This is a genomic window from Streptomyces sp. NPDC054863, assembly GCF_053610825.1.
Genome location: NZ_JBSGZD010000019.1, coordinates 1 through 57,671 on the forward strand (window position 1 = coordinate 1; position 57,671 = coordinate 57,671).

At 67.4% G+C, this 57,671-nt stretch carries 45 protein-coding genes and 9 pseudogenes; 24 read left to right on the top strand and 30 right to left on the bottom strand.

The genetic code is table 11. The annotated features are described in order from the left end of the window. Positions 1 to 33: 33 nt before the first annotated feature. From ACWGIG_RS06330 to ACWGIG_RS06345, 4 genes are all read right to left on the bottom strand, one after another. Complete coding sequence (locus ACWGIG_RS06330; RefSeq protein WP_453320369.1) at positions 34 to 381, bottom strand: hypothetical protein; 348 nt, start codon at positions 379 to 381, stop codon at positions 34 to 36. A gap of 281 nt (positions 382 to 662) precedes the next feature. Next, positions 663 to 998: a hypothetical protein gene (locus ACWGIG_RS06335; protein ID WP_453320370.1), complete on the bottom strand. Its 336-nt coding sequence runs from the start codon at positions 996 to 998 to the stop codon at positions 663 to 665. Between the two features lie 113 nt (positions 999 to 1,111). Beyond that, positions 1,112 to 1,336: a hypothetical protein gene (locus ACWGIG_RS06340; protein ID WP_453320371.1), complete on the bottom strand. Its 225-nt coding sequence runs from the start codon at positions 1,334 to 1,336 to the stop codon at positions 1,112 to 1,114. 573 nt (positions 1,337 to 1,909) lie between these two features. Then, positions 1,910 to 2,200 (bottom strand): serine protease inhibitor, encoded by a 291-nt coding sequence (locus ACWGIG_RS06345; RefSeq protein ID WP_453320372.1) that lies wholly within the window; start codon positions 2,198 to 2,200, stop codon positions 1,910 to 1,912. On the opposite strand from ACWGIG_RS06345, the pseudogene ACWGIG_RS06350 reads away from it, so the two are divergent. Next, positions 2,093 to 2,831, top strand: a pseudogene (locus ACWGIG_RS06350) (ISAzo13-like element transposase-related protein); the annotation flags it as partial. The gene ACWGIG_RS06345 and the pseudogene ACWGIG_RS06350 overlap by 108 nt on opposite strands. 14 nt (positions 2,832 to 2,845) lie before the next feature. On the opposite strand, the gene ACWGIG_RS06355 reads toward ACWGIG_RS06350, so the two are convergent. The 6 genes from ACWGIG_RS06355 to ACWGIG_RS06380 all read right to left on the bottom strand — a co-directional run bounded on the left by ACWGIG_RS06355 (position 2,846) and on the right by ACWGIG_RS06380 (position 8,710). Beyond that, complete coding sequence (locus tag ACWGIG_RS06355; RefSeq protein ID WP_453320373.1) at positions 2,846 to 4,135, bottom strand: YrhB domain-containing protein; 1,290 nt, start codon at positions 4,133 to 4,135, stop codon at positions 2,846 to 2,848. A gap of 12 nt (positions 4,136 to 4,147) precedes the next feature. Then, positions 4,148 to 4,444 carry a YrhB domain-containing protein gene (locus ACWGIG_RS06360; protein ID WP_453320374.1) on the bottom strand — a complete coding sequence of 99 codons (297 nt, stop codon included), beginning with the start codon at positions 4,442 to 4,444 and terminating at the stop codon, positions 4,148 to 4,150. Then, positions 4,445 to 6,193: a putative T7SS-secreted protein gene (locus ACWGIG_RS06365; protein ID WP_453320375.1), complete on the bottom strand. Its 1,749-nt coding sequence runs from the start codon at positions 6,191 to 6,193 to the stop codon at positions 4,445 to 4,447. Beyond that, positions 6,193 to 6,843, bottom strand: a complete 651-nt coding sequence (locus ACWGIG_RS06370; protein WP_453320376.1) for a hypothetical protein — start codon at positions 6,841 to 6,843, stop codon at positions 6,193 to 6,195. The genes ACWGIG_RS06365 and ACWGIG_RS06370 overlap by 1 nt, the downstream gene beginning before the upstream one ends. After that, positions 6,840 to 7,433, bottom strand: coding sequence for a hypothetical protein (locus tag ACWGIG_RS06375; protein WP_453320377.1), 594 nt, complete (start codon positions 7,431 to 7,433; stop codon positions 6,840 to 6,842). Before ACWGIG_RS06375 ends, ACWGIG_RS06370 begins: the two co-directional genes overlap by 4 nt. 356 nt (positions 7,434 to 7,789) lie before the next feature. After that, on the bottom strand, positions 7,790 to 8,710 hold the full coding sequence (locus ACWGIG_RS06380) for an ornithine cyclodeaminase family protein (RefSeq protein WP_453320378.1): 921 nt from the start codon (positions 8,708 to 8,710) through the stop codon (positions 7,790 to 7,792). 143 nt (positions 8,711 to 8,853) lie between these two features. Between ACWGIG_RS06380 and ACWGIG_RS06385 the strand changes: the two genes are divergently transcribed. Continuing rightward, positions 8,854 to 9,540 carry a GntR family transcriptional regulator gene (locus tag ACWGIG_RS06385; protein ID WP_453320379.1) on the top strand — a complete coding sequence of 229 codons (687 nt, stop codon included), beginning with the start codon at positions 8,854 to 8,856 and terminating at the stop codon, positions 9,538 to 9,540. 174 nt (positions 9,541 to 9,714) lie between these two features. After that, entirely contained in the window at positions 9,715 to 10,749 is a 1,035-nt protein-coding gene (locus ACWGIG_RS06390; protein WP_453320380.1) for a proline racemase family protein, read from the top strand. A 226-nt stretch (positions 10,750 to 10,975) separates the two neighbouring features. Here ACWGIG_RS06390 and ACWGIG_RS06395 read toward each other — a convergent pair whose 3' ends face one another. From ACWGIG_RS06395 to ACWGIG_RS06405, 3 genes are all read right to left on the bottom strand, one after another. Further along, a complete protein-coding gene (locus ACWGIG_RS06395; protein WP_453320381.1) occupies positions 10,976 to 14,824 on the bottom strand; it encodes an nSTAND1 domain-containing NTPase in 3,849 nt (1,282 codons plus the stop codon). Then, positions 14,821 to 15,105 (bottom strand): hypothetical protein, encoded by a 285-nt coding sequence (locus ACWGIG_RS06400; protein WP_453320382.1) that lies wholly within the window; start codon positions 15,103 to 15,105, stop codon positions 14,821 to 14,823. Before ACWGIG_RS06400 ends, ACWGIG_RS06395 begins: the two co-directional genes overlap by 4 nt. Positions 15,106 to 15,684: 579 nt before the next feature. After that, positions 15,685 to 16,200: a hypothetical protein gene (locus tag ACWGIG_RS06405; RefSeq protein WP_453320383.1), complete on the bottom strand. Its 516-nt coding sequence runs from the start codon at positions 16,198 to 16,200 to the stop codon at positions 15,685 to 15,687. A gap of 299 nt (positions 16,201 to 16,499) precedes the next feature. Between ACWGIG_RS06405 and ACWGIG_RS06410 the strand changes: the two genes are divergently transcribed. Continuing rightward, positions 16,500 to 17,039 carry an SMI1/KNR4 family protein gene (locus tag ACWGIG_RS06410; RefSeq protein WP_453320414.1) on the top strand — a complete coding sequence of 180 codons (540 nt, stop codon included), beginning with the start codon at positions 16,500 to 16,502 and terminating at the stop codon, positions 17,037 to 17,039. A gap of 66 nt (positions 17,040 to 17,105) precedes the next feature. Here ACWGIG_RS06410 and ACWGIG_RS06415 read toward each other — a convergent pair. Then, positions 17,106 to 17,780 (bottom strand): annotated as a pseudogene (locus ACWGIG_RS06415) (transposase family protein); the annotation flags it as partial. 490 nt (positions 17,781 to 18,270) lie between these two features. On the opposite strand from ACWGIG_RS06415, the gene ACWGIG_RS06420 reads away from it, so the two are divergent. After that, the gene (locus ACWGIG_RS06420; protein ID WP_453320384.1) at positions 18,271 to 18,804 is read left to right on the top strand and encodes an SUKH-4 family immunity protein; all 534 of its coding nucleotides are present in this window, start codon (positions 18,271 to 18,273) and stop codon (positions 18,802 to 18,804) included. Between the two features lie 6 nt (positions 18,805 to 18,810). Here the strand turns inward: ACWGIG_RS06420 and ACWGIG_RS06425 are convergent. Beyond that, positions 18,811 to 19,668 (bottom strand): annotated as a pseudogene (locus tag ACWGIG_RS06425) (IS5 family transposase); the annotation flags it as partial. Between the two features lie 545 nt (positions 19,669 to 20,213). Between ACWGIG_RS06425 and ACWGIG_RS06430 the strand changes: the two are divergent. The 6 genes and pseudogenes from ACWGIG_RS06430 to ACWGIG_RS06455 all read left to right on the top strand — a co-directional run bounded on the left by ACWGIG_RS06430 (position 20,214) and on the right by ACWGIG_RS06455 (position 28,470). Continuing rightward, the gene (locus ACWGIG_RS06430; RefSeq protein WP_453320385.1) at positions 20,214 to 22,775 is read left to right on the top strand and encodes an SdrD B-like domain-containing protein; all 2,562 of its coding nucleotides are present in this window, start codon (positions 20,214 to 20,216) and stop codon (positions 22,773 to 22,775) included. 1,906 nt (positions 22,776 to 24,681) lie between these two features. Further along, positions 24,682 to 25,371 carry a hypothetical protein gene (locus ACWGIG_RS06435; protein WP_453320386.1) on the top strand — a complete coding sequence of 230 codons (690 nt, stop codon included), beginning with the start codon at positions 24,682 to 24,684 and terminating at the stop codon, positions 25,369 to 25,371. A 16-nt stretch (positions 25,372 to 25,387) separates the two neighbouring features. Further along, positions 25,388 to 25,918, top strand: a complete 531-nt coding sequence (locus ACWGIG_RS06440) for an IS5 family transposase (RefSeq protein ID WP_453320387.1) — start codon at positions 25,388 to 25,390, stop codon at positions 25,916 to 25,918. Positions 25,919 to 26,709: 791 nt separating this feature from the next. Continuing rightward, on the top strand, positions 26,710 to 27,162 hold the full coding sequence (locus ACWGIG_RS06445; protein WP_453320388.1) for an SCO4402 family protein: 453 nt from the start codon (positions 26,710 to 26,712) through the stop codon (positions 27,160 to 27,162). 508 nt (positions 27,163 to 27,670) lie between these two features. Then, a pseudogene (locus tag ACWGIG_RS06450) lies at positions 27,671 to 27,883 on the top strand (ISKra4 family transposase); the annotation flags it as partial. Positions 27,884 to 27,999: 116 nt separating this feature from the next. Continuing rightward, positions 28,000 to 28,470 (top strand): hypothetical protein, encoded by a 471-nt coding sequence (locus ACWGIG_RS06455; RefSeq protein WP_453320389.1) that lies wholly within the window; start codon positions 28,000 to 28,002, stop codon positions 28,468 to 28,470. A gap of 229 nt (positions 28,471 to 28,699) precedes the next feature. Here ACWGIG_RS06455 and ACWGIG_RS06460 read toward each other — a convergent pair whose 3' ends face one another. From ACWGIG_RS06460 to ACWGIG_RS06475, 4 genes are all read right to left on the bottom strand, one after another. Further along, a complete protein-coding gene (locus ACWGIG_RS06460) occupies positions 28,700 to 29,182 on the bottom strand; it encodes a WapI family immunity protein (RefSeq protein ID WP_453320390.1) in 483 nt (160 codons plus the stop codon). A 206-nt stretch (positions 29,183 to 29,388) separates the two neighbouring features. Then, positions 29,389 to 30,324 (bottom strand): nitrilase-related carbon-nitrogen hydrolase, encoded by a 936-nt coding sequence (locus tag ACWGIG_RS06465; protein WP_453320391.1) that lies wholly within the window; start codon positions 30,322 to 30,324, stop codon positions 29,389 to 29,391. A 341-nt stretch (positions 30,325 to 30,665) separates the two neighbouring features. After that, on the bottom strand, positions 30,666 to 31,487 hold the full coding sequence (locus ACWGIG_RS06470; RefSeq protein WP_453320392.1) for a class I SAM-dependent methyltransferase: 822 nt from the start codon (positions 31,485 to 31,487) through the stop codon (positions 30,666 to 30,668). A 157-nt stretch (positions 31,488 to 31,644) separates the two neighbouring features. Continuing rightward, on the bottom strand, positions 31,645 to 32,238 hold the full coding sequence (locus tag ACWGIG_RS06475; RefSeq protein ID WP_453320415.1) for a helix-turn-helix transcriptional regulator: 594 nt from the start codon (positions 32,236 to 32,238) through the stop codon (positions 31,645 to 31,647). Positions 32,239 to 32,324: 86 nt separating this feature from the next. On the opposite strand from ACWGIG_RS06475, the pseudogene ACWGIG_RS06480 reads away from it, so the two are divergent. The 6 genes and pseudogenes from ACWGIG_RS06480 to ACWGIG_RS06505 all read left to right on the top strand — a co-directional run. Then, positions 32,325 to 32,567 (top strand): annotated as a pseudogene (locus ACWGIG_RS06480) (ester cyclase); the annotation flags it as partial. 144 nt (positions 32,568 to 32,711) lie between these two features. Continuing rightward, on the top strand, positions 32,712 to 33,125 hold the full coding sequence (locus ACWGIG_RS06485) for a VOC family protein (RefSeq protein WP_453320393.1): 414 nt from the start codon (positions 32,712 to 32,714) through the stop codon (positions 33,123 to 33,125). Positions 33,126 to 33,182: 57 nt separating this feature from the next. Beyond that, a complete protein-coding gene (locus ACWGIG_RS06490; protein ID WP_453320394.1) occupies positions 33,183 to 33,890 on the top strand; it encodes an NADPH-dependent F420 reductase in 708 nt (235 codons plus the stop codon). Positions 33,891 to 33,923: 33 nt separating this feature from the next. Further along, positions 33,924 to 34,247, top strand: a complete 324-nt coding sequence (locus tag ACWGIG_RS06495; protein ID WP_453320395.1) for a TfoX/Sxy family protein — start codon at positions 33,924 to 33,926, stop codon at positions 34,245 to 34,247. A 187-nt stretch (positions 34,248 to 34,434) separates the two neighbouring features. Continuing rightward, positions 34,435 to 35,235, top strand: coding sequence for an ATP dependent DNA ligase (locus ACWGIG_RS06500; protein WP_453320396.1), 801 nt, complete (start codon positions 34,435 to 34,437; stop codon positions 35,233 to 35,235). A gap of 19 nt (positions 35,236 to 35,254) precedes the next feature. Further along, positions 35,255 to 35,554 (top strand): hypothetical protein, encoded by a 300-nt coding sequence (locus ACWGIG_RS06505; protein ID WP_453320397.1) that lies wholly within the window; start codon positions 35,255 to 35,257, stop codon positions 35,552 to 35,554. On the opposite strand, the gene ACWGIG_RS06510 is transcribed toward ACWGIG_RS06505, so the two are convergent. Then, positions 35,485 to 36,519, bottom strand: coding sequence for a hypothetical protein (locus tag ACWGIG_RS06510; protein WP_453320398.1), 1,035 nt, complete (start codon positions 36,517 to 36,519; stop codon positions 35,485 to 35,487). The genes ACWGIG_RS06505 and ACWGIG_RS06510 overlap by 70 nt on opposite strands. 1,233 nt (positions 36,520 to 37,752) lie before the next feature. Between ACWGIG_RS06510 and ACWGIG_RS06515 the strand changes: the two genes are divergently transcribed. Next, on the top strand, positions 37,753 to 38,028 hold the full coding sequence (locus ACWGIG_RS06515; RefSeq protein WP_453320399.1) for a hypothetical protein: 276 nt from the start codon (positions 37,753 to 37,755) through the stop codon (positions 38,026 to 38,028). Positions 38,029 to 38,240: 212 nt separating this feature from the next. Here ACWGIG_RS06515 and ACWGIG_RS06520 read toward each other — a convergent pair whose 3' ends face one another. Together ACWGIG_RS06520 and ACWGIG_RS06525 are read right to left on the bottom strand one after the other, a co-directional pair. Next, positions 38,241 to 39,092 carry an NAD(P)H-binding protein gene (locus ACWGIG_RS06520; RefSeq protein ID WP_453320400.1) on the bottom strand — a complete coding sequence of 284 codons (852 nt, stop codon included), beginning with the start codon at positions 39,090 to 39,092 and terminating at the stop codon, positions 38,241 to 38,243. A gap of 493 nt (positions 39,093 to 39,585) precedes the next feature. Next, complete coding sequence (locus tag ACWGIG_RS06525; protein WP_453320401.1) at positions 39,586 to 40,113, bottom strand: winged helix-turn-helix domain-containing protein; 528 nt, start codon at positions 40,111 to 40,113, stop codon at positions 39,586 to 39,588. A 29-nt stretch (positions 40,114 to 40,142) separates the two neighbouring features. On the opposite strand from ACWGIG_RS06525, the pseudogene ACWGIG_RS06530 reads away from it, so the two are divergent. Further along, positions 40,143 to 40,909: pseudogene (locus ACWGIG_RS06530) on the top strand (transposase). Here the strand turns inward: ACWGIG_RS06530 and ACWGIG_RS06535 are convergent. The 4 genes and pseudogenes from ACWGIG_RS06535 to ACWGIG_RS06550 all read right to left on the bottom strand — a co-directional run bounded on the left by ACWGIG_RS06535 (position 40,883) and on the right by ACWGIG_RS06550 (position 44,320). Continuing rightward, on the bottom strand, positions 40,883 to 41,500 hold the full coding sequence (locus ACWGIG_RS06535; protein WP_453320402.1) for a GNAT family N-acetyltransferase: 618 nt from the start codon (positions 41,498 to 41,500) through the stop codon (positions 40,883 to 40,885). The pseudogene ACWGIG_RS06530 and the gene ACWGIG_RS06535 overlap by 27 nt on opposite strands. A 104-nt stretch (positions 41,501 to 41,604) precedes the next feature. Next, positions 41,605 to 42,036: pseudogene (locus tag ACWGIG_RS06540) on the bottom strand (transposase); the annotation flags it as partial. Next, positions 42,033 to 43,196, bottom strand: a complete 1,164-nt coding sequence (locus tag ACWGIG_RS06545) for a glycosyltransferase family 4 protein (RefSeq protein WP_453320403.1) — start codon at positions 43,194 to 43,196, stop codon at positions 42,033 to 42,035. The pseudogene ACWGIG_RS06540 and the gene ACWGIG_RS06545, both read right to left, overlap by 4 nt. Next, complete coding sequence (locus ACWGIG_RS06550; RefSeq protein ID WP_453320404.1) at positions 43,193 to 44,320, bottom strand: glycosyltransferase 87 family protein; 1,128 nt, start codon at positions 44,318 to 44,320, stop codon at positions 43,193 to 43,195. The genes ACWGIG_RS06545 and ACWGIG_RS06550 overlap by 4 nt, the downstream gene beginning before the upstream one ends. A gap of 142 nt (positions 44,321 to 44,462) precedes the next feature. Here ACWGIG_RS06550 and ACWGIG_RS06555 point away from each other — a divergent pair, with 142 nt between their 5' ends. Continuing rightward, positions 44,463 to 45,659, top strand: a complete 1,197-nt coding sequence (locus tag ACWGIG_RS06555) for a sensor histidine kinase (RefSeq protein ID WP_453320405.1) — start codon at positions 44,463 to 44,465, stop codon at positions 45,657 to 45,659. Positions 45,660 to 45,691: 32 nt separating this feature from the next. Then, entirely contained in the window at positions 45,692 to 46,357 is a 666-nt protein-coding gene (locus ACWGIG_RS06560; protein WP_453320406.1) for a response regulator, read from the top strand. Between the two features lie 272 nt (positions 46,358 to 46,629). On the opposite strand, the pseudogene ACWGIG_RS06565 reads toward ACWGIG_RS06560, so the two are convergent. Continuing rightward, a pseudogene (locus ACWGIG_RS06565) lies at positions 46,630 to 47,931 on the bottom strand (IS30 family transposase); the annotation flags it as partial. Between the two features lie 218 nt (positions 47,932 to 48,149). On the opposite strand from ACWGIG_RS06565, the pseudogene ACWGIG_RS06570 reads away from it, so the two are divergent. After that, positions 48,150 to 48,661: pseudogene (locus ACWGIG_RS06570) on the top strand (IS30 family transposase); the annotation flags it as partial. Between the two features lie 76 nt (positions 48,662 to 48,737). On the opposite strand, the gene ACWGIG_RS06575 reads toward ACWGIG_RS06570, so the two are convergent. Next, a complete protein-coding gene (locus ACWGIG_RS06575; protein WP_453320407.1) occupies positions 48,738 to 54,851 on the bottom strand; it encodes a glycosyl hydrolase family 18 protein in 6,114 nt (2,037 codons plus the stop codon). 361 nt (positions 54,852 to 55,212) lie between these two features. After that, the gene (locus ACWGIG_RS06580) at positions 55,213 to 56,115 is read right to left on the bottom strand and encodes an RICIN domain-containing protein (RefSeq protein WP_453320408.1); all 903 of its coding nucleotides are present in this window, start codon (positions 56,113 to 56,115) and stop codon (positions 55,213 to 55,215) included. A gap of 584 nt (positions 56,116 to 56,699) precedes the next feature. Here ACWGIG_RS06580 and ACWGIG_RS06585 point away from each other — a divergent pair. Continuing rightward, entirely contained in the window at positions 56,700 to 56,915 is a 216-nt protein-coding gene (locus tag ACWGIG_RS06585) for a DUF5133 domain-containing protein (protein ID WP_453320409.1), read from the top strand. Positions 56,916 to 56,967: 52 nt separating this feature from the next. Here ACWGIG_RS06585 and ACWGIG_RS06590 read toward each other — a convergent pair whose 3' ends face one another. After that, the gene (locus ACWGIG_RS06590; protein ID WP_453320410.1) at positions 56,968 to 57,231 is read right to left on the bottom strand and encodes a DUF6479 family protein; all 264 of its coding nucleotides are present in this window, start codon (positions 57,229 to 57,231) and stop codon (positions 56,968 to 56,970) included. A gap of 121 nt (positions 57,232 to 57,352) precedes the next feature. On the opposite strand from ACWGIG_RS06590, the gene ACWGIG_RS06595 reads away from it, so the two are divergent. Further along, positions 57,353 to 57,508: a DUF6131 family protein gene (locus ACWGIG_RS06595; protein WP_453320411.1), complete on the top strand. Its 156-nt coding sequence runs from the start codon at positions 57,353 to 57,355 to the stop codon at positions 57,506 to 57,508. The last annotated feature ends 163 nt before the right edge of the window (positions 57,509 to 57,671 follow it).

The following is a 57,671-nucleotide window of genomic DNA, read 5'->3' on the forward strand; positions in this document are numbered from 1 at the left end:
CTCCCGGTGGGGTCCGGTACCCGGGGGTGTGCGTCAGGAGAAGACGACTGAACGCACGGTGAGGCGTTCGGAGCCGCCTCCGGTGCGGGGGCGCAGGGAGAAGTAGGCCTCGCCCTGGCAGTCGGCCTCGGCGAAGACCACCGCTGTCGCATCGGTGCGGTTCTTCGGTGAGTGGGCGGGGGGCAGGTCGTTGGAGTCGGCGCCGTGGAGGTTGATGCACTGGTCACTGGGCGGGCTGTTGAGGAAGCCGACCGCCTCGTAGCCTTCGTCGGTCAGGTAGGTGTACCGGAACTGCCCCTCGGCGGCCTGGGCCGAGGCGGGGAGGGACAGAGCGAGCGTGAGGGCTCCGAGCGCGGCAGCGGCGGAACGGCGAAGACGCATGAGGAAGGCTCCTGGGACAGGGGTGTACGGAGAGCCTGAGTCTGTCCAATGGGCGCGGCCGGCGCCCGCAACTGGCCGGGGACGACGGCCTGCTGTACCCCGTTCAGCCCTCTGAGTCCCAGTGCATCCGGGGCTGACGTGGCGCCGCCGGACAGCGTCGGGCGCGTGCCGGAAACGCCCTGCCACGGCGAGCGGGCCGGTCGCCCTCGGACTGCTGCAGCCGCGCCGGTGCCCGCGGTCTGACCGCGGCTGCCGACGGCGGCGCCGGGGTCCGCGTGCGGTCAGACGTCGCGGTGGTTGCCCTGGGTGTCGCAGGGCAGTTCCTGGGGGGTGTGGTGGGCGAGGAAGTCGCGGGTGGCCTGGCGTTCGGCCTCCTCGGTCGCGGTGGGGTGGACGTTGATCATTCCGCCGAGGGGCCGGTCGACATGGCGGATGATGCACAGCGTGGTGGTCAGCAGGGCGGTGATCAGCGACAGAGTGACGATCTGCCCGCGGTCCCCTGGGTCTGGCGCTCTTCGCGTTCCTCGGAGCGCTTGTGGTCGGCGCTGACGAGCAATCCCGAAGACCGGTTTGCCCGCGACCTCGTGGAAGACGCGGCGCAAGTCGGTCGACCACACGCTGGGGCGGGTGAACTGTCCCCGTCGGCCATGGCGGGCCAATCCTGGGTGTACACCGCGCGGGCGCAACAGACGGCGTCGGCCTGGACCTTGGTGCGTTGGGCAGCGGGGGCTCACTCGGCGCTCTCCACCAGCTGGTCCAAGGCGCGGTCCTCGCCGCGGGAGGCGACCGCGGCCTTGCCGTAGGAGCCGTTCGCGGTGACCAGCACGAACGCCAACAGCAGCACGGTCAGGGTCAGGAGAGGGCCGACGAGTTCTTTCACGGCCATTCCCGCGTCGTCGTCCTCGGCGATGAGCCGGAGCCGCAGATACCGGTTGGTGGCCAGACCGCACAGCAAGGCCCAAAGCCCGACAACGATGACAAGAAGTATGACCGGACATCTCCAACCGGGGCAGGGGCCTCGAAAGTTCGGGGCCAGAACTCCATTCCCCCCTTCCGTCCGTCTCCCTGAACAGCAGAAACGTCTCCGCTGCCCCGAACGGAAGATGCCCGTTTCGCCAGCAGGGCCCTCAACTCCGGGTGTCGCAGCGGCTGGTGGGCAGAGTCGCTCGGGCCCCCGAGTGCACCGGTGCACGCGCCTCACACAACCGGCCGACCAGCGGCGCGTGCCGACACGTTGGAGCGCGCCCTCGACGAAGGGTCAAATCGGATCATGCATCACATAACTCGGTATACCTGCACGCTTCGAGGTGGTGCTCCCGCTAGGAAGTGGATCTCCTTCTACCCTGACCGAGGAGCCCCCCCGTGCTGCGTCGTCGAAGCGCACGTGCACCGCGAATAACGGCGTACGCCCGTACCGCGCCGCCTCTACCGTGCTTGCAGCGCCGCCCTGGCACGGGTGATCCGCGGTTCGTTTCGGCGCTCCCTAAGAGGTCAGGCCAGGAAGGGCGGCCGGGGGGCTCAGTGGGTGTCAGCCGATGACGGGGGTGTGTGAGACGCGGTGGCGTTGGTTCTCGAAGATGCGGACGCGGTCCTCGCGGAGGTCCATGGTGACTGCTGCTCCGTAGGGGATGACCGTGACGGTGAGGTCGGGCCGTTCCTGCTCGATGACGCTCTTGGCATGGGCGGACTTCTTGCCGACGAGTTCGGGCCACTCGCTCTTGCCGCCCTGACCGCCGAGACCGGCCTTGAGATCATGGTCTGCCGCATGCCGCCGGGCACCTCGAAGTGGAACAAGATCGAGCACCGGCTGTTCTCCCACATCTCCATGAACCGGCGTGGCCGCCCACGGACCAGCCGCGACGTCATCATCGACAGCATCGCAGCGACCCCCACCCGCACCGGGCTGACTGTTCACGCCGAACTCGACCCCGGCACCTACGGCACAGGCATCAAGATCACCGACAGCGACATCGACGCCCTGCCTGTCACAGGCACCGCTTCCACGGAGACTGGAACTACACCCTGCGGCCTCGACCCGACGTGACCGCCGCGGTCCAGAGCCCGCCGCCGGCCAGCATTTCCTCCCCGCAGCCCTGCACCGGCTCTCTGCGCAGCCCAGAACTCACCGGCATGCCCGAACCTGCGCTGGACGAGCTCATCGGCCAACTGCCACAGCCACTTGCGGAGTTGCGTGAGCGAGCCCGGTTCCAACAGCGAGGAGACGAGCGGGTCCGTGCTCGTGGGGCAGGGGGCCAGGACAAGCTGACCACCTCAAGCAGGGTGCCGGCCACCGTGCTCCACCGACGCAAAATCGGCACCCGAGACCTGCTGGCTCAACTCTTCGGAGTCAACGGCAGCACCTCACCAGGGCCATTCACCAAGTCCAGCCCCTCCTGGCCGAGCACGGCCGTACCAACAGCATCCCCACAAAGATCAAACCGGCACGTTAATTTCCGTCAGGCCCTTAGCGGTACCGGATCAAGTGCAGGGCCAGCAGTCCCGTTTCGTCCGGTACGAACGGTTCGTCCGACGAGCCGTCGACGAGGACCACCCCCGATTCCGTGGTCAGCGCCGTCACCAGCAGGCCCACCGCCTCGCGGCCCCGGCCGTCCGTGCGGCGGGCCCAAAGCAGGGAGCGCGCGCCCGGCGGGAGCGTGTCGGCTGCCGTCACCGCGGACTGCCAGGTCCGGTGGTCGGACGTGGCGAGCACGGGGCCCAGCTCGTTCAGCGTCGGCTCGAACCAGTACGCACGGCCGGGCGCCGGCGGCAGCGGGAAGGCGTCCGTGCCCACCTGGCCGCCCCGGTCCCAGTGAGCCAGCCAGGCCCACGGCATGGAGTTGGGCAGATGGAACGGGGCCGTCGGCTCCTTCGGCACGACGACCGTCGCGTCCAGCGGGACGTCCTGCCAAAGCCCCTCGCGCAGATGCCGCCGGGTGTCGCAGGAGAACACCCAGCCGCGCTGCGTCTCGTCGCCGGGTCCTGGCTCGACCAGCTCGACCTCACCGCCGTACGCACTGTCCAGCCACTGCCGTGCCTTGTCGCGTGCCGCCTCGAAGTCGAGCGCGTCCCGTTCCCAGGGCGCGCGGTCCTGCTGCGGTACGGCGCGGAGGAGGAGCAGTTCGCGCACGTGGTCGGTGTCCAGCCGGGCCAGTGACGAGGTCAGGCCGTCGAGGAAGACGACCTGCCCCTTGTTGTTGTGGGCGTAGAGCAGGTTCCCGGTGATCTCGTGGCCGCCGGCCTCACGCCGTACCCACACCACTCCTCGGGTGTCGGGCCCCGTCTCGGCCATCGCCTTGACCGCGTCGTCCCAGCTGCTCACAGGTACGGGTACGAACTCCGGGAAGTAGCGCCGCCGCAGCCGGCTCCACCAGCCGGGTGCCTCGTCGGAGGGCTGCCACGGCAGGGGTGTCGACGGGCCGCCGCCGATCATCGCGTGCAGCGTGACGAGGCATCCGCGGGCGTTGATGCGGCGCGGCTGGTGTGCCGCGCGGGCGAGGGCCTCGTCCTGCGACGCCGCGGGGGCGAGGTCCTGGAGCGGGGCGCTCGGCGACGGGTGGAAGGGCCGGCTGCCGTCCTTGGGCACCACGACGGACGCGGCGAGCATGGGCGTCTGCGGGTACCCCGGCTGGTGCAGGGTGCGGCAGGCGAACAGCCATCCCACCGGAGTCTCGTGGACGGGCTCGGGGACCTGGAGCTCGACCAGCCCCTGGTAGGTCTCGTTCAGCCAGGCCGCTGCGCGCGGGGAAGGACTCATCACGGTTGCTCGTTACTCCTTGGGCGGCCAGTCGCCCGAGGCGCGCCGGCTCATGTAGTCCTCGACCGGGAACACACTGGGGGGGAAGTGGGCCTTGCTCCCGTCGTGCGGAACGACGACGACGCTGGTGACCGGTGACTGCAGCCAGTCCCCGGAGTCGATGTGCTCCTGGAAGTCGAAGCGGACCACCCAGCCGTAGGGGTGGTCGACGCTCCGCTCCGGAACCATGACCAGGGAACCTGCCTTCTCCGGATAGACCCGCTGGAGAAGCACGGCGGCAGCGTCCACCGCTTCGGCTCTGCTGAGCATTTACGGAACCCCATTCTTGTACGGGACGTGCATGATTTCCTTGACGTTTCTCTCCAGGGTGCCCAGTGCTCCGCTCTGCCCGTCGAGGAAGGCGACGCCGTGCGGGGTGTTCACCGCGTTGAAGAAGTGCCCGGAGTCACCGCGTCCGATGAAGACCGCGCTTCGCGCGCCCTCTCCTCTGGCCTGGAGATCGCGAATGACGTCATCGTAACTGTCGGCCCTGTGCCAGGCGGTCGACGGATCCTTGACCCCGAGCTGCCCCACGTCCAGGTGGCCGGGGCCCTCGCGCCGTGCCGCGCTGACTTCGACGCCGTCCAGCCGGCGGTCCACCGTGATGGTGGTGTGCGCGCAGTTCTGGGTGTAGCCGTCCTCCCAGCGGTTGTTGATGTCCTTGAGCCACGGGTACTGCTCGTCGACGAATTCCTTGGCCCTCTTCGGGTCCACGGAATCGGCGTGGATGGCCTTTTCCTTGACGTGGTCCGTGGACCGGGCCAGGTCGCTCCAGTCCTTCGGGGCGCCGCCCGCCAGTTCGTCGGCGGCCTTCGCCCCCTTGGTGGCCGCGTTGGAGGCGGCGGCCTCGATGCCCTGCTTGGCACCGAGCCGTGCGCCACTGCGGGCGAGCCCCGCGCCCTTGGTGCCGATGAGTTCGGGGATGAGGCGGCCGACGAACTCGGAGGGGTCCTTCTTGAAGCCGTCGACGGCGGCGGTGACGATGCGTTCGGGGTGGGCGGCGGTGGAGACGAGACCGGAGAGCGTCATGCTGACGTTCTGCAGGTACGCGGCCGGGTGCGTGAGGTTGTAAGGGTCCGTCGGGTTGAGACCGCGTACGAAGTTGGCCAGGCCCGCGGTGCCCTTGAGCGCGCCGCCGACGACGTGGGTGAGTTCGGTGTTGACCGCCTGGAAGCCGTCGACGACGTTGTTGCCGAGCCGGTCGAGGGGCGGGGGCTCGGCGGGGGCGTGCGCGAGGGCCTCCTTGACCTTGGCCCTGGCCTCGGAGGCCGCGGTGTTGCGCTGGTTGCGGGCGTTGCCCAGCTTCTCCCTGGCCGCCTGGATGTCGGACTTGCCGGGGTCCTGGAACGGTTCCGGCACCGGTCCCGGGTCCTGGTCCGCCTTGATCTTCGCGTTGTAGGCGTCGATCTTCTTGTTGTACGCCTCCACCGCTTGCTCGGAGGCCTTCTTGCCCTTCTTGTACAGCTCGATGGCTTCCTTGGCCTGGTCCTGGGCCCACTTGACCGTGCCCGCGTAGGCGTCCAGGGCGCCGGCCGCCTTCTCGCAGGCGTCGGAGGCGTGCAGCCACTTGGTGGGGTGCATCGAGAACTTGCCGCGGAAGGCGTTGGCGCCCTTGCCCAGCCAGTTGCTGGAGTCGACCTTCTTCATGCCCTGGCCGACGTTCTCGAAGGCCGTGTGGAAGTCCTTGAGGTGCTTGCCGCTCCTGCGGATCTTCGTGGGGTTGCCGTGGACGAGTTCGTCGGCGTCCTCGGTTTCGCCGAGCTGCTGTTCGCCGGGGGTGGCACCGAGGTCGGAGGCGACCCCGTCGCCCCAGTCCTCGACGGCGTCGGCGGCATCGTGCAGACCGACCTTGTCCAGCCCGTCGCCGAGCCTGTCGGTGCCCCAGTCGACGCCCTCGCCGAGGAGCTTCTTGCCCTCGTCGAAGCCCTCCTCCAGCTTGCCGAGCCCGTCGTTGACACCGTCCTTGAGGGCCCCGCCGACGTCCTTCAGACCGTTGCCGAGGTCGCCGAGAACTCCCATCAGCCCTCACCCCCGGGGGCGGCCTTGGCACGCTGCTCCGGCGAGGGGCCGAAGGTGTCGTCGAGCATCCGGTCGTACTGTGCGTCGGTGACGCCCATGGCGCCGTGCAGGTTCTGGGGGCCCAGCCCCATCGGGCCCATGGTCTGCGAGGTCATCACGTCACGGCCGGCGTCCTTCCAGCCCTGGGCGCTGTTGGCCATGGCCTGGTCGAAGGACTCCTTGCTGTAGTCCGCGCCGCCGAACGCACCGGACTTGGCGATGTCGCCCCAGCCCTGCTTGACGACGTCCTCCTCGGAGGCGTACGGGTTGCCGACCGCGGCGTTCGCGACGACCTTGAAGGTGCCCTCCACGTACTGCTCGGTCTCGTAGTACGTACCGGCGGACAGCCCGACCTTCTGCGCGAACGAGTTGCCCTCGTTGACCAGCGAGCGCACTCCCCACTCCCAGCGCTCGCAGAACGAACCGAACTCCTCGGTGAGCCCCTGGTCGCCGAGGTCGAGCCCGGACAGGGCGATGTCGCCGAAGCCGCGCCCTGCCCCGGCCGCGCCCACCATCCCGAGCTCCTTCAGCTCGGCCAGTGCCCCGGTCAGCCCCTTTTTGACGAGATCCAGGCCGTCGGCCTTCAGACTCTCGTTCACGCCGCCGCTCACGCCATGTTCCCCTCGTACTCGTCACGGCGGTACTCGTCACGGTCGACCGCCACCTCGTCCGGTACGACGCCCACCACCGGCGGGAAGACCATTCCGTCCGGACCGTCCGCGCAGTCGAGCGCCACCCCGCAGGGCACACCGGCCGCCGGTACCGCGATGTCCAGCAATTTCGCGCCCAGGACCCTCTGGTAGGTCCACTCCTGGCGGTAGGCGTCACGGGCCTGCGCATAGCGGGCCAGGGCCCGCTCGTCGGAGAACGCCAGCAGGAACCGCAGACCGCCGAAGTCCGCGGTCAGCAGGCCGCGTTCACCGCCCGGGCCGGGTTCCGTGCCCAGCGGCACCAGGACCGGCGTCTGCCGGAACTCCGCCAACAGCTCGGCGAAGGCCTGCTGTCGGGCCTCCGCCTCGGCGGCCTCGGACGCGTCTGCGGTGTCGGCCGCCCGGGGATCGTCGGACGCCTGCGCAACCTGCTGCTCTCCGGCCACCGGCCGGGCAGCCATCTCCGTGTATCTGGCTATTTTGGACTTGTTGGCCTCTGCGGCCGGCCTGCCGGGCTCCACCGGCTGGACCATCTCCGCGTATTCGGCCAATTTGGACCGGCGTACCGGCTCGCCCGTTGCTTCCGGGCCCACCCCGTCCCCCCGTTCCGTATCACGTCAGAGATCTGCACACCCGCCTCTTGGCGATCTGCACGGGGGCCACTTTCTCATCACCCTGTTCGGACGCGACCCCCACCCCGATCATCAATTCGATTTGATGTGATTCGGGATGCCGGACACTCGACTCCGGACACTCCTCGGGCCGTCTGTCGGTGGACGGGTGCAGACTGCCACCCGTGACGGCGGGGGCCGGGCGACGGCGGTCGGCAGCGACGCGGATGTAGGGGAGCCGTGGCGCGCACTCGCCCTCGCTCCGCCCCGGCCGGCTGGTCGGCCCGGCCGCCCGGTCAGGGCAGGAACCTGTCCGCCAGCAGGCGGGCGATGGCCCAGTCCTGCATGGCGACACCGACGGTCTTGAAGACGGTGCGCTTGCCGCGCGGCGGCTCGGCGGCGGTCAGGGCGGCGCCGAGTTCGGTGAGGTCGTCCACGGTGAGGACCCCGGCCTTGAGCGCATGCAGGATCTCGCCGGACTCCTCAAGGACCGCCTCGCGCTCATCGACGATCACGGTGCTGTCGGCGAGGAGTTCGTCGGGCAGTTCGCGCATGGTGGGACGGAACGCGCCGATGGCATTGACGTGAACCCGGGCGGGCAGGGCCCGTGCGGTGAAGAGCGGGCTGGTCGCCGGGGTGGCGCAGCAGACGACCTCCGCGTCGCCGACCGCGGACTCGGGATCAGTGGCCGTACGGATCCGCGTTCCGGTCAGTTCGGGGGCAAGTCTCTGCGCGAGGGCGTCGGCACGGCGGGGGTCGGTGTCCACCACGGTCAGTTCGCGCAGCGGGCGCACGGCGTGGACGGCGCGGACCTGGTCGGGGGCCTGCGCGCCCGCGCCGATGAGCGTCAGGCGGCTCGCGTCGGCGGGCGCGAGGAGGTCGGTGGCGACGCCGACGGCGGCGCCGGTGCGCAGGGTGGTGACGGTTCCGGCGTCGGCGATCAGCGTGTCGGTGCGGCCGGTCTCGGTCCACACCACCGTGCCGGCGATGGCGGGCGTCCGGTCGAAGTTCAGGCTCAGCGTCTTGATCATGGCGGAGGCGGTGGCCCGGTGGTGGGCGTTCATCACGAGGAACTGTCCGTCCCGCATGGCGGTGCGGGTGGGCATCTCGAACTCGCCCGCGGCCAGATCGATGAATCCGCTGCGCACCGCGTCGATGGCCGCCCGCATGGAGACGGCTTCGCGGATCTCCTGGGGAGAGAGGGTGATGAACTGCATGGCGACTCCGCAGGGTGTGGTGGGTTCGCAGGCTGTCGCGCTCAGCGCGGGGCGGGCTTCGCGACCGTGACGGTCAGTAAGGTATAACACCTTACTCAAATCCGGCAGGCCGGCGGCCGGAGGTTCCGTGTTATGTATGAGCGGTGACAGCCTCCCGCCCCGCCGCCGGACCCTCCACCCGTCTGAAGTCAGTGAGCCTGCGTGAACAGGCCCGCGAGGAGCTGCGCACCCGGATCGTCCTCGGACAGATCGAGCCGGGCGAGGTACGCAGCGTGATCAGCGTCGCCGAGGAACTCGGGGTGTCCATCACGCCCGTGCGCGAGGCCGTGATGGATCTGGCGAACCAGGGGATGGTCGAGGTCATCCGCAACCGGGGCTTCCGGGTGCCGGTGCTGAGCGAGCACGACCTGGACGAGATCTTCCGCATCCGTACGCTGCTGGAGGCGCCGGCGATGGCGGATGTCGTACGGATCCTGGACGGGGCTCCGGTAGCGGAGTTCCGGCGCCTTGCCGAGGAGATCACCGACGCCGCCAGGAAGGGCGACCTGGCCACTTTCCTGGACAAGGACCGGCAGTTCCACCTCGGTCTGCTGGAACTCCTGGGTAACGGCCGCCTGGTGGCGATGGTGGCCCAGCTGCGCGACCAGGCCCGGATGCGGGGGCTGCGGAAACTCGCGGCCCAGGGTGAGTTGACCCAGTCCGGCGAGGAGCACATCACGCTGGTGGACGCGATCGAGGCGGGGGAGGCGGAGCGCGCGGTGGAACTGATGCGTGGCCACCTCGCCCACAGCCGTGGCGCCTGGGCCGGGCGCAGCGAGTCCGCTTCCTGACCACGCCCGTCGCTTTCCTGACCACGCCCGTCACTCAACCACGCTCCGCCACCACGCCGTTGACCAGTACTGGGTAATGTATTACACCTAACCCTGCGGATGACGAGAGTCCGAATTTCACGAGTGCCGTGCGGGTTCGCGCGGGCACGACCGCTGCGCGAGGAGACGCTCATCATGGCCAGGCGGCAGACCCTGACGATCAATACCGTCGACTACCACACGGGCGGCGAGCCCTTCCGTATCGTCAGCGAGCCGCCGGTCGCCATCGAGGGCGCCACCGTCGCCGAGCGGCGCGTCTTCGCCATCGCCGACCCGGAGGTCGACCACCTGCGCGAGCTGCTGTGCTCCGAGCCGCGCGGGCATGCCGACATGTACGGCGGGTTCCTCACCCCGCCCGATGACGAGGGCGCCCACTTCGGGGTGCTGTTCTGGCACAAGGACGGCTTCTCCACCGCCTGCGGCCACGGCTCGATCGCGCTCGCGGCCTGGGCCGTACAGACCGGCCGGGTGGAGCGCGACCCCTCGGGCACCACCACGGTCGTCATCGACGTCCCGTCCGGCCGCGTCACCCTGCACGTACGTACCGAGGGCGACAGCGGGAAGATCACCGGCATCGACTTCGTCAACGTGCCCGGCTACCGCCTGGCCGACCAGGTCGCCGTCGCCACCTCGCGCGGCGACGTCTTCGTCGACATCGCCTACGGCGGCGCGATCTACGCCCATCTCGACGCTTCTGCCGTCGGTCTGGCCGTCACGCCCGAGCACTACACCGACCTGATCGCGATCGGGCGGGAGGTGAAGCGGGCGCTCAACACAACCGAGCACGCCCGCCACCCCGTCGACGACCGCCTCAGCGGCATCTACGGCACCATCCTCTTCGACGACCTCGGCACCGACGCCGACGGCAATCCCCACCAGCGCAACGTCACCGTCTTCGCGGACGGCCAGGTCGACCGCTCGCCGTGCGGCTCCGGCACCTGCTCGCGGGTCGCCGTCCTGGCGGCGACGGGCGCCCTCAAGCTGGGCCGGACCCTCGTCCACGACTCGATCGTCGGCAGCCGTTTCACCGCGCGCATCACCGAGGAGCTGATCGCCGACGGCCACCGGGCCGTCGTCCCGGAGGTCACCGGGACGGCGTACCGCACCGGCGAACACCGCTTCGAGCTGGACCCTGACGACGACCTCGGCACGGGCTTCGTCCTGCGCTGAGACCCCTGTCCTCCGTCCCGGCCGGCGGGTGTCTGAGAAGCCTCGTTCAGGGCTGATCCCTCTCCCGCTCCTGGAGCCCCCAGTGCTGAGCCCGCCGACGAACAAGCCGCCGCTCTCGACGCCTTCCGCCAGGGTCACCCCCCGACCGCCCAGGCCGGCGCAGGCACCGGCAGGACCAGCACCCTCGCCCTCCTCGCCGCCACCCCACGCCGGAGCCGCTACAAGATCAGGAGCAGGGGTCCTTAAAAGGAATTTCCGCTACATACTGTTTCCATATCTCAGCGTTGAGTGATCTTTCCGTATTTCGACAAATGCGCTCCACGGCATTCTCGGCGTCCAGTTTCCACAGGTGGACTGTCTTGTCGAGCCCGGCGCTAGCAAGGGTTTGCCCGTCCGGACTAAAAGCCACTGAGAACACACTATCTGTATGTCCGAATAGAGCGCGGCCGACTTGTACTGGGCTGTTGCGACCCATCACATCCCAAAGCCGTACCGTTCTGTCGATCCCTGCGCTGGCGAGGGTGTGCCCGTCGGGGCTGAAAGCTACTGAATACACACCATGGAAAGAATGCGTTTGTTTTAGCACCTTTAAGTGTGCTGGATCGCGCACGTCCCACAGTCGCAGCTTGCCGGTAGCTTCGACGCTAGCAAGAGTGCGTCCATCCGGGCTGAATTCCACCGTTTCCACGCCGTTGGAGTGGTTTATTGGTTTACCCAGCGGCTTAGGGTGGGCTGGATCAGCCGTATTCCACAGTCGCATAGCCCGGTCGGGACCGATGCCCACTAGCATGCGCCCGTCGGGGCTGAACCTCAGGCCCCAAACTACCTTGAGCAGGACAACGGAGGCGCGACCCGGCGGTGGCGCAGCGGCGGCTCCGGATTGACCGAGAAACTGAGGATGGGCTGGGTCTGCAAGGCTCCACAGATGAACCGATCCATCCTTTGTGGCACCTGCCAATACCCGCAGGTCCCTACTTAGCGCGATTGCCTTAAGCCCTTTGGCATGTCGTGTCAGGAGTGGGCCAGCCTCAGTCGGATGATCTGGGTCAGTGATGTCCCATAATTGGACTGAGGCGTCGTTTCCGATGCTCGCGAGTGTGCGCCCGTCGGGGCTGTACTTCACCCTTCCGATACCTTGCGGGTGGGCGGCGTATATTTGTCTTGCTGACTCTGGGTGGTCGGCAAGACTTCGAAGGCGCACTGTCTGGTCCATCCCTGCACTGGCGAGAGTGTGCCCGTCGGGGCTGAACGCGACGGACAAGACGTCGCCGGCATGGTCGGCCAGAACTGTGTTGGGCAAGGTCCACAGGAGTACGTCTCGGTTGAGGCCGGCGCTGCTGGCGAGAGTGCGTCCGTCTGGGCCAAATGCCAGGGCCGCGACCCTAGCTGTGTGACCAATGACCGGCTGCCCCAAGGCCTCTGGATGCCTGGGATTGGTCATGTTCCACAGTCGCATTGTCTGGTCTGCTCCGGAGCTGGCGAGGACACTCCCGTCCGGGCTGAACGCCACCGTGTCCACCGATTTGGTGTGTCCGGTCAAGGCCGGAGCGAGTTGTTCGGGATGGTCGAGGTCACTCAAGTCCCATAGCCTCACCAACTTGTCCTCTCCGGCGCTGGCGAGGACGCTGCCGGCTGGGCTGAACGCCACCGACTGGACAGGTTCCGTGTTGGCCAAGGGTGAAGCGAGCTGTCTGGGGCTGGTCGGTTCGGTCAAGTCCCACAGCCTCACCGTCTTGTCGATCCCTGCGCTGGCGAGGGTGCGCCCGTCCGGGCTGAACGCCACAGAACTGATCGCGTCGGTGTGTCCGGTCAGGGGTGAGGAGAGCTCTTTGGGACGGGACGGATTCTCCAGGCTCCAGAGCCTGACTGTCTCATCGTCACCGCCGGTGGCCAAGGTGTGCCCGTCAGGACTGAATGCCACCGTATTCGGATAACCGGTCTGTTCGCCTACAATTTGAGCAAGTGGTTTAGGGGGAATGGGATCGGCCAGGTTCCACAATCGTAACTGGTTGCTTCCGGCAGAGGCGAGGATTTGCCCGTCGACGCTGAAAGATACTGACGTAATGATGTCCGTGTGGCCGGTCATGGGTGAGCCAAGTGGCTTTGCGTGATGCGGGTCGACGGTGCTCCACAATCGCACTGTTTTGTCGAATGAGGAGCTGGCAAGGATGGGTGCCTTTGGGCTGAAGGAAACTGACAGGACACCTTCAGTGTGACCTGTCAGTGGTGTTGACAGGGGGCCGTTCGCGTCAGTGATGAGTTGCGTCCGGAGGTTCTCATCGCGATGCTTCCGATAAGCGCCTATATCGAGTAGTGATGCAAGTGAAGTATGGAACGGGCGGAGCCTGTTGGCTTCCACTGTAATTTGCTGAGACATTGCAGTGTCGCGTTGCCTCTGCGCTGTGGTGCGCTGCTGTACGGCAACGACGGCAGTGACCGAAGCGATCAGGGCCAGAGCAGAGAGGGCTGCTATTGCGGTGCGCCGCAGCCGTGCGCCACGTTTCTGGTGCTGCACTGAGGTGGTGAGAAAAATGGACGCATCGATGCTGAGACGCTCTCTCTGGGGAGAAGCGGTCCAGGGGCGGACTTCCTCCAGCTTGCTACCTCGGTACAGCGTGCTCGATTCGCCGTTGTTCAGGACCCATTCGGCGGCGGCCTCCTCAAGCTTCTGCCGGATGATGTTTCCAGCACGATCATTATCGATCCACTGCCGTAGGCGGGGCCAGGTCCGCAGGAGGGCTTCGTGAGTGATCTCAACGGAATGCTGCCCCTGAACTAGTAGCCGACCTTCGGTAAACGTTTTTATGACGGCCGCAGCCGCAGTCGGATCCTCATTCGCTTTTAACAGGTCGGGATGGGAGACGCGCCGCCTGGTGTCGGCGACACCGTCACCGATCTTGACCAGACGCAAGAAGATTTCTTGTGCTGCGCGCTTCCCGGAAGAGTCCAGTTTGTTGAAGCATCTCTCAGCAGAGGCAGTAATGGCATGATCGATGCCGCCCGTTGCCTTGTAGCCCTCCACGGTGAGGACGTTGCCGTGCTTCTGCTGCCAAGTGGCCCGGAGTGCGTGTGCTAGGAGCGGGAGTCGTCCGGCTTCGTACCTTCCTGAGCCTGCAGAGTCTTCGGACCAGCTGCGTTGCGCAGGGGCGCCTAGGTCGCGCAGCAGCAGCTCTATGAGCCCTGGTTCGACTTCCAGGCCCATGTCCTGGGCCGGGAACTCGACTGCCTCCCGTAATCCGACCTCCGACAGAGGCCCGATGAGGAACTGGTCACTCTGTAGGGACGCCCGCAGTTCGGGATATTTGACGCACTGGGTATAGAAGTCTGACCGCAGACCGTACACAACCAGCGCGACCGGCGCTTCTCCGTCTGCAGTTGGTGCAGCCAGTGCCGAGAGTGAGCGTATGAATCTGCACCGTTCTTGCTCGTTCGCGCAGTGGGTAAACAGCTCCTCGAACTGATCGACAATCACAAGGAGACGTTGCTCCGTTGCGTCGGTGTCCCTCGCTCGCTCACGTAGAGCCTCGCGCGCAAGTGCGACCCATGCGCTCGGGTCAGCTGAGAGCGCCTCAGCTGCACGCTCGGCTCCGACGCCGATTGCCTTCGCAAGCTGTGTGGCCAAGGCCTGCAGTGGGTCGGTCGTCGGGGTAAGCAGCAGGCATGGCCACTGGGCCGATCCTGAAGGGCCCAGGGCGCCACGTCTCACCGCGGGCAGCAAGCCCGCCCTGAGGAGAGAAGACTTACCTGTACCTGAGGGGGCGACCACCGCCAGTGGACCACCGTCCCACAACCGGGCGCTCAAGCCGACCATCAGGTCAGCAACGAGCTCATCACGCCCGAAGAACCACCGGGACTGTTCGATGCGAAATTCGGCCAAACCGGGATACGGGCACTCCTGGGATTCGGCCTCAGCCTCTGCACGGCGCACCTTGCGGACACCGGAAACGTAGTGAAAGTGCAGGTCACGCTCCGCGACGATCAGGTCGTTGCGGGCCTGGAAAATCCGTGCTTGATCAAAGGCCTGTCCCTGAAGGTGGACGTGCTCCTGGTCTTCAGGCTCTTCGCCGGGGTTCACCGTTCGGTGTTGTGCAGGTCGCGTCCAGCTTGGTACACCCGCCCGCTACCGGATGCTTTCGCCTTCAGCGTCAGTGATCCGATACGGGACGCTTCATCGATGGGCAGGGCAGGAGTGAGGTGCTGTTCCAGCAGTCGTTCCAACTCACCTGCTTGGGAGGGATTTGCATGCAGGTACTGCTGTAGCCGAAGTTGCCAGACCGCTGCCAGAGCCCGTTCCGTGTCAGCGTCCTCCGCTTCCCTCGCTGCCAGAACCTGGGAACGAGTCTCTGCGAGTTCCACGCTCACCCCCTCTACTTGTTCGCCGGGGCCTCCCCGGCACCATGCCAGGACGGCCGTGCGGACGTGCTCCCATGCGTCCGTAGCCATGGCACCCACCAGAGCCGCCCCCGCAGCTGCGGCGATTGGATCCATCGCAGTCCCTCATCACTCTGGGTATTCGAGAATCCACAGTAGGTCCGCGAGATGTGCCCACCGACTCCAAGCGTTCTCTCTGTAGCGAAGTCTTTGCCAACGGCAGAACGGGCCATCCTCAAACCGCACCTCTGTACGCCCCAGCCGATCAACCTCCGCTGCGGCAGGGGCTGTTCGACATACCCCGCAACCGCGCCGTGCACCGGTTGGGCTTCATGCTTCCGCGTTGAACCAACCGGTGATCCGGTAGCGCTGGAGATTGTGTGGTGAGGCGAAGCCCATGACCCACTTCTCGCTCGCACGGACTTGCCCGCCTGGCGGTCCGTGAGGCGGGCAACGTCTCCTACGACACGGTGCGGGAGGCGATTGTCCGTCGGTGCGGCCTGGTGCCGGCAAGCGCCGGCTCGCCGGGCTGCTCGTCGGCGCCGCGCAGGAAATCGAGTCCTTCTACGACACTCGGGTCATCGAGCCGTGCACCGCCACCACGGTGTTGGTGCTCTCCATCGACGGCAAGGGGATCGTGATGAGGCCCGAGGCGTTGCGGGAGGCCCCCGGCAGGCCGTCGGCAAGCGGCAGCACACCTTCCGCACCCGCCTGGCCACCGCGGCGAAACCGCCCGAAAACGCATGGCCACTCTCGGTGCGGTCTCTGACGCCGAGCGCCGAGCCGGCCTCGCGCCGCCCTCATGACGTGATCGCCCCGCCCGGCAGCCGGACGGGAGACTACATCCCGCGGCCCGGACCGGTCGCTCAGGCCAAGTGGCTGTGCGGATCGGTCCAACACGACGCCGAGCATGTCGTGCGGCGGGTCTTCGAACATGCCGAGGTCCGTGCCCCGGGCCACCACCGGTGCTGGGTGGTCCTGGTCGACGGAGCTCGGCATCAACTCAAGCTGATCCAGGCCGAAGCCCGCCTGCGCAGCATCGACGTGCATATCGTCATTGAGCGTTTTCAGCTTCGCCACCCCAGGGTGATGCCGTGGCCCTCGTTTGAGTCCTGGAAGCTCCTCGGCTGGGCCCGCCGGGCACAGTGGGTTGTCTGTGAGAAGTCGCGGGCGGTCACTTCGCTGAGGGGCCGACCCTGCGCCTCGGGGCGGAAGTTGATCGTGGAGAGGGATGGAACACACGCTCGAAGTACCATCCCCGCAAGGCTCTCCGGCCGGGACTTCCCAACCTCCACAGTGGCGTAGTCGGACGGAGACATCCCCGTAGAGAGGACAGAGGGCAGAGGGCGATGAGTGTGACGGAGAGCTGGTCGCGTGTGATGAGTCTTCTTCGGGAGCACGCGCCGGCCGATCACGCAGATCTGCCAGGGCCCGCTACGGAGCAGATGCTCGCGGCAGCCGAGGAACGGATGGGTGTCTCCCTGCATGCGGACCTGCGGACGTGGCTGTTGCAGAACAATCTGGATCTGCCAGAGGGAGACGTCGACGACGAAGTGGCATGCTGCGGCTTCGACAGGTTCCCCGACGAGGGAAGCTTCTTTCTGGGCATCCGGGCGATGGAGAAGCTCTACGCGAACCGCTCCGCGTCCTGCGGATTCGACCCTCCGGACCAGCCGGACTACCCGTTCTGGCGTAACGAGTGGATCCCGTTCCTGTCGGACCAGGACGGCTGGACGGGAAAGTTCATCGATATGCGGGACGGGCACATCGGCAGCTGGTTCGTGGGTGACCCCACGGTCACGGGCGAGTACGAATCGATGGCCCAGTACTTCGACTCCGTGGCGGAGACGCTGACCAGGATCGCCGATGGAAGGTCCCCGGTCTGTCGGTTCACCGAAGGTCGACTTGTCTGGTCGTGAGACGGCTCCCAACTGGATGACGGCCCTTGCCAATCCGTCCTCACCCTGGAGCGGCAATGAGATTCATCAGCGTTGACTTTCCAGGGTGAGGATGGCTGCGGCGATGACGGTCATCCGGTTGGGGATGCAGCGGGCCCGGCGGAGGATCTGCCAGGACTTGCGTCGCGCGATGCATTCGTTCGACCGGTGCTCGTGCCACTGACAGGGCTCGGTTGATTGTCTGTTGGGTTGTGGTGAGGTCCTGGCCGGGAAGCCGTCTGATGGGCGTGGTCACCCAGGGGCCGGCCCCGATGTGGGCGCGGTCGGCGAGCATGGGAACGCCCTGGCGTTCGCAGATCCGGATGATGCGGTGGGTGCGGGCCGCGGTCAGGTCGTGGGTGCGGCCGGGCAGCGCGGGTGAGATCCACACAGCAGCTTGCCGGTGGGATCGGCCACGACCTGCGCGTTCACGCCGTGGCGGCGGTGCTTCTGGGAGAAGTCGGCCCGGCTGTCGCCGACGCGTTCGCACCCGGCGAGCGTCCCGTCGAGTAGGACGTGATCAGGATCCGTCTCGCGCAGGACCCGCAGCAGACCGGGTGCCCGGCGGGACAGGTGATCGACGACGGCCGTGACGTAGGCGTGGGCGGCCACGACGTATATGCCGAAGCCGGCGGTGATCTGCGTGAGCGTGTCGTGCCGGCGAAGGTAGACCAGGCCGACGAGGGCGCGCTGGTGGGGCGGGAGCTTGCAGCGTCGGTCACCCGATCAGTGGCCACTCTGAAAGAGCTCATTGACATCGTGCATGTCCTTGAGTACCTCTGGTCCGCCAGTCGGTGCTTACATGCCAAGGGTGACCAGAGTGCAGAGGCCTGGGTCGCCGCTCATGCCCTCGCTGTCCTCCACGGCGACGCCGTCCAGGTCGCCGACGCCATCCAGGTCCAGGCCGACCAGGCTGAGTTGAGCGGCGAGCACCGTCGCGGCGTCGATGTCTGCGTCGGCTATCTTCGCGCCAAGGCCGAGTTTCTGCGGTATGCCCAGGCCCTTGAGGCCGGATGGCCGATCGCCAACGGGATCATCGAGGGAGCTGGCCGGCATCTGATCACCGACCGCCTCGATATCAGCGGAGCCCGCTGGGGCCTCGACGGCGTCGAAGCCGTCCTGAAACTCCGCGCCGTCAGCTCTAGGTCCTGTCCGATGGGTCGTCCACCCGGCCTGAGGAGATCGGATGGACGGATCGAGTAGGGGGTGCCGGTTGCCGAGCGCGCTGTGGCTGCCGTATGACGTGAGTGTTCTCGCGGGCCTGGGTGTCGGCGGTGAGGCGGCTTCTGGGCTGGTAGAGCGGGGGTTGCCTTCCGACTGCACGCGCATGTTCGTGCGGGACTCGGGTCGTGAGCTGGATGTGCGAGACCTTCCGCCGGGCCGGGCTGCGTTCCTCGGTGCGTTCGAGGACGGCGTCAACACGTACTGGCTGCTGCTCGACAGCGGTGAAGTGTGGATGGTCAGCGGCTATGAAGGTGATGGGGATCGGCAGTACGGGCTGGTCAGCTCTTCGGTTGCTGGTCTGCAGAACGTCCTGGAGGTGTGGGAGGCGTTCGCCTGCTCGGGAAGGAGCGATACGGACGACGACTACGAGGACTACGTCGAAGACGTGATCGAGCGGGCCCGGCAGGGCGATCCGAAGGTGTTCGAGGATGAAGAAGAAGCCTGGTGGTCACGCGTTTTCGAGGAAGTCGAGCTCGGCGTCCTGGTCCCGGAAGAAGAGGTAGGGCCGCGGACACGGTGGTGACGGGCTGAGCCACAGCCGGATCGCCCGACCGTGACCGTTCCGTGGAAGACGTAGGCCCGCTTCTCGTAGCGGGTGGCGACTGTCGTATCGGGTGGCGACTGCGCGGAACGTCTTGAGCCGGTTGATGGTGCGTTCGACCTCATGGCGACGCCGGTAGACCATTGTGTCGAAGCCGGTGGGCCGACCGTCCTTGCTGCCCCGCCGTTGGCGGTTGGCTTGCTGGTCCCCGGGTTCAGGGATCGTGTGATTGATCTGTCGACGCCGCAGGTACCGGCGGTTTCGTCGAGAGGAATACGCTGTGTCTCCCCCGAAGTGGTCTGGTCTGGTCGGGTGTGTGGGCGTCCACCGCCCGACCTTGGGAATTCGACCTGTTCGAGCACAGGTATGAACTGCGGGGCGCCACCCCACTGTCCAGGCGTGATGACGAAGGCCAACAGGCGACGACCACCCTCGCTGGCCAGGTGGATTTCGCAGTTCAGCCCGCCCCGAGAGCGGCCCAGGCCTTCGTCGGAACGGTGTCTGACCGGGCGACTGCGGCGGCCCGGAATTCGTGGCGCGCGGCTGAGGGCACCGGCTGCGCGCTGGTGTGCTCGGCAGGACGTCGAGTTGACGCTCACCATGCTCCAGTCGATCCGGCCCTCGGCATCAGCGTCGGCTTGCACGGCCCGCAGGATCTTCTCCCACGTGCCGTCCGCCGACCATCTGCGATGACGATCGTGAACCGTCTTCCACTTGCCGAACTGGGGCAGCAGATCCGGCCAGGACAGGCCGGTCCGCTGCCGGAACAGAATGCCGTTGATCACCCGTCGGTGGCACTGCCAATGCCCGCCCCCGACCGCGGTTACGCGGCAGATGTCGCTCCAACCGCTGCCACTCGTCTCACAGGACCCGTCGGACAGGACCCAGCAGCCTGCATCACGCTTGTTGTGGAAGGACATTCGGAAGGGGAACAGCCCGAAAGTGGGAACTTGTGTCATACATTCGGCGTTTTTCACCTGCGTGGTGTGTCTGGAGTGGGTCCTGCCGACGATGACCATCAGGGCCCGACTATCGACTCTCGACAGGAGCGTGTTGAACGTCGCACGCGGAGATCCGGCAACACCGGAGGCGACGGCGTGTCAGGCGGATAAGCACCTGCGAAGAGCACGGTCTGAAGTCCGTACTGCGAATGTAATGTGACGTCACCTCTGATGGCTTCAGGAATCCTTCCCGCGCTTTCCGTGGCTATGGAGTGATGCGGTGAGCCGTCTGGAGCAATATCACTCTTCTGCGGATGTTCGGTCATGCATTTCTGGCTCCGATGCGTTCTGCTGAAGTCGACAGTGGCCCGACTTCTTACTCGACGGGTCTCAACGATGTCAGGAGTTACGTTGTCCACCTTCATTCCTGCCGCTCTTCGCGGTAGACAATTGTCGCGCAGAGTCGGTGCGCTGGGTGTGGTGCTGCCGGTGCTGGCTTCCGGAGCAGTGCTCGCCGTGCCGTCCGCTTATGCCGATGCCGGAGACGGCAGTGCAAAGATCCGTGTGGTGCGCGAGGTCAACGCCAACGGCAAGTGGGACGAGGTGCTGGAGCCCGGCATGGCCGGGGTCACGGTCGTCCTGACCGACGCGGACGGCCGCAGCGTCACCGGCAAGACTGCCGCGGACGGGACGGTCACGCTGAGCCCGGGCGCCCAGCTGCGCGGCGGCAAGTACCGCATCGAGGCCAAGAATCCCAAGCCGGGAGTGCTCTTCCCGGGGTTCGCGTCGCCCAAGGACGATCTGGACGACCCGACCGTCCTGTCGTCGAACGTCGAGTTCGTCGACCTCAAGGGCGGCAACTCGGCCGAGATCACCACGTCGTTCTGGAACCCGGGCGACTACTGCCAGAAGAACGCCGAGCTGGTCACCGCGTGCATCGGCAAGGACATCGAGGGCTTCTCCGAGCCCGACAGCCGCCGGACGCTGGTGGGCTTCCCGTACAACGCCCGCGGCAACGACAACCAGACGACGGACCTGTCGGACAAGGGCACCACGGGTGCGCTGTACGGCATCGGCTGGAGCAAGCAGAAGAAGTGGGTCTTCTCCGGTGCGCTCGCGCGCCGCGGGGCCAAGTACGGTCCTGGCGGTCCGGGGGCGATCTACCTCACCGACCGTCAGTCCCAGCAGACCACGCAGTTCGCCACGGTCCCCAACGTCGGCAGCACGGCGCACGACATGTCGATGCCCGACATGGACCTCGCCTTCAGCCCGAAGGTGACCAAGGAGTCGCTGGGTGACGTCGAGGTGAGCGAGGACGGCAAGGACCTCTACGTCGTCAACCTCAACGACCGCAAGCTGTACCGCTACGACGCCACCCAGAAGACCGCGGCGGCTCCGAAGGCGTCGTACGCGATCCCCAACCCGGGGTGTGCAGCGGCCGGTGACTGGCGTCCGTTCGGTCTGGGCGTGCAGGACGGCACGGTCTACGTCGGCGGCGTCTGCTCGGCCGAGTCGAGCCAGAGCAAGGCCGACATGCGGGCCGTCGTGCAGACGTTCGACCCCAAGGGCGGCACGTTCACCGGCACGATCATGGACGAGAAGCTCGATTTCCCGCGCGGCCAGGCCGACACCCTCGGCGGCAACTGCAAGGGCGCCGGCTGGTACCCGTGGGCGGACGGCTGGCGCGACGAGCAGGACGGGAAGGCCTGTGGTCTGCGGTACGCCTACCCGCAGCCGATCCTCGGCGACATCGTGGTGGACACCGACGGGGACCTGATCCTCGGCTTCCGTGACCGTCACGCCGACCAGACGGGCGCGCAGATGCGCAACAAGGTCGGAGGCGGCCTGGCCGACCCGGCGTCGGGCGGTGACTTGAACCGGGCCTGTAAGAAGGGCGGCAAGTTCGTCCTGGACGGCAACGGCGGCTGCAAGAACAACGCCGCGACGAACCCCACCGGCGGGCAGTCCGACGACGTCAAGGAGTACTACCCCGGCGAGTACCGGACCGGCTTCCACCAGGAGTCGGCGTTCTCCGGCATCGCACTGTCGAAGGTCGAGGACTACATTGCATCCTCGGGCATCGACGTGATCGACACGACGTACAACAGTGGCACGATGTTCGTCAACCGTGACGGATCCCGTGACCCGAAGGTGGGCAACCAGCTCACCACCACCTTCGGCAAGGGCGGCTCCATGGCCGACCTCGAAGTGCTGTGTGACGAGGCCCCGTTCCAGATCGGTAACCGCGTCTGGTACGACAACGGCAAGCGCATGAAGAACGGCATCCAGGACCCGGACGAGAAGCCGGTCGTGGGCGCCACGGTCAACCTGTACGACAAGGACAACAAGAAGATCGGCACGACGAAGACCAACGCCCGGGGCGAGTACTACTTCGACTCGACGCTGGTCAAGAACGTCGACCCGGCCGACTGGGTGTACGGCCGCAAGTACTTCGTGCGGATGGACAACCCGGCCGACTACGCCGCGGGCGGCGTGCTGGACGGCTACCAGCCGTCGCAGTTCGGCAACGGCGGCAACATGGCCATCGACTCCAACGGCAAGCCGTACGGTGACGGCGGCCGCTTCTCCGCGGCCGACGTCGAGATCGACGGTGCCGGGGAGAACGACCACGACATCGACTTCGGCTTCCACAAGCCGACCCAGATCATCCTGAGCAAGGTCAGCTCCAAGGACAGCAAGCCCGTCCAGGGCGCGGTCTTCCAGCTGTGGCAGGAGTCCAACGGCCAGGCGGGTCTGCAGCGCACCGGTTCCAAGCCCGACAAGCGGCGCGACGAGTGCGCGACCGACGTCCAGGGCAAGTGCACCTTCCCCAAGATCATGGTCGGTAGCTACTACCTGGTGGAGACCGCGGTCCCGGACGGCTTCGAGCTGCCCGTGGGCACCAAGGCCGTCACCGGACCGCTCAAGATCACCGAGAAGAACTGCGAGTTCAACCCGCTGCGCGTGACCCTCAAGAACAAGCCCAAGGAAGACGACAAGAAGAAGAAGTAGCAGCCCCCCCCCGGACACACGGGGTAGCGGCGGTCTGGAGGGAACCCCGGCGCGACGGGTAGAGAACTCCACTGATGGGACATTTGTTCCATTTATTTGCTAGGGGAAGGTCCATCATGAAGTGCGGAATTTCGTCGCGGGTGGGGGTGGCCTGCGCGGTCGCGGCGGTGACCGCCGCCACGCTCACCGCGCCCGCTGCGGCATCGGACTCGGCTGCGGGAGCTTCCCGCGCAGCGGCGTCCACGGTCTTCGCAAATCCCGGCGCAGCTCTCTATTCGGTGCCCGAGGGAGCCCGTTCGCTCGTCGTCGAAGTATGGGGCGCCGGCGGAAACGGAGGCACCTCAGGCATGGGCGGATACGGCGGGGGCAATACCGGGGGCGGAGGCGGGGGCGGAGGTGCAGGCGGCGGGGGCGGCGGCGCCTACATCAAGTGCCGAATCTCCCAGGTCCGCAGCGCGGAGCCGTTCCTCGTGACGGTCGCAGGAACCACACTTCTCTCCCCCGGCACAAGCAGCGTGCGGAACCTGCTGGGCGGAGCACGGGTAACGGCCGCCCGCGGAGGAAATGGCTCCGACGGTCACAACGGTTACAACGGCTATGGCCGTACCAGTTCCTACGGTGCCATCGGTGGCGGTGGCGGCCACTACGGCACCGGCGCCCCCGGCGGGCAGACGACCACCTGCGTCGGCGGCATCCGGCTCTCCGCTGTAGAACTCGAACGCCAGGGCGGTAGCCAGGGCGCCAACGGGACCGCAGGGGAGACTGGAACGGATGGCACGTATGGCTACGGCAACGGAGGACGCGGAGGCGACGGCGGCAGCGGCGGAGCGGGGCACGCCGGGTTCGGTGGCGGAGGCGGCGGTGCCAGCGGCTGTGGCGGTGAAGGAAGGAACCAACGAGCCCACGGCACCCCGGGTGTCGGCCCTGACGGAGCCACGACCGGGGCCGCATGCGCCTCCTTCTCCCACCACGCCCGCGGAGCGAACGGCCGCGTAGTCATCACAGCCTCGTGATCCAACCTCTCCTACGCACTTGGCCACCCCCGGACATACGCGGGTGGCCAGGTGTGATGGGAACGGTCATTCAAGAGGCCATGGCGCGGCAACCGCGGCATTCGGTGTCCATTCCCTGCCGATCTCGTCGAGCGCGCCCCGCTGCTCCGGCGCGAGCTTCTCGGCCCGCTTGCGCACGTTCGAGATCTACACTCCCGGCTTGAACGACACTCTCAGCGCCCGCCCGAGCGCTTTTTGCCCCCTCGCCGGACCCACCCGACTGCTCCTCATGCTTCCTCGGCTCCCGCAGAGGCCCCTCGCGGGCATGAAGCTGCTGCGCTGCCCGCAGGTTGAGCCTCCCCTTGGTGTCCTGTTGGTGTCCTGTGTGCGCTTCACCGGCCGTTCGCCCTCACCGGCGGGTTCGAGTGCGAGGGCGCACCGACACCTCGGCCTGCCGCCGGCGGTGCTGGTCACCGCTGCCGGCGCGCACGATGTTGTGCTGGTCGAGGTCGGTGGCGCGGAACCGTCGGACGCTGTCCTTCGGTCCAGGCGAAGCCGGCGAGCGAGCGCGTTGATGGTCCAGCCACCTTCATCGGCGGGGCGCAGCGTCATGACTCGCCGTGCAAGGCGTAGGTAGACACCGCTTCACCGAAAGCCTCGGTCACGTCAACAGGAACCGTCTCTTCCTGTAGATCCGCGCACGCGGCTACCACGGCCGACGTCAGGCCGGCCCGGGGAGCCGGGAGTCCAGGGCCGCCTGCGCCAGGCCGGTGCCTGGTCCGCCCGTACCTGCGGACCGGGCGTCGACTGTCGGGCGGCGCGTTGCCACCACGGCCTCGCTGGTATCAACTACCTCCACAGGTATACGAGTTGAGGCCCACGTTGCATCCGCGCCCCTTTGAAGGAGTCGCTTCATGAGCGGTCCGAACCCGGACAGCACAGGATCACCCACCCCTGTTCCACCGACCCCGGCACCTGCCCCGCCGCAGCCGCACGTACCGCCCTCCCCGACGCCTCCCCCCACGCCTTCCTCCCGCCGTCTCGGCGAATGGGCCGCGGTGGTTTCCGCGCTGGCCGGGGTCGCCGGTGTACTTCTCGGCTTCTTCGGGCTCCCCACCGTGCTGAACTCCCCGACCGCACGGGCATCGGCCCCCGCACCGCAGCCCACCGTGACGGTCACCCACACCGTCGGCACCGGCCCGGCCTCCCAGGCGCCGCCGGACACAGCGCCCCCAGTCCCGAACCCCACGATCCTTTCCAAGGCCAACATCCGAATGCCCACGGACTTCTACATCCTGCTCGCGGACAACCCCATACAGCTCCACGCACCGGACGGCCCCCGGGGCGACATCATCTACAACTCCTTCAACGGACTGGAGTCCCGGGGAAACCTCGTCAAACTCGACCCCGGACAGAAGGGCTCGCTGGAGGAGTGCAAAGCCGATACCCGCTACACGAACATCATCAGGAAGGCCGCCCTGACCAAGGGTTCACGCATCTGTGTACTGAGCAGGGACCACGTGGCCCTGGTCACGGTCCGCGAGGGCCCTCAGACGCGTGACGACGGTGACTTCCTCACGATCGACCTCACTGTCTGGCCCTAGCCGGCGCTGTGACCGCATGGGTTCACCGGGATTGGGAGGGAGTGGAGGTGGCGCGGGAGGTGAGGGCCTGGGCCGTTCGCGTGGAGGGTTCACCAGCAAGCTCCACCTGGGCGCGGACGGCCAATGCCGACCCTTGTTCCTGATCGTGACTCCCGGCCAGCGGGCTGACTGCACTCAGTTCATCGCTGTGCTGGACAAGGTCCGCGTCCCGAGATTCGGCGGGGGAAGGCCGCGGGTGAAGCCAGACAGCCTCGCGGCCGACAAGGCGTACAGCAACGGCCCTGTTCGCAAGTATCTGAGGCAACTGGGTATCCGCCACACGATCCCGGAGAGGACCGACAGCCAGGCCGCCCGCCTGCGTAAAGGCTCACGTGGTGGACGGCCACCAGGCTTCGATGAAGAGCGGTACAAGAAGCGCAACACCGTCGAACGAGCCATCAACAGGCTCAAGAACGCCCGGGCCGTCGCCACCCGATACGACAAGCGCGGCTACGTCTACCTCGGCACCGCTACCGCCGCAGCCCTCGTCATCTGGCTCCGCACATGATCGACCCGGCAGCGGCTACGCAGCGGAGTTCGGGCCCGTCTTGCCTGTGAAGGGGAAGAGCGGATAGCCCTCCGTGCACTGGCCTCCGGGCGGGTGGTAAGGCCAATCCATCCCGACCCGGTACAGCAACGTCAGTGCGATGACGGCCACGAGCGGTGCGAGCCACATCGCTGCCCGCCCACCCCGAAGGGGCCACCTCCGCAGGGCGAGTTGGAGCAGAAGCAGTGTCAGAGTCATGCAGAGCCACACGACAAACAGCGTCATCAGCAGCCCTACGTTGTTGCTGGCGTCGTTCCCGAGGGGACAACTCGCCCACGACCGACCGGTCCACACTGTGCCGCCGTACGCGCCCATGGCGGCGAGGGCGGGAGCCAGCAAGTACCAGCCGAACCCCGGGGCAGAAGCGGGCGCCCTGCCTTCCGCCCTCGACACGTGCATCCCTACGCCTCCCCTAAACACCGTGCCGCAGGGTGACCGGGCAAGCGGACCGGTCTACATCCCCCGCAGCGACCGAGGTACCTCTCTCACACTGACCAAGGACGGATCAGTTCGGTTCCCTCGCGAGCCGCTTTGCCGTGATCGGGCGGACAGGTCCTAGGGCCGCAGATCGACGGAGTCGGGTCGGTGTCCTCTGTCATCCGACCGAGGCGGTTGACAGCGAACCCAGTCGTTTCGACTTGGGTGCGGATCCTTGGAAGGGGAGCGTTCTCCCAGCTCAACATGCTCCGCCTCAAGAGATCCGTAGACGAGGCCCGGGGTTTGGCCGATCATGAGGTGAGTACCCTCGGCATGTGATCGATTACGGCATTGCTTTGCCTCACTACCGTCTCCACGTCGTGCCTGCGGTCGTGGCGCTGGCCAGCCCAACCTGGCAACGAGAGGTGTGGCTCGACCTGGATCAGTTCGAGAACCTCGATCACGTGGTGCACGTGCTGTTCGACGACTTCTGCGAGGCGGACAATCCGTCACGTTGGCTCGGGCAGAGCCTCCGTACCGAGGAGGAAACCGAGCTGATGGCACGTCTTGGTGCCGCCTACGACGCAGTGCAGGACGCGGTCGGTGCTGATGCCGAGGACGAGGCATACCTGGACTCGCCGGACTGGCCCGCTGTCGTTGCCGCGGCAGCCCGGCTGGCACAGGTCCTGGTGACCAACGACCTCACGGCACTGAGCAAACTGCACGAAGCCGGACATCGCTGGCCGTTTGAATCCGAGCAGAAGGTACCCGAGGCCGGTACCCCGTAGCGGGAACGGTCATAGCCGCCCCCATCCGATATCAGTCAGCTCACCCCGTTCATCCGCCCCTGCCTCGTCCCTTCAAAGGCTCTCGGGGGATGGGCTGAGCTGGGAAGATGCTGATTGCTGTGTGGTGGCCTCGTTGGGGTCCTACCGTGGCGTGGTGGAGATGGGCGCCATGGTGTCTTTGCCGGAGGAGCTTCAGGCGCGGGAGGCCGCGGCACGGCAGTGAGTGGAGGAACTCCGGGCGGAGGCTGCGGAGTTGGCTTCGACTGGAGAAGGCCCGGGAGGATCTGTCGCGGCTGGAGATCACGCGGGAGACCGTCGCGCAGGTGCTGGCGGAGCTGTCGGCCGCGGAGGCCGCCGGACCGGGCGTTTCGGCGGGGGATGTGCCGGAACCGAACAAGACGTCGGCGCCTCACGGCAGCGGGGTGACGATAGGGCCGTCGTGTCGGCCTCACGGCAGCGGGGTGACGATGGTGCCGTCGTGTCGGGAGGGCCTGGTCGTGGCGGTGCTGCCGAGTACTGCCGGACTGCCGCGCACGTCTTCCATCCGCCCGGCAGCCGCGAGGCGGAGATCTGGGCCGCGGACAAACTCACCGTGATCCTCGCCGGACACGCCGACCGCGCCGCCACCGAGATGACCGCCCGGGCCGCGGCCGAACACCTTCCCGCCGCCCGTCGCGAGGCAGTCACCACCTGCCACCGCTACCTAAGGGGCTGGGAAGACGACGCGTGAACACCAACGTCTTTACCTCACCCCTGACCAGCAGAACTACCGCCTCACTGCCTGATCCAGACTCTCTCGTCCAAAGGGCCGCATCCCCTGGGATACCTTCCGACACCATGGAAGCTGTCTATACCGCCGTCCTCCTGGCCGTGCTTGTCGTCATGACCACATGGTGGCTGCTGGCTTCCATCGCAGCGGGTTTCGCCATCAGCCTCGGCATCACCATCGCACGACACGGCACGCAGACATGGTGCGAGCCCGGTTTCTGGAAGCGGCTCGGCATTGCCTCAGCACTGGCCTGCACAGCCGCCGTTGGCTATGGGATGTCCACCATGCAGGGCCTCCTCAAGTTGGACGCCGACGACCCCTGCACTGCCGACGACGACCTGGACGACCTGATGGGTGATCACCCAATGATGGACTGGCCGCTCAGCGACACCAGTTGCGGGTACGAATCGGTACCTGACCTCGTCAACCCGGCGATATGCGTGTTCGCCATTCTCTTCTGTGCGTCCCTGATCGCCATGTCAGTCACCCTCATCACATCCAAGCGGAAGCCCACGCCTGAGCCTGAACAGCTTGCTTAACCCCTCAGCTGAACTCGGATGCCGCGCGCACTCAACCTGGGTCGGCCGATCGGCCCGGCTACCGAACGCTCAGCGGTCGCCCAGCTCAACGCTTCACTTCAAAGGATCCACACCCTTTCGACTTCCTTGCCAGTGAACCCAGTCGTTTGGGGCGATGGGGTGGGGTACCGGTCGTGGTGAATCTTGCGAAGCCGTGCATCAAGTCGTCGTACGTGGACGCCCTACTCGATCAGCGGGCGGGAAACGAAGCCAGGGCAAGGTCCCACTGGTCTGCCGCGCGAAGCAGACCAGTCGTATCTACCTGGACCTCGACGAAGTACTGGTAGATGTCTGCTCCGTTTTCACCCTGCTGCCAGGGGGGTTCCGCCTCCATGGACAGGTGCATTCGGATCACCGCACCGTCCTTGCTTCGATCGGTGAGACTGAAGGCCAGGACCGGCTCGACGAACCGTATGTCCGGAGATAACGAGCCGTCGGCCTCAGGCCCGGTCACCGCAACCGTTCCAGCCGCCACCGCGCGCAGCCAAGCGGACACCTGGCGGGCTTCATCGACCAGCAGACAAGGATCAGCGAAGGCCCAGGCGCCCTCCGGAGTCGTCACCGAGCCACTGATGACCAGCCAGTTGTCATCGTATGGATCGTCGCGGACCGCGGTGAACTGGTACCGCAACGGGCAGAGATCGACACTGCTTTCCTGACCATCCAAGAACATCGACAAAGGGTGCCACTGATTGCCTCAGTACGGCACAGCCCCTCACCACACTTCAACGCCACCCCCTGGGTGATAGTGGCCAGTTGGATCTCCCCACTGGCGGACAGCGAGCGGGGAGTTGACTGGCCGTCATCGGTCACGCTGTGTGTGGGATCGGGCCGATGCCCGCGCACCATCTGTTCTCCGGTGCCGACAGGAAGCGGTCCTCACTGGGTGGGGCGCAGGGCGGGGTTGAGGGTGAGGCGGTTGTCGGTGGGGTGGTGGCCTTCGGGACTGAAGGGAGGTACTTCGGCGGGGAGGCAGTCGGCGATGAGCAGGCAGTCGTGGTGGCGGTCTTCGGCGGTGGCGGCGATGAGGGGTTCGCCATCGGGTGCCCAGATGCCGGAGTTGCCCTGGTACTGCCAGGCGCCGGCGGGTACCTGTTCCCAGCCGCGGCGGTTGGCGTAGGCGATGAACAGGCGCCAGATGCTGGCCATGGCCGGGATGATGTGGCGGGTGGCATCCTGGTAGGGGACCTGGCTCATGGTGCCGCCGGCCAGGCGGAAGTGGCCGTCCGCAGCCGTGGGTCCGATGACGATCTTGGCGCCCTGTTCGGCGAGGTACTGGTACAGCGGCGGGAACTCGCACTCGTAGCAGTTCAGCACGCCTACTCCGATGCCGTTCAGGGTCACGACGGGCGGCAGGTCCTGGCCGAAGGAGTAGTTGCGGCGTTCGGCGGCCCCGTACAGGTGGGTCTTGCGGTAGTTCGCCGCCACCAGCCCGTCGGACGCGATCACGCTGATCGAGTCGTAGAACGCGTTCCCGTCCCGCTCGGGGTAGGGCAGGACCACGGCCAGGCCGTGCTCCTTGGCCACCAGCCGCGCCCGCTCGATGGAGGGGCCCTCACGGTGCTCGGCCAGTTCCCGGCACTGCTCGGGACCGATCGCGTAACCGGTGGTGTACTTCTCCGGGAACACCACTGTCTGGCAGTCGTAGTCCGCTGCCAGTGCGGCCACCTCGGCCAGACGCTCCAGGTTCTGTTCCACTGCCTCCCGGCTGCCGACCGGGCCCTGGCCCTGGTACAGGGCCACCCGCAGCCCTTCACCGAACGCCGGCGCAGTGCGCCGGGCGGAGCGGAACACGACACGTACAGGCTGCGACATCGACAACGGGATCCTTCCGCGGCTGGCGGTCCGGGCGACCGCCCGCAGCCAGAACGATTCAGCACGCCACCGGACACCACGACAGGGCCGTAAGAGGCAAGGCCCCCACCTGATCAACGACGGACACCAGCCGCGCCCCACCTCACGATGATCATCAGCTCCGAGTACTCGGACCCGACGCGAGCTCCTTCGAGGCCCCGACGGCGACAACACCAATCACGGAACGTCACATCAGAGCTGGCCGCGCCCGGGGAATTCTCGGTGGCCGCTGTCACACATCACTGCGACTCGTTTCCGTGACAGGAGATCCGCATGCAGCCAAGCCTGATCGAAAGAGCTACTTAACGCAGTCGCGCCGTGGCGAGGCAGATCTTGAAGGCGCAGGGGACGTGCCCGTCTGACGTCGTCATATCCCTCACCTCGGCAAAGAAGGCCTTACGCAACCGCTCCACAGTCGCGCGATCGAGCGGGCCAAGATCATAAAGGCTGGAAACTGCAGCCCATACCTGCTCCACTGGTCCGCTCAGATCTATAGGAACGGTCTCCCAGCCCACCGCCGCGAAGCCTGCTGGTCCGAGGACTTCATCGAGCCCCTCGCGGCTGCGTGTCCTTTTGTCCCCCAATGCCGGGATGCGCTGCGAGGCCGGCGTCTCCTCAATCGTGCGCCGCAACAGCGTGAGGAATCGTTCATAAGCCTCGCCGCCTACGGCCCCGCCTCCCACCACGCATGCCAGAACACCTCCGGGAGACAGCACTCGGGCAACCTCAGCTACGACTTGCTCGATCTCGCTCATCAGCATCAGCGCCATATGAGAAACGCAGGCGTCGAAGCTGTCGTCGGCGAAAAGAAGTTCCTGTGCTCGGCCTTCTTCCAGCTTCGCTTCGGAAAGAGTCGGTCGACGTCGTGCCAGCGCCAGAGAGTGCGAGGACAGGTCCACTCCCGCGAGTTTTCTCCCGGCCTTTCGGGCCAGGAACTCAAGCAGTAGGCCATCGCCGCAGCCAAGGTCCAGCACGCGCGTGCTTCCAGAGACCTGATCGCACAAGATCTCGTAGCTGGACCGACCGTCCGGAGCACGGCCACGGCCGAACGCCTCTGCGGTCACTGCTGGGTACTCGGCGTGGAACGCCTGCAGAAATGCTTCTTGCGGTGCGGTAGTCGTCACTCGCCCAACCTACGACGCAGGCCTTTCACGCGGCCGTCCTTGAGTCCGGAAAAGGTCGGTTGCGGTCGCGGAAGAGGTGGCCGACTGTCTGCGTGCCGCCGGGTACGGCGTGGTGACCGAGCATCCGCACACCGACCGGCCGATCCTTACTGGCTGATCATCGGCCGTGCTGCTTGCGGCACGCGGCGACCGTGTCAGGGTCGGCGATCCCCTGCGCCCAGGATTCCCTGTCAAGTCGGCGTGTTGAGATCTGCTGCCTTCTCCGAGCATGCCAGCCGTTCAAGCGGGTGGGGGCGGCGGTCAGGCTCTGGCCGACGTACGCGGCTGCGTTGGGGGCGGGCAGCTCGCGGGGCGTGACGCGGTGGCCGGTGGAGGCGGGGTCGGTGAGGCGGTCCACGCGGAATAGGTGCCACGCGTCGTGGCCGGTGTCGTAGGCGACGAGGTACGAGACGGGGTCGGCGGCGACCAGGGCGTGCGGCTCCACGCGGCGCGGTCCCGTCTCGCCGCTGCCACGGCGGTAGGTGAAAAGTGACCGTCTCGTGGTCGCGGCAGGCGGCGGCCAGCAGGGCCAGGGTAGAGGGATCGGCGGTGGGGCGGTGCTCCACGGCACCGGTAGCCGGGAGGCGGCCTGTAGGACTTCAATTGGCCTACATCTGCGCCAGTATCTCCCCCAGCACTTCCCCAGCCGTGAAAGGCCAGCAGTCACATGACCAGCATCAAGCTCGTTCAAGAGTGGGCGGACGCCTACCACGACCAAGACTTCCACCGGCCCGGGGCGCTGAACACCGACGACATCACCTAGCCTGCCGGGCCTTCGAGCTCACGCTCACCGGCCGCGACGCCTGGGTGCGCCACGTGCAGGAGCACTCGGCTGCGGCACCCGCCCGGAAGCTGACCCTCACCAGGGCCACCGCCGACGGGGACGCCGTCGCCGTCGCTTACAACTTCGCCGCCACCAGCTCGGGGACGCGCCCGGGCCTGCCCCCGGCAGAGAAGCCAGGCAAGGTCAGCCTCTGCACAGTCCTGCAACTGAGCGGCGGCAAGATCGCCTCGCAGGTCGACCACCCCGGCGGCCGTTGACCGCCTCCCCAAGGCGTCCGCACAGCTCTGAGTCGCTGCCGCGCCTCAGCAACGGAGTGCCAACACGGCGCTTGGCGCAGACGAGCACCGCCACACACCTTCACAGCCCTCTCCGCCCCCCTTCTCAGTCCAGGAGTGATCCTCATGACCGGTACGTCCTCCCACCCTGTCGCCGTCGGCACGGTGTCCTCGTACGCCTTCTGGGGCCACGACGGCAAGGCACTCGCCACGTTCTACGCCGCCGCCTTGGGCTGGCAGCTCACCCAGGAGTTCCCCGACGAGAACGGCACTCCCACCGCCTTCCTCGTCACCGACGGCTCGACGACCTATGTCTTCTACACGGCCAAGGAGTTCAAGGCCCCCCGCTGGCCCGAGGACGAGCTGCCCTTTCACCTCGACCTGGCCTTCGACGACGTCGCGGCCGGCGAGCAGCGTTTGCTCGAACTGGGAGCCACCAAGCCCGACCACCAGCCCGGCGGCGAACACTGGACCGTCCTGCTGGACCCCTCGGGCCAGCCGTTCTGCATCAGCGCCCGCAGGGACCAGGCCGACGCCTGACCGGCCTCCGCCAGTCCCCCCAGCCCCAATACTGCTGAGAAATCCAGGAGTTACGTCGTGAAGATCGCAGTTCTCGGCACCGGCGGCGGAGGCCGCGCACACGCCGCCAAACTGGCGGAGCTCGGCCACGAGGTCACTGTGGGAACCCGGGACCCCCAGCTCACGCTCGGCCGCACCGAGCCCGATCTCATGGGCACCCCGCCGTTCGGCCAGTGGCTCGCCGGCCACCCCGGCATCAAGCTGATGCCCTTCGCAGACGCGGCGCAGAGCGCTGACTTCGTCATCAACGGCATCGACGGCGCCAACGCGGTGAGGGAGCTCACCGCGATCAGCAGGCATCTGGCCGGCAAGACCCTGATGGACTATGCCGTCCCCTACCGCTACAACCCGCAGCAGGCCTACCCCTGGCCCACTCCGTGGGGCGTGATGCCCGCCCTGGACCCGGTGGACTCCGACAGCCTGGGTGAGCGCATTCAGCGGGCGCTGCCCGCCACGAAGATAGTCAAGGCGTGCGTCACCCAGGAACAGGAAACGGCCACCGCGCCCGAGGCCATCGGCGGCGGTGATCACACCATGTTCATCGCGGGTGAGCACTCCGACGCCAAGGAGCAGGTCACCGCGCTCCTGCGGTCCTACGGCTGGCAGGACGTCCTCGACCTCGGGCCGATCGTCGCCTGCCGGGGAATGGAGATGTACGCCCACATGCACAGCGCGATCCAGTTCGCACTCGGCGGTGCCCGCTTCGGCATCAAGGTCGTCCGCTGACCGGGGCGGCGCCCCGTGAGAGAGGTTGAGGTCATGGCTTTCGACGAGGTGCTGGCGCAGCGGATCAAGGAGCTCCTGGAGCCGGAGGGGGTGACCGCGAAGAAGATGTTCGGCGGGATCACCTTCCTCCTGCAGGGCAACGCGCTCGCCAATCTGTACGAGGAGGGCCTGATGGTGCGCGTCGGGCCGGACGGGATGGACGAGGCCCTGGCCCGCCCTGGCACCAGGCAGCTGGTGTTCCGCGGCAAGGAACAGAACGGCTGGGTGGTCCTCGCGGAGGAGACCTTGGATGACGACGTCCTCGAAGAATGGCTGAGGCGAGCCATCGAGATCACCGCGGAACTGCCGCCCAAGTAGTCCGGCCGCCCTCGGCGTCGAGAACCACGTTTATCAGTCCTTACCCCCGTTCTCGTCACCGCGGGTGACGTGGCGGCCGGTGGATGGGCTGGTTCGGTGATGTCGTCCGCCCGGAAGGGCCGCCACTGCTCATGCCCTGCCGGTCGAGCCGGGCACGGTGGACCGGGCCAAGATCGACCGGGTCCTCATGCACGTCGCTGAACCGACCAGCGTGCTGGCACAACTCCACCTGGCCACCCGGCCAGGGGCACGGATCGGCCTGGCCGAGCCGGACTGGGACACCCTGGTCGTCGATGCGGAAGACCTCGACACGAGCCGTGCCTTCACGCGTTACACCACCTCAGAAGCGGTCCGCCACGCCACCATCGGCCGCCGCCTCGCCCGTGACGCCGAACAGACGGGCTTCGTTGTCGAGACGGTGAGGGCCACGACACCAGTCTTCCTCGACTTCCAAGACGCGGACCGCACCTTGGGACTCGGCCGCAACATGCAGCGAGCCATTCAGGACGGCCACATTGATGACGCACGCGGCCGCGGGTGGTTCATGTCGCTCTCCGAGGGACCTTTCTTCGCGGTGCCCGGCCGGGGCTCGCTGAACGGACTGCCGGGGGCGCTCCTGCTCGGTGAGCTCCAGGAGCACGGCGGTCTGCGCTACCTCGGCAGCGTCGGTACCGGCTTCACCGACCGCGACCGCAGTGACCTCGTCCGCCTCCTGGCGGTGGCCGCCGTCACCGATTGCCCCTTCACCGCCGCTCCGGCCGTGCCCGGCGCCCGGTGGGTGCTGCCCCGCCTGGTCGCCGAAGTCCGCTACGCCACCCGCACCCGGCCGGCTTCCTGCGCCATCCCTCCTTCCAGCGGCTGCGCCCCGAGCTGGCACCGGAGCAAATCTGACCCGGAGCGGAGGGTCAGCGGCTCCTTGGGAAAGGCGAGAACACCGGACAACAGCGTTGGCCGACTGCCAAGATCACGAGTGTTGCGGTGTCCGTGATCGCTCAAAGGAGTCTGGCGTGGCCCAGTGGATAGTCATGATCCGGCCGGTAGAAGGAGTGGCTGCCGAAGGGGCTGGTATGGAACTCTTCGGACCGTTCCAGGGCAGCCCGGAGGAGGCATCCAGGATCTTCGCCGACAAGGTGAACTCGTATACAGGCGAGCTGCGGAAGGTGGGTCGAAGGGAGATCTACAAGCACTCGGACCGGTCCTACCTCGTCCGCGTTCGCGGGAGTCTTTCCCAGTACTCCTACCTCTTCGAGCTTGCCGAACGCGTAGCGGACGCAGAGCCGCCCAGCGTTCCCGGTGCGATCGCCTGAAGTGCATCTACGCTGCTTAGCGCAGTGTGTACGTGCCCACCCGGTGGCGGGCGGTGTGCCGCTCCAGCTGTGCGCGCACGCCCGGGTCGCGGAGGCGGAGCTCGTTCACGTGCAGCAGCGGGTTGCCCTCGCCGGTCGGCGGGCGGGCCCGGTGGCAGCAGTCGCACCTGCTGCGCGATCCCGACCATCCACCCGTCCTGTGTCTGGTGCCCGACAAGCTGGCGGACGACCGCCTCGGTGCCCAGGTAGATGACCTTGTGGCGGGCCTGGAGGTAGCCGCGCAGGATCTGCCGCAGCGCGGCCGACGACTTCGGGGTCAGCTCGACCTCGACCGCGAACAACAGCTGGGTGTCGGGGCGGATGACGACGAGGTCGGGCCAGTGCACCGACCGCACCCCCAGCGGCACCGCCAGGGTCTCCCCGCGGTCCGCGCCGATCGGCGCCAACTGCGGCGCCCCGACGTCGGCCAGGAGCTGCGCCGCCCGCCCGGGAACGGCGTCGGCGGTGCGCACTTCGCGCTCGGTGAGCACGACGGGCTGCCCGGTGCCGGCCTCCTGGCGCAGCCCGACATCCGCCAGTGCGAGCCGGTGCAGCAGCCGTTCGCTCGGAGGGTGCGGCGCTCCGAGTGCCGTGCCCGAGAGGCGGGCGCCGCGTTCCGTCGTCCACACCACCGTCCCCGCCCACCGGGTCTCCGCCGACCGGAACAACAACCCCGCCTCCGTCATCAAACGCACCCGCGTGCGCGCCGTCTCCACTTGCCCGCCCCAGCACGCCGCCGCGGCCTGGCGCAGCGTCAGCGACCCGTACCGCGTCGCCAGCGCGAGCAGCCGTTCGTCCGCGCTCGTGCGTACCCACCCATCGCCGCGGGCCTCTCCGGTGCCCTGCACCGTGCGGCGCCGCTGCGCCCGCTCCCGGTACCCGCTCACCCGCTCCGCTTCCTGCTCCCGTTGCGTTTCCTTCTCCACCTTTGCTCTCCCTGTAGTTGCCGCACCCGGCTTGCTGCGGTGCGGGCCGGGAAGGGCAGCGTGGCGGGGGAGCGGACACCCCCTCGGACGGCGGGGTCGACCGGGTGGCGGTCGACGTCGCGGTGCTCCTGGCGGTGGAGGCCGTTCGGGCGGGGCTCGGTATCGTTGGGGCCCGGCCCGGCCTGCAGTCTTGTACCTGCGGGCCGGGCCTCCACGGTCCGGTCCCTGTCCACAGGTGCGACGCTGGACCCTGCGGGTATGGAGATCACCTCACCGGGCCGTGCCCGGAGGAAGACGAACCGGCGGGCACGCAAGGCGTGCCCGGCCCACTACTACCCCCGCAACGAGGACACCCGGGCGCTGCTCGCCACCAGGTTCCCCGTCGGCGGTCTGCCCGCGCCGGTGCGGTTCCTCCTCGCTCGGGAGGACTGGACGGTGCGGGCGCTCTCGTCCCGGGCGGATCTGACGCCGTTCGTGGTCCGCCTCCTGGCCCGGGGCTGGCGGCTGCCGATCGGCCCGGCCTCGCGCCGTACGGGGCGCCGCCTGGTCGCGGATCTGGTGTGCCCGGGGTGCATCGAGCACTTCCGGCAGCAGCAGGAGGAACAGCGGGAGAGCGATAAGCGGCAGGCCCGTAGGATTGGCTGCGCATCGCGCACGCGAGCAGCGCGCGCAGGACACGCCAGTTCGCGGATCTCACCGAGTACCGCTACCAGGCTGCACGAGCCGGGGGCCCTGCGATCGCAGCACGCAACTACTTCACCTCGACGAGCCCCGGTGAGGGATGAATTGGGCGAGGTGACCGAGCGTCGATGGCGCAGAGCCGAACAGGCTCCGTGCCCTGCACGGGCGTAGTCCTCGACGGCGCGGGCGCCGGAAGAGCACCACGTCGCCGCCCGACTCGACAAGTTGCGCTGGATGATCCGCACCCGGCCCGCACGCCGTTGGACTCCTCAACTCCCCGATATCCAGCACGATCCCAGGGAGGCGGTCCTGGTACTGACCATGGTGCTGACCGCGATTCCGCCTCTACTGACCACGCGCCCGCCGCCAAGGTCAGTACCGGGCAGGAGGAGACCACGGAGGTGACCACGGCTGCTCATGCGCGGGTCGCCGACTGGTTCCCGACCCTGGCCTCACACAGGTCTCACCGCTGCCATTGGCAGCGGTGAGAGGCCACACGATTCTCCACTCTCGACGACCTGATTGTCAGTGGCGGCTGGAAGGCTGGGACACATGGACAGGGATGAGGAGTTGCTGCGCGGCCGGGTCTACGGCGAGGACCACGACCATCCCCGGCCCGGTCCCAAGCCCGGCCGGGTATATGCCGAACTGGTCGGCGGCCCGCTGGACGGCCTGTTCCTCGACATCACCGGCTGGAGCACGGACGCGATCGACACCGGGGTTGCGCTGATGACCGAGCTCGGGCAGTTCGGGCCGGGCGGCCGGGCCTTGTACGACCCGCGCCCCGGCGAGCGGAACCGCTGGGACTGGTCCGGCGACACCCACTGATCAGCAGCCGGGCAGGGAACTGTCCTGCCCGGCTGCTGGTGCGGATCTTTCTGAGTGACGGCACGCCATGGCCGCGAGATGGCTTCCCGGCCTACGTGGTTCAACTGCTCAGAGCACCTCCTGAGCATGGCCCGCCCCGGATTCGAGCGTGTGGGGGACGGAGCCGGGATCCGACACTTCGACGTCCGCGTCAACGTGCACGGACGTCCCTTTCAGCGGAAGTCCACCGTGTGGTCGACCGCCCACTCCCGGAAGGATCGGGCAGGGGTGCCCGTGATGCGCTCCACCTCATTGTTGACCGGCTCCGGATTCTTGAGCATCTCCGCCTGGGCCGGCAGCACGGCCTCCACCAACTCCGGCGGGTAGCCTGCGGCCTTCATCTGCTCGACGGCCTCGTCCAGCGTGACCTCCTCGAACCGCACCGGCCGCCCGATCGCCTCGCCGATCAGCGCCACCTGCCGTTCCTGGGTGACCAGTTCAGGGCCGGTGAGCACAGGGCGGGCGCCGAGCAGAGCGTCGGTTGTCAGCGCCTGGACGGCGACCGCCGCCATGTCCGCCTCGTGGATCAGCGAGCGGGCCAGCTTCGCCAACGGCGCCCGTACCGCACCGGTCGTGCGGACCTCCTGCGCCCAGCCCAGCGTGTTGTTCGCGAACCCGGTGGGCCGCAGCGCCGTCCACTCCAGGCCCGATGCCTCGATCAGCCGCTCCAGCTCCGTATGGAACATGGTGATCGCCTCACCCGGCTTCTCCTTCCCGCCGCCGACCCCGGCAGATGACAGGTACACCACCCGCCGGGCGCGCTTCCCGATCGCGTCGATCACCTCCGACGCACCCTCGGCACTCAGGAACGGCCACACCAGGAAGACCGCATCGACACCCTCCAGAGCCGTGTCCAGCGATGCGGGATCACCAAGATCGCCGCGCACCGCCTGCACACCCTCCGGGAAGTCCGCCTCCCCTCTCACCAGCGCCCGCACAGGCACGCCCGCCGCATGCAGTTGGGCCACCACCGCGCCGCCGACCTTTCCCGTCGCGCCAGTCACCAGGATCCTGGGCCGTGTCATCGGAGCCTCCTCGTCTCGCTGTTCGATGACACGACTCTCGTACATCAACCAAGGTTCAGGTCAAGCCCGACCGGCAGAGTCACCGACTCAGCTCCTGACCTCGACCGTCACTCCAGGATCCGCACCCCTCGGCTGCTGCGACTCCTCCCAGAGCCCGGCGGGAATGTTGTCCCGGGTCATGATGCTGCCTCCTGGGGAAGATGGATTGATGGCAGCGGATACCTGTGGTGGTGTTTCGTCCGCGTGGAGGTGGTGAGCGCCTCGCGGTCGGCGGTCCCGCTGCGGCTCTCTGCCGGAGAGCTCGTCCCTGACCCAGGGTGGTGTGGCTCAGAGTCGGTGACTTCCCTGACCGGCAGGAAAGCCCCGTGAGGCGTTTTCCTACTCAAGCGGTGCCGCAGGAGTGGGGTTCGGCCTCGGGGTGCGTAGGTGCGGCGGACTTGAGGGAGGAGCGAGACGCCTGATTCGTCGAGGAACACGATCCAGGCACGTGTGTTCACGGCCCCCTTTTGATCCGCGGCCACTCGTGCGCGATCCACCGGGCGATCTCGGACTCGTCCCGCGCGACCGCCCGACGTTCGGGCCGCTGAAGACTCCACCCCAACCGACCGGTCAACAGGCGCCACACCGAGGCTCTGGACAACACCACCCCGGTCACGCGCTCCACGACGGCACCGACGCGTTCGAGGGTCCACAGGTCAGCCTCGAAACCATGCGCCTGTGCACCTCGCTCCAATGCGGTCCGGAGCGTCTCGACCTGGGCGTCGTCCAGCTTGGGCGGGCGTCCGGTGGCCGCACGACGTCGCAGGGCCGAAGCGCCCCCGGTCTCCCACACCCGCCGCCAACGCCGCACACTCTCGGAACACACCCCCACCGCCCGAGCGACCTCCGCGTTCGAGACACCCTCCTCGAACATCTCGACCGCCCGAACACGACGCGCCTCCGCCAACTGCGGTCGTGACAGCGGCGGGAGAGGAGAATCAGAAGCCGAGGACGAAGGCTGATAGTAAGGGCTGTCCCGCAACCGCTGGTCACGAGTGAGATGATCTTGGTGTGGCTGGTGTGATCACGGCGTCGGAGCCGTCTTGGATACGTCCGTTCACCGGGCTGAGCCCACGCTGCTTCGGCAAGTTGGTGACCACGGTGCAACGCGAGAGCGCAGCCGAACCACAGACGGGGCGCCCGTGGGGCCTGCCGCTTGAGGACCGCATTCTGTTGGTCGCGGCCTACTGGCGCACGAACTTGACGATGCGCCAGCTGGCCCTGCTGTTCGGGATTTCGAAGTCGCGGCCGACCGGATCATCGGCCACATCGGCCCCCTGCTGGCCTTGCCGTCTCGACGCCGGTTCGCAAGGGGTACGGTACTGATCGTGGACGGGACCCTGGTGCCAACCCGCGATCACACGGTGGCCGAGCAGTCGAAGAACTATCGGTACTCCACCAATCACCAAGTCGTCATCGACGCCGACACCCGCCTGGTCGTCGTGGTCGGACGACCGCTGCTGGGCAACCGCAACGACTGCAGGGCGTGGGAGGAATCGGGGGCCAAGGGCGCGGTCGGCCGGACGACCGTGATAGCTGATGGCGGCTATCCAGGAACCGGGTTGATCATGCCGCACCGCCGCACTCAGGGCGAAGAATTGCCCGGCTGGAAGCGGGAGCACAACCGCTCACACAAACAGGTCCGTGCCCGAGTGGAGCACACCTTTGCCCGGATGAAGACCTGGAAAATCCTTCGCGACTGCCGTCTCAAGGGCGACGGCGTCCACCACGCCATGCGCGGCATCGCCCGCCTACACAACCTGGCCCTTACCGGATAGGGGGTCAGCATCCCCTTGAACCCGGGCATGCAGATGCATGTCATGCCAGCCATCCGCATGCCGAAGTGCACTGCGTCGAACGCCCTCGAATGTGAAACCGGCCTTCTCGGCCACCCTGCAAGAAGCCTCGTTGCGGTCAGAGTGCGCAAGTTCCAGACGGTGGAAATCCACCTCCTTCAGTGCCCAGTTGGACAATGTGGTGAGAGAGCGCGGAGCGACGCCTTGGCCGCGGGCATGGGGCAGAACCCAGTACGCGCATTCAGCAAGCCCCTGGAAAAGATCCATCCAGCGCAAGGCCACCCGGCCCAGGAGCTCACCGCCGAAGCCATGGGTGACCGCCCACTGGGCGCCGCGCTCCTCCTGCCACTGCCGGTCGGCGGCCGCAATCCACTCCTCAGCTTCCGCCCGCGAGGACATGCGACGCATAGACCAGCGCCGGATCGTCGCGTCCTGGAAGGCATCCTGCAAGACCGCGGCGTCCTCTACCGTCCAGGGTCGCAAGAGCAGCTCTTCGTCGGACGACAAAAGCGAGGGCTGGACGGAACCGGACAGACTCCCTGCCGGGATGACAGGCGCGATCGACAGACTCATGGCCAACATCATCACCTTACCAAGAAGCGGGTGCCAAACCCCCTCGTCCTGCCAGGCCAGCAGCCCAGTGACCAACAACCAAAGATCACTTACGGGACAGCCCTTAGCCCCCGTTTGCGCCCCGGCGTCTTCTTGTGTGCGTCCAGTCCCGTAGTGGTCTTCGGGACACCGGCGGCAGCGCGCACAGACTGGGTGTCGATGACCACCAGGGACGGATCTTCCAAACGCCGGGCCTTCTCCCGTACCTGGCAGCGCAGGAGTTCCTGGACCCGCTGGTCGAGCCCGCCCTGACGCCACAGCGTGAAGTAGTAGAACACCGCTGACCAGGTGGGGAGATCATGGGGCAGGTAGCGCCACTGGCAACCCGTCCGGTTCTGGTAGAAGATCACGTTCACGATCTCCCGGAGATCGCAGGCCCCCGGGTCGCCGGTCGCAGACCGGCCTACCCGGTCCTGTTTCCACGCTGTGATCACCGGTGCGATCAGCGCCCAACCCACGTCGGACAAGTCGCTTGGATACGGTCTGCGCTCACTCACCCTGCTGCTCCCGCTGAGTGGAGCAGTCCAGCCAGAGTTGCGTAGGAGCGGTCCCAGGTCCATTCCGTTTGGACCCAGCGGCGGCCTCTCTTTCCCATCGTGTGGGCGAGTTCGGGGTTGCGGAGGAGTCGGGTGAGACGGTCCGTCGTCGCTGCCACCGAGTGGCCGTCGATGATATGGCCGGTCTCACCCTCGCGTACTGCGTCAGGGGCGCCGCCCGAGTCGCCTGCCAGGACGGGGAGTCCGGACGCAGCGGCCTCCAGGTAGACGATGCCCAGGCCCTCCACCTCCAGTCCGCTTCTGCGGGTTCGGCAGGGCATGGCGAAGGCGTTGGCAGCGGCGTAGAAGGAGGGAAGGGCGTGGTGGGGATGGCCTCCTGCGAAGACGACCGAGTCCAAGACGCCTTCGGTCGTGGCAAGTCGGCGTAGTTCGGAGGCGTAGGGGCCGTCGCCGACCAGGAGGAGCATGGCGTCCGGGACCGCCCTGCGGATCCAGGGCAGTGCCCTGATCAGGGTGTCCTGGCCCTTGCGCGGGACCAGCCGGGCCGCGCACAGAATCACCGGGCGGCGGCCGAGGCCGTAGCGGGCCCGCACCGGCCCACCGTCCAAGGAGGGGTGGAAGGCCGTGGTGTCCACGCCGGGGACCAGACGCGCGGTACGGGTTCCGGGAACGAGGGCCGCCTCGATCGGCCGGCGGGTGCTCGCGCCCAGCCAGGTCAGGGTGTCGGCCTCCGTGCCGATGCGTCGCAGCAGGCCGCGGGCGCCGGGGGTGCGCGCCCACCACACCTCGTGGCCGTGCGTGGTGGCAACGGTGGTACGGATGTCCGTCGTCTCCCGCAGTCGGCCTGCCATCAGGCCGAGCGGTGCCGCCGCGCCGAACCACGCCCGGTCGCAGCCGTATCGGCGGGCTACGGATGCGGCGTGTGCGGCGGCCCGGGGGGTCGGCAGGAGGGTGTGTGCCCGGTGGCGGATCACCGGGTACGGGAAGGCCTCGTCGGGTACTGAATCCGCCGTGTCAGGGCTCAGCGCCGAGGTGAAGACGACCACCTCGTCGGGCGGGAAACGGTCGGCCAGTTCACGGATGAACGTCTCGATGCCGCCCTGCTTGGGAGGGAAGTCATTGGTGACGATCAGTGTGCGAGGGCGGGAGCTGTTCGTCATACGAGGGCCTTTTTCCTGGAAGGGGCAACGGTGGTGCTGTCGCGCTGTGAAACCCGGTATGCCAGCGCGCCGAGCACCAGCGGATAGACGAGATAGCCGAAGCGCGTCGCGGGCATCAGTGCCGTGGCCAGGCCCAGACCGAGCGCAAGCCGGAGGGCCGCCGCCCGTGCCGTCCCCGGCGGCCGTACCACCAGCGACACCGCGATCAGCAACGCGCTCACCGCGAGGAGTGCGAGCGCGATCACCGTGCCACCGGGGAGGTACGTCGCGAGCAGGTAGCCGGGCAGCGGGCTCGTGGCCGGTGACGGGGTGTCGGCCAGGCCGAGGGGAAACGCGATGACGCTCCGGTAGAAGCCGGCGGGGTTGGTGAGAGCGAAGGGCAGCACCGCCACCGTCGCGGTGACGAAGGCAGCTGCCGCGTACCGCAGCGCGTGCCGCCCGCTGTGGCGTACGGATATCAGCGCCAACGCCACGGGAAGCGCGGGCCAGGCCGTCCACTTGAGCGCGGCAGCCGCACCGAGCACCAGTCCCGCCCGGCCCGCCCGCCCTTGCCCGGCGAGCACGATCCCGAGGCACATCAGGCCGACCACCGGCAGGTCGACCCCGCCCACCACCAGCGGCAACGCGACCAGCGGACAGGCGAGCAGCCAGGCCCGGCGCAGACCAGCCGCAACGAGGGCCGCCACGAAGGCGCAGCCCAGCCACCATCGGGCGTCCCCCGGCAGCACTCCGAACAGCGCCATCCCTGGGAGGTAGGGGTTGAAGTCGGTGACGGCCGCAGGGTCGGTGACGTACGGACTGGCCGTCGTGAGCAGCAAGTGCCCCGACCGTTCGACGACCGCGACCTCCAGCTGCCCGAGCCTCGCCGTCAGCAGCCAGCCGAGCGGTACTACGACGGCCCCTGCCACTGCGGCCATGCGGGCGGCGGGGCGGGAGCGCACACGGCACGCCAGTACCGCCGCGACCGCGTAGCCCCCGGCCGCCGCCACGCCCCATACCCGGTGCGGCCCCAGATCCGAGACCAGGGCGAGACCCAGCGCGGCGATCGTGCAGGCGGCCCACGCGTACCGCTCGTGCTGCACGTACCGGAACCACTGCACGTACCGTTCAAGGCTCTTCGTCATGTCCAGCGACGCTACGAATCCACAGGCCGGATGGCGTCAACCGAGACTCCGCACCTGGGACTCAACCCGTGGCATGACATCCGTGCGCAGTCTCAACCCGTGCGGCGATGTGCGCACCCGCGCCGGCACGGATCATGGAGGCATGCGTACGTCCCTTCAGCAGCGGTTCCGCACCTGGACCGCCGCACCCGCCTACCCCTGGCTCACCGGCGGCATCCTGACCGGCACCGCTATGGCGGAGTTGATCGCCTTTCCCGCGTCGGTGACGACCACCGTCGGGGTGCTGGTCTCCTCCGCCTCGTTGATATGGCGGCGGTCGTTCCCGCCCCTCGCGATGCTCACCGTCGCCGCGGGGCTGCTCGGATTCGCGGGGGGCGTCAACCTGTACGTCTCGATCATGGCGAGCGGGCTGATCGGCTGCTACACGCTGGGCCGGAGGCGGGTGCTGCACCCCGCGATGACCATCGCGGCGTGTGCGCTCGGGGCGCTGTGCGTCAACCTGGTGCACATCAACACCTGGTCGAAGATGGAGCTACCCGTGCCCGCACTCTGGGAGAAGGGCTCCTTGAGCCTGTTCGCCGAGTCGTTCCTGCTGACCGTGGTCATCTTCGGGGCCGTGATGATGGGTGACGCGGTACGTTCCAGAGAGGAAACCCGCAACGAACGAAACCTGGCCCAGGCCCAGTTGATCGCCATGGAACGGCAACAGGCCGCCGAGGCCGAACGGGCCGCCATCGCCCGCGAACTGCACGACATCGTCTCCCACTCGGTGTCCATGATCGCCGTGCAGGCCGAGAGTGCCACGTACACCACCCCTGGGCTCACGCCCGAGGCCCGCGACGGCTTCCAGCAGATCGCCGGCACCGCCCGCTCCTCGATGGCCGAACTGCGCCGCCTCCTCGGCGTACTGCGCACCCCGCAGAGCGACACGGCCCTTGCCGCCCCGCAGCCGACCCTCGACCATCTCGCCGGACTGGTCGAGCAGCACCGAACGGTGGGCGGCGCGATCGAATTGAAGGTCACCGGGGAGCGGGTGTCGCTGCCTGCGGCATGGGAGCTGTCCGCCTACCGGATTACCCAGGAGGCGCTGACCAACGTGCGCAAGCATGCGCCCGGTGCCCATACGGTAGTAGAGATCGACTACGGCGCCGACAGGCTGCTCACGCTGCGCATCCATAACGACGGACCTGGGCCGGTCTCCGGTCCGGTCTCCGGTACGGGCCACGGCCTCGCCGGGATGCGGGAACGGGCGGCACTGGTCGGGGGCCGGCTCAGCGCGGGCATGTGCCCGGATGACGGTTTCCTGGTGGAGGCGCAACTGCCCTGGGCCGCCGGGTGACGGGGCCCCTTCACGGGGAGAAGGAGTCTTGTGTGATCAGGGCACTGGTCGCCGACGACCAGGCGGTCGTCCGGACCGGCTTTGTCAACCTCCTGGCCACGCAGGAGGACATCGAGGTCGTGGGCGAGGCAGAGGACGGCGTGCAGGCGGTACGCATTGCCGCCGAGACCCGGCCTGACCTCGCACTCCTCGACATCCGGATGCCGCACAAGAACGGCATTGAGGCGGCCCGCGAGATCCTGACTGCGTCCGGCGGCGCGACGAAGGTGCTAATGCTGACAACCTTCGGTCTCGACGAGTACGTGTACGACGCGCTCGCGGCAGGGGCGGGCGGCTTTCTGCTCAAAGACGCCACCTTCCCCGAACTGCTGCACGCAGTACGGGTGGTGGCGGCCGGCAACGCGCTGCTCTCGCCCGAGATAACCAAGCGGGTGATCGGCGAGTTCGTGCATGCGCGGGCATCGCGGTTGCCGGTCCACACTGTGGAGGAGCTCACTGCGCGTGAGGCGGAGGTGCTCACGCTGATTGCGCGGGGGCTGTCCAATGCCGAGATCGCGGGGCGGCTCACCATCACGGACCACACCGTGAAGACCCATATCAACCGGCTGTTCGCGAAACTGGAACTGCGGGACCGGGCGCAGGCCGTAATCGTGGCTTATGAGCTAGGGCTGGTACAGGTGGGAGGTGGCGCTGGCTGAGTAACTGTTATCTGTCCCGAACAGCGAACATGCCCCTCCGCCCGACCGCAGCTACTCCGTCCTGGCGCGGCACCCTCCAGGACGCCGAGGGAACATCACCGAACTTCTCACCACTACCCGAGCCCGTCACGGCGCGGCCCCCGCCTGGGCGGGCCCCTCTGCATACCTACCGACGACTTTCGCCCTGAACATCACGCGTAGCCGCCTCGGACGCCTCACCGCCCAGACTGGCTCCCTCAATCGAGACGAGGCCGCTATCAGAAACGGACTTAACGCCCTCTGAGAGCGTGGGCGACGGCCTCGATCTCCTCGGCGGACCATCTCGAGAGGTCGGTTCCTTTAGGAAAGTACGGGCGCAGCAGCCCGTTGGTGTTCTCGTTCGTGCCGCGTTGCCAGGGGCTGTGAGGATCGGCGAAGAACACGGGAATGCCCGTTTCGACTCTGAACTGTGAATGCGCCGACATTTCCTTCCCCCGATCCCATGTCAGCGACCGTCTCAGCTGCTCGGGCAGCGTCGACATCGTGCTGGTGAGCGCGTTCTTCATCGTGATCGCTCCATAACCGGCCAGCGCAGGACCCTTCTTGACCGTGTGCTTGTGCCGGTAGCCCTCCTCGCGCGGCAGGTGAACCAGCATGGTGAATCGCGTGCACCGCTCGACGACGGTCCCGATCGCGGAACGCTCCAGCCCGATGATCAAATCGCCTTCCCAGTGGCCGGGAACGGCACGGTCCTCGACCTCGGTGGGCCGTTCGCTGATGAGCGCTTCGGGTGTGACGTGCGCCCAGGTCTTCCGACGTGAACGAGCGCGCGGGGCACGCAGCGGGCGGCCCGTGCGCAGGCACAGGATCAGTTCACGCCTGAGCGCCCCGCGGCCCTGAATATAGAGAGCCTGATAGATCGCCTCGTGACTGATGCGCATGGACTCATCATCCGGGAAATCGACTTTGATCCGGTTCGCGACCTGCTCCGGACTCCACGCCTGAACCCACGCGCGATCCGTGCGATGCGGTTTGTTCCGCCCCGTCCACTCACCCGTTGCAGGGCCTGCGACTGCCCGGCCGCAGGGCGTGCTGATCTGTCCGGACAGCCGCGCCTGGACGTACGAGTGCAGCCGCGAGTTGGCGACCAACTTCGCCGTCTTCGGGCGACGAGCAGCCAGGTCGGCCTTCCACTGCGCGACCGACGCCCGGTAGTCGAGTTTCCCGCTCAGGGTAGCCGCGTTGCGTCGCAGGTCACGGGAAATCGTCCCCGGATCACGGCCGACGTCTCGAGCGATCGCGCGTACGCCCTTGCCCTGGGCTTTGAGGAGCGCGATCTCCTCCCGCTCATGGAACGACAGGTACCTGTCTGACGGCGACTTCGGATCGAACGGTCGCATCCCGCCACACTGTCGGTACCAGCGCGTGGCCACCGCCGGCGCCACGCCAACGATTCCGGCGGCTTCCTCGGGGAGAAGTCCCTTGGCGATCTCGGCCCAGAACGCCGCTTCGACATGGCGCTGAAACTTCGGATGCCCCGGAGACCTCAACTTCGGGCGTACTGCCCGATCCGCTGCCTGCTGACGACGAGCCATCCAGCACCTCGCAGATCACGGGGTGTTGCGACGACCCGTTGAATCCGCCCAACTTGAGTTCTCGTGGTTGTCGCAACACCCCAGCTCAAGGGGGGCGATGGACTTCGAGATCCGCAAGGACAGGACGGAGCGGGGGCCCAGGAAGCTCCGCGCTGAGCGGGCGGAATATTCCGGCTCGTGACAGCGGGATGCAGCAACAAGGCAGCATCCAGGCTCGTCTGGTCATGATCAGTGACTGTCCCGCCGAGGCGGACGACCGTGCCATGCCCGGCCACTCTGGGAAGGTGACCTCATCATCAGCAAGAACAGCGGCTCGGCAATCGGCACCCTCGTCGAACGCAGCACCCGCTACGTGATGCTCCTGCACCTGCCCACCGATCACACCGCGACCAGCGTCCGCGACGCCCTGACGGAGACCGTGCAGAGGCTGCCCCAGCACCTCAAACGGTCTCTGACCTGGGACCAGGGCGCCGAGATGACCGCCCACCGCAGCCTCACCCTCGCCACGGACATCCCGGTCTACTTCTGCAACCCCGCCAGCCCCTGGCAGCGCGGCTCGAACGAAAACACCAACGGCCTGCTACGCCAGTACTTCCCCAAGGGCACAGACGTGTCCGTCCACACCCGCGAACAGCTCGACGCCGTCGCCGCCCAGCTCAACGACCGACCACGCAAAACGCTCGGCTGGGAAGCCCCAGCCGAGCGCCTGCATGAACTCATCGCCGTCTGACACAACCGATCACGTGTGGCGACGATCTCCAGAATCCGCCTTGCCTCTGCCGGGGCCGGGTCGGGTTCCCGTGAGGTTACGGGGTGGGGCTCAGCCGCTTCCAGGGCTTGCCGCCGTTGGCTTCGGCGGTGCCGGGTGCGACGGGGGCGTACCACTGCGCGTACCAGTAATAGCCCTGGTACTTCACGAATGCGGCCGTCGATGCGGTCCGGTCGCCGGTGAGGAGGCGGGTGCCCGTGGCGGTGGCACCGTGGGCGACTTCGATGTCGTTGCCCGCACCGGCCGAGCGGAGCTTGAACAGCCCGTTGTGCCGGGGACTGCCCGGGGCTCCCTCACTGCCGCTGTCGGCGATCGGGACGAGCTTCCACTTCTGTTGGGCGCGCCCGTCACAGGTGTTCGATGCGATGTCCTCGCGTGAGCCGGTCGCGGTCATGCAGCGGTTGCCGCTGCTGACGCTGTAGAGCCCGTCTCCTGCGGACTGGAACTTCCAGTACTGGTTGGGGTTGGAGTCGTCGGCGCCGACCAGGTGGACGCGGGACTCGTCCGGGTTGTTGTCGATCATCATGGGTTTGCCCGCCGGGCTGTCGCCGTACTCGAACATCCAGCCCTTGTCGCCCTTGTCGTACATACGCCACAGCCGTCCGCCGTCGGGCCGGTACACCTGCCCCTGCTTCCAGTCGGCGGCCTGGCACGCGGCCCCCGTGGCAGGTGCCGGTGGAGCGACGACCGAGACGTCGCGGCGCTGGTCGCCGGTGGATCCGTACTCCTTGTCCCCGATCTTGAAGGTGATGTTGGACGGTCCGGTGAGGGGCAGGTAGTACTTCAGGTCGATGTCACGGGACTTGCCCGGGGCCAGGTCCTCGCAGTAGCCGAGGGTGAGGGTGAGCCGGTGGAAGTCACCCTTCAGGCCGCCCGCGTTCGGGCCGGTGTGGCCGGGGACGAGTTCCTTGATCTCCTTGTAGTCGTTGTCTTTGACGACGGGCGGGGCCGAGGTCGGGATGTCCAGTGAGATCTCGGTTCCCCGGGCGAGGGTGACAGGGGTGTTGTTGGTGATCCGCAGCTTCGGCTGCACCGGGTAGAAGTCGTTCTCCCCGGTGGGGAATTCGACCAGCTCGGCCTTCACGTCAATGACCTGCTGCGGCTGCGGCCGGCCACCTGCTTGGGTGCTGCCGGTCGCCCCCGCGTTCTTGAGGGCGTTGTCCAGGCGGGTGGTCAGGTCGTAGCCCATGCCCCATTCGCCGCCCGGGCGCTGGGTGTAGTCACCGGCGAGTTCCCAGATCATCGCGCCGCCGATGCCCTTGTCCGCGATGTACTTCGCCTTCGTGTCGATCGACTTCTCGTTCTCCGTGGAGAGGAACACCTTCTTGGCGCTGTTCCACAGCCACGGCGCTTGCAGCGAGTCCGCGTACTTCTCCGCGTAACTGCCGGTCAGTTTCCCGGTCTGTGATGTCGGGTCGACGCCGTAGGACTTGAGGTATCCGGGGGTGATTCCCGCCTGGAGGTTCTTGGTGTGCCACAGCGGGTTCGACCCGGCCGCGACCTCCTTGCCGTCCTCCTTGTCATGCCAGATGTTGTCGATGCCGACCGCACCCAAGCCGCAGAACTGTGCGTTGGCCGGACCGCGTCCTCCGGTGCCCTGGGGGCACTGGGACTGATCCGGCATGGCCGCGGTGCCCCACAGTCCGTCGGTGCCGCCCTGGACGTCGCGCCAGCCCCGTGAGTAGTACGGAATCCCGAGGTTGATTCGGCCGGGCGGGAGCGCGCCCCGGTAGTAGTGGTAGGCCCAGTCGGTGTTGAAGTAGCCGTGCTTCTGGAAGTCCTTCGTGTTCGCTGCCTGGTCGTTGTAGATCCCGGCGTCGGCCAGCTCGTTGTCCCGCCCGTCGTCGTACAGCGGGGCCTGCGGGCCGACGTACTTGTTCCATGAGCCGTGCAGGTCATAGCTCATGACGTTGACGAAGTCCTGGTACTGCAGCGCCTGGCCTGCGTCCTGGCCGCGCACCAGATACCCGGAGGAGGATCCGGCGGAGGTCAGCTGGTAGTAGCGGCCCTTGTCCGTGCCCGCCTTGTCGAGCTTCTCGCGCAGGGTCTTCATCAGCGCGTTGTAGCCCTTTTGCAGGCCCTTGCGGCGCGGGTTGGAAACCTCCCAGTCCTTGGGGTTGCCGGTGTGGGGCAGGGCGGTGGGGTACTCGAAGTCGATGTCGACGCCGTTGAACCCGTACCGGTCCAGGAAGTCCGTCACCGAATCGGCGAAGGTGTCGATCCCCGCCTGGTTCACCGAGCCGTCGGCGTGGGTGGACATCGTGTAGAGGTTCCGGGTGTCTGCCCAGCCGCCGACCGAGATCAGCGTCTTCACCGCAGGGTGCTTCTTCTTGTACGTGTTCAGCAGGTTGAAGTGCCCCTTGTACGGCAGCGAGCCGTCCATCGCGTTCTTCTCACCCGGCCAGGTCATCCCGGTCGCGGGATTCTTCGGATCGCCCGGGTCCCCGATATCGATCCGGTCGTTCTCCACCTTGGCGAACGCGTAGTTGATGTGCGTCACCTTCGACCAGGGGATGTTCGACACCAGATACTTCGGATCGCCGTTGGTGCCCGCACGCCAGCCGGTGAAGTACCCGATCACGCGCCGGGTCCGGTTGTTGCCGACCCATTCGCGGCCCGAACCGTCGTAGACGTCGCAGTAGCGCGCCGCCACGCCCGTGGTGGGTGTCATGCCCTCGGGACGGCAGTCGCCGGACGCAGCGGGCTTGGTACCCCGGTCGTCCACCGCGTCGTCGAACGGATCACCGGCGTCGCCGTCCTTCCCGCCGTCGTCGGGCGCCGCGTCGGGCAGCTTCCACCGCTGGGCGTCCGAGCCGTTGCAGTCGTAGATCTGCACTTGCCGGCCGTTCTCCGCGACGCCGGACGGGACATCCAGGCACCTGTCCGATCCCGGGTTGCGCAGTTCCTCGTTGCCACCGGGGCGCCACTTCTGGGCGTTTGAGCCGTTGCACTCCCACAACTGCGTCAGCGTCCCGTTCGCCGTACCGGACGACGCGACGTCCAGGCACTTGCCCAGCGCCCGCACCGTCCCGTCCCCGGGCAGCGTCCACCGCTGGGCGTCCGAGCCGTTGCAGTCGTAGATCTGCACCGGTGTGCCGTTCTCCGACGACCCGGACCGTACGTCCAGGCACTTGCCGCCGATCCCCGTGATCTCGCCACTGCGCTCCTTCGGCTTCTCCGGAGCGACACCGAGGGCCTTCCAGCGCTGCCCCGGGTCGTCGGACGCGCAACCCTTGACGGTCAGCGTCGTGTCCGCGCCCGCTGCCGTCAGACACAGACCGCCGTTGCGCAGGCGCGTCCAGCCGTCGCCCGCGTCCTCGGCCTGCCACAGCTGGGCCTTGTCCCCGTCGTTGTCCTTGGCGAGGCGCGCCTCGTGCTTCTCGGTGTCATGCGCCAGTACGGGTGCACCGTCCAGGGCGCTGACGATCTGCCACCCCTCCGGCGTGGACCGCGCCCGCCACTTCTGCGCGGGACCGTCCTGGGGCGCGAGCGCCTTCACACGGGTGCCCGGCTCCGGGCTGGCGTTGTCGACGTCGGCGACGAGGTCGTCCTTGGCGGAGCGGAGGGGGCCGGTGCGGTCGGTGGGCTGGGGGCGGGGGGTGATCTTCACATCCGCGTTCTCGATGTTCCACAAGTGGAGCATGTTGCCACCGCTCCCGCACGGCCTCAGCACGCCCCATTTGGCGTCGATGAAGCCCTCAACGGCCAGGCACCACTTGCCATCATCTGTGGTGATGTAATGCCCACCGATCTGCGTGAACCACCTGATCTTCCAGACGCGGGGTGTGTCGTTGACTGACGCCCATTGCCACGACTTGCCGCCGTCCCCCTGCAGGTACTGTCCCGTCCGGTTCCTGATCGTGGTCTCCAGCGTCTTGCCAACCTGTACGTCACCGGTGACGTACCACCGCCCTGTGTCGCTGTCGTCGCCCGCCTCCAGGGACACCCACTTGGAATCAGGCTTGTCGCGTTTCAGTACGCCCGCGGGCATGACGGGGGTATCCCCGAAACCCTGGAACCGGGAGATGCGGACAGAGCGCTCAAGGCCCACGCCGTCACTGTCCCTGCCCGGAGTGCCCGTGCACGTCGACGTACGCGCGTGCCCAGGCACGCGTGCCCGGGCGTGGGCCGTCAGACACGCGCCGAGCGCCTTCTGCCCGTACGCGTTGGGGTGGATGGCCTCCTGCTTGTCCCCCTGGGACCCCCACAGCCAACCCTTGGTGGTGTCGTACTGGTACGGAATCCACCGGACCCATTCGGCATCCGCCTCCGGCAGCGGGTTGGCACGCGAGTTGGCGCTCGTGGCCTGCTTGGTGCCCTGGCGGCACAACTCGTGCCCGTTGAACGCGTTCTCCACGTTCAGCAGGGACGCCCCGGCGTCGTCCGACGCGCCGCGCAGCATGGAAGTGATGCCCGGCATCAGTTCGTTGCGGGCCCAGTCCACGTCGGTGTTGCGGAAGGGGCACCCGATCGAGTAGCGGGTGGGGAGGGCGTTCCGCATCTGCGCGCTGCTGGGCAGCGGATTCGGATACGTGCTCAGCACCAGGTCGTACGCGTCGCGCGCGTACCCGGCGTCCGCCATCACGGAGCGGATCTTCTCCAGGGCCTTGACGACGTCGCCCCGCGTTCTGTCCAGCTTCCCCTTCAGCTCCGCATTCGCGGAGCTTGTGTTGCAGGTGCCACCGGTCGGCCATCCCCAGAAGCGCCAGACGCAATCGGTGATGATGCCGGAGAAGCCCAGGTCGTTGCCACCGATGGACACCACGACCATCTTGACGTCGTAATCCTTGGCCAGCCGCGCGAGCTGCTCGGCCTGCGGGGCCTCACCCTGGTACTTCTGCGAGATGATGTGCTCCGTCTTGGCCCCCGAGCAGGCGATGTTGAACCGGCGCTCTCTTGGGATGCCGTCGATCGCGGCGCTCTCGATGGGCGCGACGTCCGACCGGTCGCAGCGGTTGCCGCCCTCGTACGACGTATCGCCGTAGACGCAGTCCTTGCCGCTCTCGCAGTCGGCCTTGCGGTCGGTGCCCCAGACATCGCCGCTGGGGGTGGTGTTGGCGTTGCCCGCCCACCGGCCGCCCTCACCGGAGATGTAGCTGTCGCCCATGGAGACGGCGGCCGTCTTCTTCTTGCAGGCAGGGGCGCGTGCGGTGGAGCGGGCCACGGTATTTCCGTCGGCACAGGCTGGCAGGGTCTCGAACGACACCGCGTGGTGGTCGGAGAAGACGTTCTGCAGGCGTATGCCGTTGTAGTCGCCCGGGGGCGCGGCGCTGGTGATCGCGTAGTCCAGGTTCTTTGCTTTGGGAGGGTCGGGGACGGGAGGGCCGGGGGCGTCAGGGTCGGGGAGAGGGGCCTCGGACGTGTTCCCGTCGGAGTCCAGGACGTGTGCCCCGCCGAGGTCGGCGGGCGTCCAATCCTCCTTCGGCTTGTTGAAGTCACCGAGCACCGCCCAGCTGTTGGTGCCCGCGTTCTCCCTGGCTGCGGCGATGCGGTTGACGGTGTCGCCCGGGTCGCCGTTGGTGTGGCCGTTGTTCGCCCCGTGCACGGTGTAGAACCACGTGCCGTCGCCCAGCTTGATGCCGAGCATGGGCTTGGGGTTGCCTGACACCAAGACCCCGTTGTCGTCCATGGCACGGCCGATGACGCGCACGTTGTCGTGGAGGGTGGCGTCGTCGAACGGCACGCCACTGCGGACGACGAAACCGAGGTTCCTGGTGGCGTTGCCGTTGTCGATGGCGAGGAAGAAGAGGTCGTAGCCCTTTGCCACGGCGAACGGTGAGATGCACTTGAACACCGTCCATGCCACCGGGGCCTCGGTGTCGTCAATCCGCTCGCTCACGATCTTCTTCTCGACAAAGTTCGAGCCGCACGGCGCCCTGCTGCCCATCTCCTGAAGGGCCACGATGTCCGGATTCTCGGCGAGCAGGATGTGGGTTTCCAGGTTTCCCCCGTTGAAGCGCCAGTGCTCGTCCCAGCGGTCTCCGTTCTGCATGTTGAACGTGACTGCCTTATAGGTATGCATAGCGGCGACGGCGGGTGGCCCCTGGGAGAGCACGAGGACCTGCAGCAGCGTCGTGAGCAGGGCCAGCGCCACGGCTCCCGCCAGGCCCAGCCGGGCTGGGGCCCGGCGTGGGCGATATAGATGTCTCATGGCAGCGGAATGTAATCGGGCCTGATCAACGCCCGATCAACGGCTGCTGACACAGCGCGGTGAAGAGGGTGCCGAGCGGGGCGAGGGTCTCGTCGTCCACCCGGGTGCAGCTCTTCGCGCAGCACCTGCGGCGGGGCGGTGGAGGTCGCCTCTTCCAGTCGGCACATCACGTCCTTGCGTGGCCTGAAGCGGCCACCGGCCGAGTAGCACGGTCCTGCCCGCGCCCTTGGGCGACGCCACCGCCCGCCGCAGCGGCCGTCAGGAGACCCTGATCGACCTCCAGGCGCCAGTATTCGGGATGGCGGGCAAGACTCCGGGCGGCCGCCGGGCAGGGGGGGCCCGGAGCCTTGCCGACGTCGCCTCAGCCCACGAAGTCCTGCGCCCACCAGTGGGTGCCGTTCGAGTCGACCGTGACGCCGACGCCGGTGAACTTGATGTTGTCGTCGAGGATGTTCCTCTCGTGCAGCGGTTCCTTGATCCATGCGTCGACCACCGAGGGGGCGTCCTTCCAGAAGCCCCGTGCACCGGCCGCGTTCTCGCTGACCATGTTGATCGGGCGGGAGAACCCGTACTTCTTGAGCGAGTCGCGTATGTTGGCGAAGGCCCAGTGGCCCTGCTGTCCGCGACGGGCCTGCTCGTCGGCTTCGTCCTGCGCGGTACGTGCGACGGCGGCGTCGTACTGGAGCGGCGCCTTTCCGTGCTGCACGCGGTAGTTGTTCACCAGGTCGAACACCTGCTGTTGCAGTCCGGCAGGCGGCTTCTGCCCCTGGTCGGAACCCCACTTCCAGACCTGGGACGCGGTGAAGTTGCAGGAGAAGAGCTGCACCGGGGTGCCGTCGCCCGGGTTCCCGCCGGTGACGTCCAGGCACTTGTTCGACTGCGGGTTGATGAGGACGTCACCCTGGTAGCGGACCCACTTCTGGGCACCCGAGCCGTTGCAGTCCCACAGCTGTACGGGGGTACGGTCGGTTGTGCCGCTGGACGCGACGTCCAGACACTTGCCGAACGCGGTCATCGTGGCACCGACCTCACCGGGCTGTTCGGTGTAGGTCCATCTCTGTGACTCGGTGCCGTTGCAGGTGTAGATCTGCACGGGGGTGCCGTTGCCGGTGCCGCCCGCGCGGACGTCGAGGCACTTGCCCCCGAGCCCGACGACCTGTCCCTGCAGCTGAGCCGCCTGCGCCGGTGCCGGCACAACGGCGATGCCTATCGCGGCAACGGCCAGCGTGCCCCACGCGTGCGGCTTCCTCAGCGATTTCTTCATGATGAACCGTCCTCTTCCTCGTCACGGGACCCCGGCGTCGTCATCCGGGTAGGTGCCTCAGGAAGGCTAGGAACAGCTGATCGACAGTTGATCAACTCCCGATAAACGAGACTCGTGTTGCTCGTGCTCCCTGGGCGAAGGGGAGGGGATCATCCGCCGGACATGTGTTGCGACGATCTCTGCTCCGGCTGCGCCAGCGCCGCATGCTCAGCCGCATGGCACGCGTCGTCGAGGAATCCACACCCCGCATGCCGCGTCAGGACACAAGTCACGCAGATGGTTCTGGCCGGAAGCCGCACCAGTAAGGGATTCTCCGAGGACAACCGCCGCCCGCGCTCATCCCCCACCGGCTTGCCTGTCCGCGACGGTCTCGGTGGCGGCGGCAGGACTCACCTCGGACACTGGAAGCAGCCGGGTTCGGCCAGCAGCCAGGCGCTTCTCCTCCCGGCGCCCCTTGACCGGGTTCCTCTGCCCGGCGGAGCGAACGCTCCCCCCCCGTACGCGGGCGTACGGAAGCCCTCCCCGGGGCGCCTTCGTTCTGTGTGGCCCCGAGGGGCCACACGCTGTGAAAGGCCCGTCCGAGCATGCTCACGCCCAACTCCCATGTCTTGCGCACCCTGCTGGCCCGCCACGCCTCCGCCCGGATGGCGTTCGAGGAACTTCCCAGCCAAGCCACCCGCCTGGCGCTGGCAGACGTCACCTACACGCTGTGCGTCACGACCTCGACCACCGACATCGAGCAGGCACTGGCCGCAGCCGACTTCCTGCTGGACCACGGGGGCCCACCGCATGATCAGTAAGGTCCCGAAGCGCTCACCGGCCGATCGCAGGTCGCGGATGGGCATGGCTTTGTCACGGGGAGCCCCGGGGGCGGCGGTGGGGGTTTCCCTGGTCGGGGTCGTCATCAATCGTCTGCCACGTCTCGCCGCGCTGGCTTCCTCCGCTCTCCGCCTCCGGCACGGCGCCCGGGGCGGGCGCCTCCGACTGCTTCCTTCGTCCCGCGCGTCGGCTGCGGAATGCGAAGGCTCCCAGGAGGAAGAGGACCACCACCGCACCGACCACGATGAGGAGCAACGGGGCGCCGCCTTCAGCGGCCAGGACTACAGAAGTGTTCATGTTTCTCTGCCTACCCCGCCGTCCTGGGCCTTGTACTGCAGATGCGTGGAAGCCCCGGGGCAGGGATCATAGATATCCCGTAGGAAAGATCCACGCCAACAGCTGGAAGGTCGGTACTACCATGATCGTCCTCGGCGTCATCCTCCTCCTCATCGGCCTGCTGGCCCACGTATCACTCCTGACCACCATCGGCGGGATCCTCGTCGTGGTCGGAGCCATCCTCTGGATCCTCGGCGCAACCGGGCGTGCCGTCGGCGGCCGCAAGCACTACTTCTGAACCCCGTCACAGACGCCCCGCGTGCGGCATCCGGTCCGTCACGGACAGATGCCCTACGTTCCGTCCGGTGACGGGGGAGAGACATCAACGGGGATCTGCAGGGCGCCGCAGGCGTTCTGGGAATCCCCCATCAATCAGGTCGCCTCAACGACCGCCCCCGTAG

Coding starts and splice junctions, on each gene's coding strand:
- ACWGIG_RS06330 (WP_453320369.1), bottom strand. CDS start 381: ATGCGTCTTCGCCGTTCCGCCGCTGCCGCGCTCGGAGCCCTCACGCTC.
- ACWGIG_RS06355 (WP_453320373.1), bottom strand. CDS start 4,135: ATGAGTCCTTCCCCGCGCGCAGCGGCCTGGCTGAACGAGACCTACCAG.
- ACWGIG_RS06360 (WP_453320374.1), bottom strand. CDS start 4,444: ATGCTCAGCAGAGCCGAAGCGGTGGACGCTGCCGCCGTGCTTCTCCAG.
- ACWGIG_RS06365 (WP_453320375.1), bottom strand. CDS start 6,193: ATGGGAGTTCTCGGCGACCTCGGCAACGGTCTGAAGGACGTCGGCGGG.
- ACWGIG_RS06380 (WP_453320378.1), bottom strand. CDS start 8,710: ATGCAGTTCATCACCCTCTCTCCCCAGGAGATCCGCGAAGCCGTCTCC.
- ACWGIG_RS06390 (WP_453320380.1), top strand. CDS start 9,715: ATGGCCAGGCGGCAGACCCTGACGATCAATACCGTCGACTACCACACG.
- ACWGIG_RS06410 (WP_453320414.1), top strand. CDS start 16,500: ATGAGTCTTCTTCGGGAGCACGCGCCGGCCGATCACGCAGATCTGCCA.
- ACWGIG_RS06435 (WP_453320386.1), top strand. CDS start 24,682: ATGAGCGGTCCGAACCCGGACAGCACAGGATCACCCACCCCTGTTCCA.
- ACWGIG_RS06440 (WP_453320387.1), top strand. CDS start 25,388: ATGGGTTCACCGGGATTGGGAGGGAGTGGAGGTGGCGCGGGAGGTGAG.
- ACWGIG_RS06455 (WP_453320389.1), top strand. CDS start 28,000: ATGGAAGCTGTCTATACCGCCGTCCTCCTGGCCGTGCTTGTCGTCATG.
- ACWGIG_RS06460 (WP_453320390.1), bottom strand. CDS start 29,182: ATGTTCTTGGATGGTCAGGAAAGCAGTGTCGATCTCTGCCCGTTGCGG.
- ACWGIG_RS06465 (WP_453320391.1), bottom strand. CDS start 30,324: ATGTCGCAGCCTGTACGTGTCGTGTTCCGCTCCGCCCGGCGCACTGCG.
- ACWGIG_RS06485 (WP_453320393.1), top strand. CDS start 32,712: ATGACCGGTACGTCCTCCCACCCTGTCGCCGTCGGCACGGTGTCCTCG.
- ACWGIG_RS06495 (WP_453320395.1), top strand. CDS start 33,924: ATGGCTTTCGACGAGGTGCTGGCGCAGCGGATCAAGGAGCTCCTGGAG.
- ACWGIG_RS06500 (WP_453320396.1), top strand. CDS start 34,435: ATGCACGTCGCTGAACCGACCAGCGTGCTGGCACAACTCCACCTGGCC.
- ACWGIG_RS06515 (WP_453320399.1), top strand. CDS start 37,753: ATGGACAGGGATGAGGAGTTGCTGCGCGGCCGGGTCTACGGCGAGGAC.
- ACWGIG_RS06520 (WP_453320400.1), bottom strand. CDS start 39,092: ATGACACGGCCCAGGATCCTGGTGACTGGCGCGACGGGAAAGGTCGGC.
- ACWGIG_RS06535 (WP_453320402.1), bottom strand. CDS start 41,500: ATGAGTCTGTCGATCGCGCCTGTCATCCCGGCAGGGAGTCTGTCCGGT.
- ACWGIG_RS06545 (WP_453320403.1), bottom strand. CDS start 43,196: ATGACGAACAGCTCCCGCCCTCGCACACTGATCGTCACCAATGACTTC.
- ACWGIG_RS06550 (WP_453320404.1), bottom strand. CDS start 44,320: ATGACGAAGAGCCTTGAACGGTACGTGCAGTGGTTCCGGTACGTGCAG.
- ACWGIG_RS06555 (WP_453320405.1), top strand. CDS start 44,463: ATGCGTACGTCCCTTCAGCAGCGGTTCCGCACCTGGACCGCCGCACCC.
- ACWGIG_RS06575 (WP_453320407.1), bottom strand. CDS start 54,851: ATGAGACATCTATATCGCCCACGCCGGGCCCCAGCCCGGCTGGGCCTG.
- ACWGIG_RS06580 (WP_453320408.1), bottom strand. CDS start 56,115: ATGAAGAAATCGCTGAGGAAGCCGCACGCGTGGGGCACGCTGGCCGTT.
- ACWGIG_RS06585 (WP_453320409.1), top strand. CDS start 56,700: ATGCTCACGCCCAACTCCCATGTCTTGCGCACCCTGCTGGCCCGCCAC.
- ACWGIG_RS06590 (WP_453320410.1), bottom strand. CDS start 57,231: ATGAACACTTCTGTAGTCCTGGCCGCTGAAGGCGGCGCCCCGTTGCTC.
- ACWGIG_RS06595 (WP_453320411.1), top strand. CDS start 57,353: ATGATCGTCCTCGGCGTCATCCTCCTCCTCATCGGCCTGCTGGCCCAC.